At 72.3% G+C, this 57671-nt stretch carries 45 protein-coding genes, 6 tRNA genes and 1 riboswitch; of the genes, 19 read left to right on the forward strand and 32 right to left on the reverse strand.

The features are described from left to right. Window positions 1-216, forward strand: a 216-nt coding sequence (locus ACFYVL_RS34805; protein ID WP_389252173.1) for a hypothetical protein, incomplete at its 5' end; no start/stop codon positions are given. Window positions 217-445: 229 nt separating this feature from the next. Here ACFYVL_RS34805 and ACFYVL_RS34810 read toward each other — a convergent pair. Continuing rightward, on the reverse strand, window positions 446-1003 hold the full coding sequence (locus ACFYVL_RS34810) for a MarR family winged helix-turn-helix transcriptional regulator (protein ID WP_389252175.1): 558 nt from the start codon (window positions 1001-1003) through the stop codon (window positions 446-448). A 114-nt stretch (window positions 1004-1117) separates the two neighbouring features. Here ACFYVL_RS34810 and ACFYVL_RS34815 point away from each other — a divergent pair, with 114 nt between their 5' ends. After that, complete coding sequence (locus tag ACFYVL_RS34815) at window positions 1118-2416, forward strand: MFS transporter (protein ID WP_389252177.1); 1299 nt, start codon at window positions 1118-1120, stop codon at window positions 2414-2416. A gap of 46 nt (window positions 2417-2462) precedes the next feature. Here the strand turns inward: ACFYVL_RS34815 and ACFYVL_RS34820 are convergent, their stop codons facing one another. Together ACFYVL_RS34820 and ACFYVL_RS34825 are read right to left on the reverse strand one after the other, a co-directional pair. Beyond that, a complete protein-coding gene (locus tag ACFYVL_RS34820; RefSeq protein ID WP_389252179.1) occupies window positions 2463-4118 on the reverse strand; it encodes a SpoIIE family protein phosphatase in 1656 nt (551 codons plus the stop codon). A 195-nt stretch (window positions 4119-4313) separates the two neighbouring features. Beyond that, window positions 4314-5666 carry an NAD(P)/FAD-dependent oxidoreductase gene (locus tag ACFYVL_RS34825; protein WP_389252181.1) on the reverse strand — a complete coding sequence of 451 codons (1353 nt, stop codon included), beginning with the start codon at window positions 5664-5666 and terminating at the stop codon, window positions 4314-4316. Window positions 5667-6021: 355 nt separating this feature from the next. Here ACFYVL_RS34825 and ACFYVL_RS34830 point away from each other — a divergent pair, with 355 nt between their 5' ends. Together ACFYVL_RS34830 and ACFYVL_RS34835 are read left to right on the forward strand one after the other, a co-directional pair. Continuing rightward, window positions 6022-6852, forward strand: a complete 831-nt coding sequence (locus ACFYVL_RS34830; RefSeq protein WP_389252183.1) for a TetR/AcrR family transcriptional regulator — start codon at window positions 6022-6024, stop codon at window positions 6850-6852. A 211-nt stretch (window positions 6853-7063) separates the two neighbouring features. Then, a complete protein-coding gene (locus ACFYVL_RS34835; RefSeq protein WP_389252185.1) occupies window positions 7064-8998 on the forward strand; it encodes a sigma-70 family RNA polymerase sigma factor in 1935 nt (644 codons plus the stop codon). A gap of 219 nt (window positions 8999-9217) precedes the next feature. On the opposite strand, the gene ACFYVL_RS34840 is transcribed toward ACFYVL_RS34835, so the two are convergent. Further along, window positions 9218-11341, reverse strand: a complete 2124-nt coding sequence (locus tag ACFYVL_RS34840; protein ID WP_389252187.1) for an asparagine synthase-related protein — start codon at window positions 11339-11341, stop codon at window positions 9218-9220. A 670-nt stretch (window positions 11342-12011) separates the two neighbouring features. On the opposite strand from ACFYVL_RS34840, the gene ACFYVL_RS34845 reads away from it, so the two are divergent. The 4 genes from ACFYVL_RS34845 to ACFYVL_RS34860 all read left to right on the forward strand — a co-directional run bounded on the left by ACFYVL_RS34845 (window position 12012) and on the right by ACFYVL_RS34860 (window position 17632). Next, entirely contained in the window at window positions 12012-13442 is a 1431-nt protein-coding gene (locus ACFYVL_RS34845; protein ID WP_389252189.1) for an MFS transporter, read from the forward strand. Window positions 13443-13586: 144 nt separating this feature from the next. Beyond that, the gene (lhgO, locus tag ACFYVL_RS34850; protein WP_389252191.1) at window positions 13587-14804 is read left to right on the forward strand and encodes an L-2-hydroxyglutarate oxidase; all 1218 of its coding nucleotides are present in this window, start codon (window positions 13587-13589) and stop codon (window positions 14802-14804) included. 270 nt (window positions 14805-15074) lie between these two features. Next, on the forward strand, window positions 15075-15998 hold the full coding sequence (trmB, locus tag ACFYVL_RS34855; RefSeq protein WP_389252485.1) for a tRNA (guanosine(46)-N7)-methyltransferase TrmB: 924 nt from the start codon (window positions 15075-15077) through the stop codon (window positions 15996-15998). A gap of 167 nt (window positions 15999-16165) precedes the next feature. After that, on the forward strand, window positions 16166-17632 hold the full coding sequence (locus ACFYVL_RS34860; protein WP_389252193.1) for a PrsW family glutamic-type intramembrane protease: 1467 nt from the start codon (window positions 16166-16168) through the stop codon (window positions 17630-17632). Between the two features lie 174 nt (window positions 17633-17806). On the opposite strand, the gene ACFYVL_RS34865 is transcribed toward ACFYVL_RS34860, so the two are convergent. The 4 genes from ACFYVL_RS34865 to ACFYVL_RS34880 all read right to left on the reverse strand — a co-directional run bounded on the left by ACFYVL_RS34865 (window position 17807) and on the right by ACFYVL_RS34880 (window position 22060). After that, the gene (locus ACFYVL_RS34865) at window positions 17807-19057 is read right to left on the reverse strand and encodes a M23 family metallopeptidase (protein ID WP_389252195.1); all 1251 of its coding nucleotides are present in this window, start codon (window positions 19055-19057) and stop codon (window positions 17807-17809) included. Window positions 19058-19068: 11 nt separating this feature from the next. Continuing rightward, window positions 19069-19202: riboswitch (cyclic di-AMP (ydaO/yuaA leader) on the reverse strand. Between the two features lie 346 nt (window positions 19203-19548). Continuing rightward, window positions 19549-20751 (reverse strand): PP2C family protein-serine/threonine phosphatase, encoded by a 1203-nt coding sequence (locus ACFYVL_RS34870; RefSeq protein ID WP_389252197.1) that lies wholly within the window; start codon window positions 20749-20751, stop codon window positions 19549-19551. Window positions 20752-20922: 171 nt separating this feature from the next. Then, a tRNA-Met gene (locus ACFYVL_RS34875) sits at window positions 20923-20996 on the reverse strand. A 125-nt stretch (window positions 20997-21121) separates the two neighbouring features. Beyond that, window positions 21122-22060, reverse strand: coding sequence for an NAD(P)H-binding protein (locus ACFYVL_RS34880; RefSeq protein ID WP_389252199.1), 939 nt, complete (start codon window positions 22058-22060; stop codon window positions 21122-21124). Between the two features lie 139 nt (window positions 22061-22199). Between ACFYVL_RS34880 and ACFYVL_RS34885 the strand changes: the two genes are divergently transcribed. Further along, window positions 22200-22925 (forward strand): MarR family winged helix-turn-helix transcriptional regulator, encoded by a 726-nt coding sequence (locus ACFYVL_RS34885; protein ID WP_389252201.1) that lies wholly within the window; start codon window positions 22200-22202, stop codon window positions 22923-22925. A 102-nt stretch (window positions 22926-23027) separates the two neighbouring features. Here the strand turns inward: ACFYVL_RS34885 and ACFYVL_RS34890 are convergent. The 7 genes from ACFYVL_RS34890 to ACFYVL_RS34920 all read right to left on the reverse strand — a co-directional run bounded on the left by ACFYVL_RS34890 (window position 23028) and on the right by ACFYVL_RS34920 (window position 30997). After that, window positions 23028-23100 (reverse strand) — tRNA-Lys (locus tag ACFYVL_RS34890). Between the two features lie 124 nt (window positions 23101-23224). Next, window positions 23225-26212, reverse strand: a complete 2988-nt coding sequence (locus ACFYVL_RS34895; protein WP_389252202.1) for an FG-GAP-like repeat-containing protein — start codon at window positions 26210-26212, stop codon at window positions 23225-23227. Window positions 26213-26421: 209 nt separating this feature from the next. Continuing rightward, window positions 26422-28713, reverse strand: a complete 2292-nt coding sequence (locus tag ACFYVL_RS34900) for a DEAD/DEAH box helicase (protein ID WP_389252204.1) — start codon at window positions 28711-28713, stop codon at window positions 26422-26424. Window positions 28714-28907: 194 nt separating this feature from the next. Next, on the reverse strand, window positions 28908-29501 hold the full coding sequence (locus tag ACFYVL_RS34905) for a hypothetical protein (protein ID WP_389252206.1): 594 nt from the start codon (window positions 29499-29501) through the stop codon (window positions 28908-28910). 220 nt (window positions 29502-29721) lie between these two features. Beyond that, the gene (gene crcB, locus ACFYVL_RS34910; RefSeq protein ID WP_389252208.1) at window positions 29722-30096 is read right to left on the reverse strand and encodes a fluoride efflux transporter CrcB; all 375 of its coding nucleotides are present in this window, start codon (window positions 30094-30096) and stop codon (window positions 29722-29724) included. Next, on the reverse strand, window positions 30093-30536 hold the full coding sequence (locus tag ACFYVL_RS34915) for a CrcB family protein (RefSeq protein WP_389252487.1): 444 nt from the start codon (window positions 30534-30536) through the stop codon (window positions 30093-30095). Before ACFYVL_RS34915 ends, crcB begins: the two co-directional genes overlap by 4 nt. Window positions 30537-30646: 110 nt before the next feature. After that, the gene (locus ACFYVL_RS34920) at window positions 30647-30997 is read right to left on the reverse strand and encodes a metallopeptidase family protein (RefSeq protein WP_389252210.1); all 351 of its coding nucleotides are present in this window, start codon (window positions 30995-30997) and stop codon (window positions 30647-30649) included. Window positions 30998-31056: 59 nt separating this feature from the next. Here ACFYVL_RS34920 and ACFYVL_RS34925 point away from each other — a divergent pair, with 59 nt between their 5' ends. The 4 genes from ACFYVL_RS34925 to ACFYVL_RS34940 all read left to right on the forward strand — a co-directional run bounded on the left by ACFYVL_RS34925 (window position 31057) and on the right by ACFYVL_RS34940 (window position 32979). Then, a complete protein-coding gene (locus ACFYVL_RS34925; RefSeq protein WP_389252212.1) occupies window positions 31057-32604 on the forward strand; it encodes a metallophosphoesterase in 1548 nt (515 codons plus the stop codon). An 81-nt stretch (window positions 32605-32685) separates the two neighbouring features. Next, window positions 32686-32758, forward strand: a tRNA-Glu gene (locus ACFYVL_RS34930). Window positions 32759-32805: 47 nt separating this feature from the next. Next, window positions 32806-32880, forward strand: a tRNA-Asp gene (locus ACFYVL_RS34935). A gap of 22 nt (window positions 32881-32902) precedes the next feature. Continuing rightward, window positions 32903-32979, forward strand: a tRNA-Phe gene (locus ACFYVL_RS34940). 109 nt (window positions 32980-33088) lie between these two features. Here the strand turns inward: ACFYVL_RS34940 and ACFYVL_RS34945 are convergent. From ACFYVL_RS34945 to ACFYVL_RS34965, 5 genes are read right to left on the reverse strand one after another with little or no spacing between them, the layout of a single operon-like run. Continuing rightward, a complete protein-coding gene (locus ACFYVL_RS34945) occupies window positions 33089-33775 on the reverse strand; it encodes a DUF4870 domain-containing protein (RefSeq protein WP_389252214.1) in 687 nt (228 codons plus the stop codon). Continuing rightward, window positions 33772-34638, reverse strand: a complete 867-nt coding sequence (locus tag ACFYVL_RS34950) for a cytochrome c biogenesis CcdA family protein (protein WP_389252216.1) — start codon at window positions 34636-34638, stop codon at window positions 33772-33774. Before ACFYVL_RS34950 ends, ACFYVL_RS34945 begins: the two co-directional genes overlap by 4 nt. After that, window positions 34635-35468 (reverse strand): DsbA family protein, encoded by an 834-nt coding sequence (locus ACFYVL_RS34955; RefSeq protein ID WP_389252218.1) that lies wholly within the window; start codon window positions 35466-35468, stop codon window positions 34635-34637. The genes ACFYVL_RS34950 and ACFYVL_RS34955 overlap by 4 nt, the downstream gene beginning before the upstream one ends. Window positions 35469-35484: 16 nt before the next feature. Further along, on the reverse strand, window positions 35485-35997 hold the full coding sequence (locus tag ACFYVL_RS34960) for a hypothetical protein (RefSeq protein WP_389252220.1): 513 nt from the start codon (window positions 35995-35997) through the stop codon (window positions 35485-35487). Between the two features lie 60 nt (window positions 35998-36057). Beyond that, on the reverse strand, window positions 36058-36603 hold the full coding sequence (locus ACFYVL_RS34965) for a hypothetical protein (protein WP_389252222.1): 546 nt from the start codon (window positions 36601-36603) through the stop codon (window positions 36058-36060). 114 nt (window positions 36604-36717) lie between these two features. Here ACFYVL_RS34965 and hrpA point away from each other — a divergent pair, with 114 nt between their 5' ends. The 3 genes from hrpA to ACFYVL_RS34980 all read left to right on the forward strand — a co-directional run bounded on the left by hrpA (window position 36718) and on the right by ACFYVL_RS34980 (window position 41274). Beyond that, the gene (gene hrpA, locus ACFYVL_RS34970; RefSeq protein ID WP_389252224.1) at window positions 36718-40689 is read left to right on the forward strand and encodes an ATP-dependent RNA helicase HrpA; all 3972 of its coding nucleotides are present in this window, start codon (window positions 36718-36720) and stop codon (window positions 40687-40689) included. Between the two features lie 102 nt (window positions 40690-40791). After that, window positions 40792-40866, forward strand: a tRNA-Asp gene (locus ACFYVL_RS34975). A gap of 102 nt (window positions 40867-40968) precedes the next feature. Next, entirely contained in the window at window positions 40969-41274 is a 306-nt protein-coding gene (locus ACFYVL_RS34980) for a DUF6274 family protein (RefSeq protein ID WP_389252226.1), read from the forward strand. Between the two features lie 561 nt (window positions 41275-41835). Here ACFYVL_RS34980 and bldC read toward each other — a convergent pair. Both bldC and ACFYVL_RS34990 read right to left on the reverse strand, forming a co-directional pair. Further along, window positions 41836-42042: a developmental transcriptional regulator BldC gene (gene bldC, locus ACFYVL_RS34985; protein WP_003949541.1), complete on the reverse strand. Its 207-nt coding sequence runs from the start codon at window positions 42040-42042 to the stop codon at window positions 41836-41838. Window positions 42043-42684: 642 nt separating this feature from the next. After that, window positions 42685-43527 carry a hypothetical protein gene (locus tag ACFYVL_RS34990; RefSeq protein WP_389252228.1) on the reverse strand — a complete coding sequence of 281 codons (843 nt, stop codon included), beginning with the start codon at window positions 43525-43527 and terminating at the stop codon, window positions 42685-42687. A 215-nt stretch (window positions 43528-43742) separates the two neighbouring features. On the opposite strand from ACFYVL_RS34990, the gene ACFYVL_RS34995 reads away from it, so the two are divergent. Together ACFYVL_RS34995 and ACFYVL_RS35000 are read left to right on the forward strand one after the other, a co-directional pair. Continuing rightward, window positions 43743-44828, forward strand: a complete 1086-nt coding sequence (locus ACFYVL_RS34995; protein ID WP_389252230.1) for a Leu/Phe/Val dehydrogenase — start codon at window positions 43743-43745, stop codon at window positions 44826-44828. Window positions 44829-45105: 277 nt separating this feature from the next. After that, window positions 45106-45354 carry a DUF3073 domain-containing protein gene (locus tag ACFYVL_RS35000; protein WP_362422924.1) on the forward strand — a complete coding sequence of 83 codons (249 nt, stop codon included), beginning with the start codon at window positions 45106-45108 and terminating at the stop codon, window positions 45352-45354. A gap of 163 nt (window positions 45355-45517) precedes the next feature. Here ACFYVL_RS35000 and purM read toward each other — a convergent pair whose 3' ends face one another. The 10 genes from purM to purS form a co-directional block, all read right to left on the reverse strand. Continuing rightward, a complete protein-coding gene (purM, locus tag ACFYVL_RS35005; protein ID WP_389252232.1) occupies window positions 45518-46594 on the reverse strand; it encodes a phosphoribosylformylglycinamidine cyclo-ligase in 1077 nt (358 codons plus the stop codon). Between the two features lie 45 nt (window positions 46595-46639). Next, window positions 46640-48166: an amidophosphoribosyltransferase gene (gene purF, locus ACFYVL_RS35010; protein WP_389252234.1), complete on the reverse strand. Its 1527-nt coding sequence runs from the start codon at window positions 48164-48166 to the stop codon at window positions 46640-46642. A 182-nt stretch (window positions 48167-48348) separates the two neighbouring features. Then, window positions 48349-49206 carry an META domain-containing protein gene (locus ACFYVL_RS35015; RefSeq protein ID WP_389252236.1) on the reverse strand — a complete coding sequence of 286 codons (858 nt, stop codon included), beginning with the start codon at window positions 49204-49206 and terminating at the stop codon, window positions 48349-48351. Window positions 49207-49266: 60 nt separating this feature from the next. Then, a complete protein-coding gene (locus ACFYVL_RS35020; RefSeq protein ID WP_389252238.1) occupies window positions 49267-50085 on the reverse strand; it encodes a sterol carrier family protein in 819 nt (272 codons plus the stop codon). Window positions 50086-50095: 10 nt separating this feature from the next. Continuing rightward, complete coding sequence (locus ACFYVL_RS35025) at window positions 50096-51073, reverse strand: M23 family metallopeptidase (protein WP_389252240.1); 978 nt, start codon at window positions 51071-51073, stop codon at window positions 50096-50098. Between the two features lie 29 nt (window positions 51074-51102). Continuing rightward, window positions 51103-51630, reverse strand: a complete 528-nt coding sequence (locus ACFYVL_RS35030; RefSeq protein WP_389252242.1) for an ArsR/SmtB family transcription factor — start codon at window positions 51628-51630, stop codon at window positions 51103-51105. Window positions 51631-51681: 51 nt separating this feature from the next. Continuing rightward, complete coding sequence (locus ACFYVL_RS35035; RefSeq protein ID WP_389252244.1) at window positions 51682-53610, reverse strand: hypothetical protein; 1929 nt, start codon at window positions 53608-53610, stop codon at window positions 51682-51684. A gap of 164 nt (window positions 53611-53774) precedes the next feature. After that, on the reverse strand, window positions 53775-56024 hold the full coding sequence (gene purL, locus ACFYVL_RS35040) for a phosphoribosylformylglycinamidine synthase subunit PurL (RefSeq protein ID WP_389252246.1): 2250 nt from the start codon (window positions 56022-56024) through the stop codon (window positions 53775-53777). Beyond that, window positions 56021-56701, reverse strand: a complete 681-nt coding sequence (purQ, locus tag ACFYVL_RS35045; RefSeq protein ID WP_389252248.1) for a phosphoribosylformylglycinamidine synthase subunit PurQ — start codon at window positions 56699-56701, stop codon at window positions 56021-56023. The genes purL and purQ overlap by 4 nt, the downstream gene beginning before the upstream one ends. Further along, the gene (gene purS / locus ACFYVL_RS35050) at window positions 56698-56949 is read right to left on the reverse strand and encodes a phosphoribosylformylglycinamidine synthase subunit PurS (RefSeq protein ID WP_389252250.1); all 252 of its coding nucleotides are present in this window, start codon (window positions 56947-56949) and stop codon (window positions 56698-56700) included. The genes purQ and purS overlap by 4 nt, the downstream gene beginning before the upstream one ends. A gap of 345 nt (window positions 56950-57294) precedes the next feature. Between purS and ACFYVL_RS35055 the strand changes: the two genes are divergently transcribed. Continuing rightward, window positions 57295-57612: an Lsr2 family protein gene (locus ACFYVL_RS35055; protein WP_389252252.1), complete on the forward strand. Its 318-nt coding sequence runs from the start codon at window positions 57295-57297 to the stop codon at window positions 57610-57612. The last annotated feature ends 59 nt before the right edge of the window (window positions 57613-57671 follow it).

The following is a 57671-nucleotide window of genomic DNA, read 5'->3' on the forward strand; positions in this document are numbered from 1 at the left end:
GGTGTTTCTTTTGTGTTGTTGCGTTTCCGACTCTATCAGACCGTTTCCGGTGCTGATTTCCTCGGTGCTTTCCAGGTTCTTCGCTTTCGCGTTTTCCCTTTCCGGCGGTTCCGACTCTATCAGATCCTTTCGGGCCTGATTCCCAGTCAGCGGGGTTTATCTTCCCGGCTGTTGGGCCGTTCCGACGTCTCAAACCCTAGTGGATTTTCCCGGTGAACCGAAATCGGCTCCCGGTGACAGAAATCGGCATGCCGAAATTGTCCCCGGAGGGAGATCGTGCGGAGTTTGAGTTGCCGCTTTCGCGGCGGGATTGGCTGTCGCAGAACCGTTACGGCTGTGCGGCAACTCGGAGAACCTTACGGATCGGGGTGGGGGGTGTCAACCCCCCACCCGCCCCCTCGAACAGGGCACCGAAGCGGTGCACCCGGAGGCACGAGGAGAGCTGTCACTCCAGGTCGGTCAGGCGACCGCCGGCGTCCGGCTGGGTGTCCTCGACGCGGCGCAGGAGACGGATCAGTACGTCTCCCAGGACCGTCCGCTCCTCCGGGGCGAGGTCCTGGAGGAGGTCCTCCTCGAAGGAGGACGCCATGCGCATCGCTTCGAGCCACTTCGCCCGGCCCTCGTCCGTCAGCTCGACGATGACGCGGACCCGGTTGTTCTCGTCGCGGTCCCGGGTGACCAGGCCCTCGCCGGCCATGCGGTCGATGCGGTGGGTCATCGCGGCCGGGGTGAGACCCAGCCGCTTGGCCAGCTCCCCGGGACCCAGCCGGTAGGGGGCGCCCGAGACCACCAGGGTCTTCAGGACCTCCCACTCGGCGTTGCTGATGCCGAGGGCGGCGACCTGGCGTCCGTACGCCACGTTCATCCGCCGGTTCAGGCGGCCGAGGGCCGAGACCACCTTCTCCACCTGGGGGTCCAGGTCCTGGAACTCGCGTTGGTATGCGGCGATCTGCTCTTCGAGGCTCGGCTCATCAGGGCCGGGCGTCTCTGGCGTGTCTGGCATCCGCGAAGTATGGCACGGGGCGCGTTGGCATTGAAGTCCTTCGGTGTGTATTGTTGAGGTTCTAATTTTAGTGTTGAAGTCTTCGGACTTCAGGTCTTCAGGGTTGAGGTGAGTATGACCAAGGCGATGGGCTCGGCGATGCGGCGGATTCAGGCAGGCAACGCGCTGAGTGCGTTCGGGCTCGGATTCACGGTTCCGTATCTGTATGTGTACGTGGCTCAGGTACGGGATCTGGGGCCGACCTCGGCGGGCATCGTGCTCGCCGCCTTCGCCATGGCCGCGCTGGTCGCGCTCCCCTTCGTGGGGCTGCTGATCGACCGGCGCGGGCCCGTCCCGGTACTGATCGGCGCCGCGCTGTCCGCCTCGGTGGGCGCGGTCGCGCTCGGCAGTGCGTCGAGCCTGGCCACCGCCGTCGCGTCGGCGGGTGTCCTCGGTATCGGCACGGCCGTCATGCAGCCCGCGCTGGCGACGATGATCGTGCGCTGCTCGGCCCCGGAGACCCGTACCCGGTCCTTCGCCATGCAGTTCTTCCTGCAGAACCTCGGGCTGGGCATCGGCGGGCTCATCGGCGGCCAGATCGTCGACAAGAACAACCCCGGGAGCTTCACCCTGCTCTTCGGCATCGAGGCCGTGATGTTCCTGGTGCTGGCCGGGATCGCGCTGACCGTGCGGATGCCGCACATCCCGGCCGTCGAGGGCGCGGAGTCCGGACAGGGCTTCTTCGCGGGGCTCGGCGTGCTGGTGAAGCACAAGGCGATGCTCCAGCTGTGCGTGCTCGGCTTCGTGATCTTCTTCGCCTGCTACGGACAGTTCGAGTCGGGCCTGGCCGCCTACGGCACCGAGGCCGCCGGCATCGACCCCGCCACGCTGGGAATCGCGCTCGCCGCCAACACGGCGATGATCGTTCTCGCGCAGTTCTTGGTGCTGAAGTTCGTCGAGCGCCGCCGCCGGTCGCGGATGATCGCGCTGGTCGGGCTGATCTGGACGGTGGCGTGGCTGATCGCCGGATACGCGGGACTGGGACACGGCAGCCAGGCCATGGCGACCGCCGCCTTCATCTCCACGTACGCCCTCTTCGGGCTCGGTGAGGCGATGCTGTCGCCGACCGTCGCGCCGCTGGTCGCCGATCTGGCGCCGGAGTCGATGGTGGGTACGTACAACTCGGCCTTCGCGCTGGTGAAGCAGCTGGCGCTGGCGGTCGGTCCGGCCGTGGGCGGGCCCATGGGGGCCTCGCTGCACATGCCGTACATCGTGACCTTCGTCCTCTTCTCCCTCGGCATCAGCGTGCTGGCGCTGCGGATGGGCAAGCGGCTCACGCCGGTCCAGGACCTGCCGCTCTCGGTGAAGTCCATCGTGGTCGCCCAGCACGTGCCGGACGCGACCGCCGAGAAGCAGGTCAAGACGGCCGCGTAGGCCGCCGCGCCACCCTTCCTGGTTCGCGCTCCCCGACCCTCCTCGCTCAGGAGTCGGGGAGCGCGAACTCGCACCAGACCGCTTTGCCGCCGCCCGGAGTGCGGCGCGAACCCCAGGACGAGGCGATCGTCGCGACGATCGAGATGCCTCGTCCTGCTTCGTCCGCGGGGTCGGCCCTGCGGCGGCGCGGCAGGTGGTCGTCGCCGTCGGTCACCTCGATGATCAGCCGCCGGTCGGTGCGGCGCAGCCGCAGGCGCATGGGCGGGGTGCCGTGCTGGAGCGAGTTGGCGACGAGTTCGCTGGCGGCCAGTACGCCCAGGTCGCGCAGTTCCACCGGGAAGCGCCAGGAGGAGAGGACCCCGGTGGCGAAGGCACGCGCGCGGGGGGCCGCCTCCACTCCGCCGAGGAGCTCCAGGGCCGCGTTGTGGAACAGCTCGGCGTCGTGTCCCTTGCGGGACGGGTGCTGCACGACCAGGACGGCCACGTCGTCGTCGTGGTCGGTGGTGATGCCCAGGGCGCGCATCAGCCGGTCGCAGACCACCTGCGGGGTGCCGGTGGCGCCGGAGAGCGCCCGCTCCAGTGCGGAGACGCCCTCGTCGATGTCCTCGCGGCGGCGCTCGACCAGGCCGTCGGTGTAGAGGACCGCCGTGGAACCCGGCGGCAGGGCGATGGTGCCCGAGGTGTGCATCCAGCCGCCGGTGCCCAGCGGCGGGCCCGTGTGGTCCTCGGCGCGGGTGACGGTGCCGTCCTCGTGGCGTACGAGGATCGGCAGGTGGCCGGCCGAGGCGTAGACGAGCCTGCCCTCGTTGGGGTCGTGGACGGCGTAGACGCAGGTGGCGATCTGGCTGGCGTCGATCTCGGCGGCGAGGCCGTCGAGAAGTTGCAGGACCTCGTGCGGGGGCAGGTCGAGGCGGGCGTACGCGCGCACGGCCGTGCGGAGCTGGCCCATGACGGCGGCGGCGCGCACCCCGCGGCCCATGACGTCGCCGATGACGAGGGCGGTGCGGCCCGCGCCGAGGGTGATCACGTCGTACCAGTCGCCGCCGACCGCCGCGTCCTTGCCGCCCGGCTGGTACGTGGCGGCCAGCCGCAGGTCGTCGGGCTGTTCCAACTCCTGCGGCAGCAGGGACCTTTGCAGCGTCACCGCGGTTTCCCGCTGGCGGCGCTCGGCGGCCCGCAGCCGCTCGGCGGCGTCCGCGTGGTCGGTGACGTCGGCGGCGAAGACGAGCACGCCTCCGCCGTCGGGGGTGTCCAGCGGGGTGCAAGTGATCGTGTACGAGCCGCCCTTGGGGGTGCGGCGCGACTTGACCGTGCGCGGGGTGCCGCTGCGCAGGACCTGGTCCATCAGCGGCAGCAGGCCCAGCTCTTCGAGCTCGGGCAGCTCGGTGGCGGCGGGGGCGCCGGGGGCGCGCGGGCCGAAGGCGGTGGTGTAGGCGTCGTTGACGTACGCGATGCGGTGGTCGGGTCCGTACAACAGGGCGACCAGGGCGGGGAGTTGGCGGACGATCTCGCGCAGGGAGAGGTCTTCGAGGGCCGGTGGGCACGGATCCTCGGGGGCGCTCTCGCCGGTCTCGGGGTCCGTCGCGGGATCGGGCTGCGATCCGGACTCTCCGCGGGCGGCGGGAACGGACCCGCGGTCGGACCGCGCTGCGGCGCGGCGCTGCGTTCCGGGGAGCCGGGCGCTCCAGCGGGTGAAGTTCACAGAACTACTTGCCTCGTGATCGGGGTGTGGAGCAGGTCGACTGAGGGTGGTGCGGTGCCCGGGGTGGGTTCCCGGGGTGCTGCTCGTGCGGGGCGGCGGGTTCGCTGGGCGCGTCACTCTGCGCAGGCACGAGCCCACCTATCGTCACACGTCCAGTGTGACGGACCGCACTGACAGTCGGTAATTGAGAGGACGTCAGCGGGGCTTGGGGGGTTCGCCCCCCGCCGCGAGTTCGAATTCGGCGCGCGGGTGTTCCAGCGAGCCCAGCGAGACGATCTCGCGCTTGAACAGGCCGGACAGGGTCCACTCGGCGAGCACCCTGGCCTTGCGGTTGAAGGTGGGGACCCGGCTGAGGTGGTAGGCGCGGTGCATGGCCCAGGCGGGAAATCCCTTGAGCTTGCGGCCGTACACGTGGGCGACGCCCTTGTGCAGGCCGAGGGAGGCGACCGAACCGGCGTGCTTGTGGCGGTAGTCGGTGAGCGGCTGCCCGGCGAGGGAGGCGGCGATGTTCTCGGCGAGGACCTTGGCCTGGCGGACGGCGTGCTGGGCGTTGGGTGCGCACTCCTTGCCCTTCTCGTCCGCGGTCAGGTCGGGCACCGCCGCCGCGTCCCCGGCCGCCCACGCGTGCGCGGTGTCCGCGACGGCGAGCTGGGCGGTGCAGTCGAGGCGTCCGCGCGCGGTGAGCGGGAGGCCGCTGGCGGCGAGTACCGGGTGCGGTTTCACGCCGGCCGTCCAGACGAGGGTGCGGGTGGGGAAGCGGGCGCCGTCGTCGAGGACGGCGACGCGGTTCTCGACGGAGTTCAGCCGGGTGTTCAGCCGGACGTCGATGTTGCGTCCGCGCAGCTCGCGGACGGCGTACTTGCCCATCTCGTCGCCGACTTCGGGGAGGATGCGGTCGCTGGCCTCGACGAGGATCCACTTCAGGTCCTCGGCCTTGATGTTGTGGTAGTAGCGGGAGGCGTAGCGGGCCATGTCCTCCAGTTCGCCCAGTGCCTCCACGCCCGCGTACCCGCCGCCGACGAAGACGAAGGTGAGGGCGGCGTCGCGGACGGCGGGGTCGCGGGTGGAGGAGGCGATGTCCATCTGCTCGATGACGTGGTTGCGCAGCCCGATGGCCTCCTCGACGGTCTTGAAGCCGATGCCGTGCTCGGCGAGGCCGGGGACGGGCAGGGTGCGGGAGACCGAGCCGGGGGCCAGGACCAGCTCGTCGTACGGCATCCGGACAGGTCCGTTGCCCTCCTCGGCGGTGGCGAGGGTGGTGACGGTGACGGTGCGCTCCGTGTGGTCGATGGTGTCGGCCTCGCCGATGACGACGCGGCAGCGGGGCAGCACTCTGCGCAGGGGGACGACGACGTGTCGCGGTGAGATGGATCCGGCGGCGGCCTCGGGCAGAAAGGGCTGGTACGTCATGTAGGGGTCGGGCGTGACGACGGTGATCTCCGCGCCGCCCTCCGCGAGCTGCCGTTTCAGCCGGCGCTGAAGGTGCAGTGCGGTGTACATGCCGACGTATCCGCCGCCTACCACGAGAATGCGCACTGGATTTGTCACCGTCCCATGAGGCAACGGGCACTGGGTTTTGTCCACAGGGTCGACAACTTGTATGACTGACCGCCAGCTCGCGCGAGCTGGCGCGAATTCGCCGGTCAGTGCCGATGAAAGCGCTGTCGGTGCAGGTCAGGGGGTGCGCGGGGGGCAGGGGGCCGGGGTGCATACGGAACGGCTCCCGCCGCTGCTCCGAACGTGGGGCACACCGTGCGGAACAACCCCCTTCTGAATCGCCTCGCGCTCAACTATGTTCGTATCTCGTCGGAGTGGCGGGGTTTGTGATCCAAGGACCCGCGGACTCCGGCAGTCAGGGCGGGGAGTGTCTCCGGGGGGAGACATCATTACCGGGGGAACGCTGATGCACATTCAGGATTCACAGTGGCAGGCTGCCGTCACATCACCGGCGGCATCGACTTCGGCTTCGGGAGCCGTACCGGCTCCGGCGCCGGCGGCGGAGAACAACGGCAGGGCGGTGTCGGCCGGTTCGGCCGTCGAGCGCTCGGCGCCGCTCCGCGTGGATGCGCAGCGCAATCTCGAACACGTACTGCGGGCCGCTCGCGAAGTGTTCGGCGAGCTGGGGTACGGGGCGCCGATGGAGGACGTGGCACGCCGGGCCCGGGTCGGGGTCGGCACCGTCTACCGGCGCTTCCCGAGCAAGGACGTACTGGTGCGGCGGATAGCCGAGGAGGAGACCTCCCGGCTGACCGAGCAGGCCCGGACGGCCCTGGGGCAGGAGGACGAGCCGTGGTCGGCGCTGTCCCGGTTCCTGCGGACGTCGGTCGCCTCCGGCGCGGGCCGGCTGCTGCCTCCGCAGGTGCTGCGGGTGGGCGTGGACGGTGAGTCCGAGGCCGGCCCGGCGTTCGAGCAGGGCGCGGTGCGCGATGCCACCCGGGTGCCGCAGCAGCGGCAGGCCGGGGACTCGGCGGCGCCGGAACTGCGGCAGGCCGGCCAGGAGGGGACTGCGGGCGAGCTGGACGACGCCGGTGCGTCGACGCTGCTGGAGGTCGTGGGCAGGCTGGTGGACCGGGCGCGGGCGGCGGGTGAGCTGCGGGCCGACGTGACCGTGGCCGACGTGCTGCTGGTGATCGCCACCGCGGCGCCCTCGCTGCCGGACGCGGCACAGCAGGCGGCTGCCTCGGCCCGGCTGCTGGACATCCTGCTGGAGGGTCTGCGCTCGCGGCCCGCGTAGGTCGTACGCCCGCGTGCGCGCGCCGGAGCGGGTGCCGCGCGGGCCGTGCCGTGAGCCCGCCGACGCCTCCCCGAAAGGGTGAGGAGTAGCGCTCGATTTCGGGGAAACCCCCCGGACGAGTGGTTGGCGGGCTTGATCGGCTTTCGGCGCGTCGCCCTGTGGGACTCTTGCCCGGTGTTCCGGTCAGAGGGTGCGTACGGGGGCTTCCGCAATGGGTGTTGACGAGCGGGACGAATCGCTCGGAGGGGGCGGGGAGGACGAGGGGCAGTCGCCCCGGCAAGTACCCCAGCAGGTGCCCCAGCAGGGCGGCCCGCTGGGCGCCACCCCGGCCCCCGTCTCGGAACCCGGAGCCGATCCGACGAGCGTGCCCACCCAGCGCGGTGGCGGTACCTCGGCCGGTGAGAGCGGTCTTTCCGACGCGGACCTGATCGAGCGGATGCGCGGCGGCGACGACCGCGCCTACGAGGAGCTGTTCCGCAGGCACTCGGAGGCGGTGCGGCGCTACGCGCGTACCTGCTGCCGCGACGCGCACACCGCCGACGACCTGACCGCCGAGGTCTTCGCCCGTACGCTGCAGGCGGTGCGCGGCGGCTCCGGTCCCGAACACGCGGTCCGCGCCTATCTGTTGACCACCGTGCGGAGGGTCGCCGCCTCCTGGGCGAAGACGACCCGGCGTGAGCAACTGGTCGAGGACTTCGCCGTGTTCGCCGCGCAGGCGGCCCGGCTGTCCGAGGTGTCCGACGACGACACGCTCGATCTGGGCGCGGACGTGCGGGCGATGCACGAGGCGGAGCAGACGCTCGCCATGCAGGCCTTCCGGTCGCTGCCCGAGCGGTGGCAGGCGGTGCTGTGGCACACCACGGTGGAGGAGGAGTCGCCGAGTGCGGTGGCCCCCCTGTTCGGGCTGTCGGCGAACGCGACGGCGGTGCTGGCGTCCCGGGCCCGCGAGGGGCTGAAGCAGGCGTACCTCCAGGCCCACGTCAGTTCGGCGCTCACCGCGGGCGGGGACTGCGCGCAGTACGCGGACCGGCTCGGGGCGTACGCGCGCGGCGGACTGCGGATGCGGGCCGAGCGGGGGCTGCGCAAGCATCTGGAGGAGTGCGCCAAGTGCCGTCTGGCGGCCGGTGAGCTGCGCGATGTGAATGCCGGGATTCCGGCGCTGCTTCCGGTGGCGATCATCGGTTGGGTGGCTGCCGGGTACTCGGTGAAGGCCGCGGGCATCGTGGCCGGCGGGGTGGTGGGTGCCACCGGTGCGGGTGCGGCGGCCGCGGCCACCGGGGCCGGTGGTGCGGCTGCGGGCGGTTCCGGCGGGGGTGCCGGTGGCGCGGCTGCCGCCGAGGGGCTCGGGGCGCCCGCGAAGGCGGGGATCGGTGCGGCCGTCGCGCTCGCGGTGACGGCGGGGCTGGTGTTCGCGTTCGCGGGCGACGACCAGCCGATCCCGCCGAAGGCGGACGCGAAGCCGCCGGCGGCCAATCCGGTGGAGCCGGTTCCGCCGCCGTCCAGCCCGCCGCCGTCCGCCAAGCCCTCGCCGAAGCCGCCGTCCCCTTCGCCACCGCCGCCGCCGAAGAAGGCGAAGCCGGCCCCGAAGCCGCCGGTGACGAAGGCGCCGCCGCCCAGGCCGGCCCCGAAGCCGACGCCGCCCCCGCCGCCTCCCCCGGCGAAGCCCAGGCCCGAGCCGCCCGCGCCGAAGCCTCCGCCGCCGCCGGAGCCGCCGGCCGCGTACCAGGTGGCGGAGCTGACGTACGGGCCGATGGGCGACCACACGGAGCCCGAGGTCAGAGTCGCCGAGAGCAGTGCGCTGTGGCAGCGGTCGGAGATGTCGATCGGCGGGGTGCGGTACAAGAACGGGGTGTCCGTGCCCGAGGACTCGTCCGTGACGATCGATCTGAACCGGCAGTGCTCGACGTACGACGCCCTGGTCGGGGTGGACGACATGACGATGGGCAACGGCGCGGTCCGCTTCTCCGTGTACGGCGACGGCGAGTTGCTGTGGCGGTCCCCGGTGGTACGGGGCGGGGACAAGGCGCTGCCGGTGCACGTGGGGATCGCGGGGCGCAAGACGCTCCGGCTGGTCACGGAGTCGGTGGAGTCCGCGGACGGTGTGGGCTTCGCGGACTGGGCACGGTCGAGGATCGCGTGCGGATGAGCCGGGAGCGCGGATGAGCCGGTAGCGCTGAGGGGCCGGGGCTGCGGTGGGCCGGCGGCCTGCGCGGCCGGGGCGGCTGGTGGGCCGGGAGCGCTGGGGATTTCGGCGCGTGGGCCGCGCTGGGGATTTCCGCGCGTGGGCCGCGCTGAGGGTTGAGCCGGTGGGTGCGGCAGGGGTCCGCGCCGCCGGGGCCCGGGGTGGGTGTCCGCCCCGGTCCGGCTACAGGCTCTTGCGCTGCGGGACCCCGCCCGCGACCGCCCGTTGGCGGGGTGCCGCCGAGCCCGTCCAGCAGGTGCCCCGGCGGGCGAGCAGACGGCGCAGCCAGAGTTCGGTGGAGACCAGGTCGGCGAGGCCGTCGAGCGGGACGGGTTCGCCGGAGGCCGCCGCACGGACCGCCTTGCGTACGACCCGGGCCTCGATCAGGCCCGCGTCCGCGAGCAGCGGTGCGTCGAACAGGCCGAGCAGGTCGTCCTGGGCGGCCCGGATGCCCGCCTGGGCGGTGGCCGCCGACGTGGTGTGCGTGGTGGCCGCGCCCCAGCCGGGCGGCAGTTCGTGGACGCCTGCGCCCTTGAGGACCGCGCGGAGTATGGCCGCGCGGGCGCCCGGCTGGACGCGCAGGGTTTCCGGCAGGTCCCGGCAGGCGCGGACGACCTGGTTGTCGAGGAAGGGGGCGTGCAGGCGCTGGCTGCGTACCTCCGCGGCCTGTTCGAACACGCGGTGGTCGTAGGCGTGCCGGGCCAGCGCGGCACGGGCGCGGGCCTCGCCGGGGCGCTGGACGGACGCGGGCCGCAGCGCCGACTCCTGGAGGCGAACCGATACTTCGGCGAGTGCCTCCCCGGTCAGCCAGCGGGCCGCGGGGCCCGGCCGGGACCAGGTGAGCGCCTCCAGTGAGGCGTCCAGGGCTCCGCTGGGGCCGCTCGCGCCGACCACGCCCCGGCTGGTGAGGCGGCCGGCCGCGTCCTCGATGCCCGAGCGGTAGGACGTACGGGCGAGGCGGCGGGCGGCGCGGTAGACGGTGAGCGGGACGAGGAAGGAGTGCGGGGACGCGCCCTCGGCCTTGGCCAACGCCGTTGCGGGGCGCAGGATGTGGCGGCGCCTGCGGTCGATGAGGAGGTCGGCGAGGCGGGCCGGGTGCGCGTCGAGCACCTGGCGGGCGCCGTTGCCGACGAGGTGGTCGGCGCTGCCGGACTGGAGGCGCAGCCGGGCGCGTTCGGCGGTGACGAGGGAGGGGCCCGGTTCGTCGGTGAGCGGGCCGGACACCAGATCGGCGTACGGCAGGGCCTCCTCGGCTCCGGCGACGACGACGTGGTGCAGGCGGGGGTTGGCCGCGATGGCGCCCGCGCGCTCCAGTTCGGCGGCGAGTTCGTTCTCGCCGGCCGGGGCGGGGGCGGCCAGGTCGTTGAAGGTGACGGCGAGGAGGCGCTCGCCGGCGCCCGTGCCGTGGCCGAGCACGGTGCCGGGGAGGCCGGGGAGGCCCGCGGCGAGCAGGGCGAGGGTGGCGGAGGCGCTGCCGCCGGAGAGGTCGGAGCCGATGCCGGGAACGGGTGCCCCGCGGCGGCGGGCGCGGCGCTCGGCGGGGCCCATGCCGGGGACGGGGCCGGGGTCCGGCAGGGGTGTCTCCGGCGCGTGCCGGGGTGCGGTGAGCCGGGCGCGTACCGCTTCGACCAGTGCGTCGCGCACGCCTTCCACGGCGCGCTCGGCGTCGACCTGGGGTGCGGCGACGGCGAGCGAGGCCACCGGTTCGTACCCGGTGATCTCGCGGGAGCCCTCGCGCAGGACCAGGGCGTGGCCGGGCGGGATGCGCCGGACGCCCGTGTACGGGGTGCCGTCGCGGAGTGCTTCGGGTACGTCGGGGCAGGCGAGGAGGGCGGCGAGGTGGCCGATGTCGAGCTGCGCCTCGATGAGGTCGGCGAGGGGGAGCGCGGCGGTCGCGTAGGCGGTGCCGTTGGCCCAGGGCGTGTAGAAGACGGGGCGGGCGCCGGCCAGGTCACCGGCGACGGTGACGCGTCTGCCGGTCTGGACGACGGCGGTGTAGCTGCCGGACCAGGCGGTCAGGTGTCGCAGTGCGCCGCCGCGCGCCGCGAAGAGGCCGACCCTGAGTTCCTCGTCGGTGGCGCCGCAGCAGCCGAGGACGGCGAGCCGGGTGAAGGGGTCGACGCTGACGGTGCGGACCTCGTCGGGGCGCCAGTCGCCGACCGCCCACAGGGGGTCGGGGTCGCCCCACAGGAGTTGGGCGCCGACGGGCTGGACGGTGTCGCCCTCGTGCTCGGTGCCGGGGGCGCCGACGGCTCCGACCGTGCCGAAGCTCGCGGCGACGCTGCTCCATCCCACCAACCAACGCATCGCCGCCTCCACAGGCTGTGGACAACTTTGCTCGTCCTGCCGCCGGTGCTCGCGGGTGGGGGCTCGGGGTCCTGACCGGATCCCGGCCGGGCGGGTGCTCATGCCCTCGGTGCGCGCACCGTGCCGCGCTTGCCGCGCGTGGGGACCATGCTGCCACGACAACGGCGCACGGGTGGGGGGTGCGGGACCGCAATGCGCTGGTGGAAAAGGGGAGTTGAGGGGCATTTGGGGCGGGCGGCCTCCCGGAGTGTGCACTGGAGGCCGCCGCGCACCCCGAAAGACCCGCAGAACGAGGGGTCGGCATTCGGCCAACTTGGGGACGCGCGCAGTCCGGGAGACGCTGTTCGCCTCCCGGACCGTTCCGCCACCCGCGGGGATGAAGGTGGCGGTGTCCCCCAGCCCACTGGATCCAGTGCAGCGGGCCGACCCACGCACGTTCCATGGAAGCGCTGTCGTCGGCGGCCGAGAAGAGCGCACGGCCGGGCGCACGGCCACACGACAGGAGCACGAATCGGACGGAACGTTCCTCCCCAGATGTCCGTACGAACAAGAATCTCGCCATACGGGACACATCCCCTTAACGCTTGGGATGCGGCGAACTACGCTGGGTTTACGAATGCCGCGTGCCTATGCCGGGCCCGCGGCGGCCGTCTGCGTGAGGGGTGGCGCAATGTCCAGGGAGCAACGCGGGCCGAACGACAAGCTCGGCACGGTTCTCGCCCTCGCGGGAATCAGCAACGCCGGGCTGGCGCGCCGGGTCAACGACCTCGGTGCGCAAAGGGGCATGACGCTTCGTTACGACAAGACGTCGGTGGCGCGGTGGGTGTCCAAGGGCATGGTGCCGCAGGGCGCCGCGCCCCATCTGATCGCCGCGGCGATAGGGGCCAAACTCGGCCGCCCCGTACCGCTGCACGAGATCGGTCTGGCGGACGCCGACCCGGCCCCCGAGGTCGGGCTCGCCTTCCCGCGCGACGTGTCGGTCGCGGTGCGCCACGCGACCGAGCTCTACCGCCTCGACCTGGCCGGACGCCGGGCGGGCAGCGGCGGAATCTGGCAGTCCCTGGCCGGCTCGTTCGCGGTCAGCGCGTACGCGACACCGGCCTCCCGCTGGCTGATATCCCCCGCGGACTCGTCCGTGGCGCGCGACTCCACCGCCGCCGAGGGCGCCGCCGACGCCACTCCCTTACGCGTGGGTCACAGCGATGTCGCCAAGCTGCGCGAGGCCGCCGAGGACGCGCGCCGCTGGGACTCCAAGTACGGCGGCGGGGACTGGCGTTCGTCGATGGTCCCCGAATGCCTGCGGGTCGACGCGGCACCGCTGCTGCTCGGCTCCTACAGCGACGACGTCGGCCGCTCGCTCTTCGGCGCCACCGCCGACCTGACCCGGCTGGCGGGCTGGATGGCCTTCGACACCGGCCAGCAGGAAGCCGCCCAGCGGTACTACATCCAGGCCCTGCGGCTGGCCCGCGCCGCCGCCGACGTCCCCCTCGGCGGGTACGTACTGGCGTCGATGTCCCTCCAGGCCACCTACCGCGGCTTCGCCGACGAGGGCGTGGACCTCGCGCAGGCCGCCCTGGAGCGCAACCGCGGCCTGGCCACCGCCCGCACCATGAGCTTCTTCCGCCTCGTCGAGGCGCGCGCGCACGCCAAGGCGGGCGACCCGGTCGCCGCCGGAGCCGCGCTCAAGGCCGCCGAAGGGTGGCTGGAACGGGCCAGGGAGGGCGACCCGGACCCCTCCTGGCTCGCCTTCTACTCGTACGACAGGCTGGCCGCGGACGCCGCCGAGTGCTATCGCGACCTCAAACTGCCGCGCCAGGTGCGCCGGTTCACCGAGCAGGCGCTGTCCCGGCCGACCGAGGAGTTCGTCCGGTCGCACGGGCTGCGCCTGGTGGTGAGCGCCGTCGCCGAGCTGGAGTCGGGCAACCTCGACGCGGCCTGCGCGGCGGGCACCCGCGCGGTGGAGGTGGCGGGCCGGATCTCCTCCGCCCGCACCACCGAGTACGTGCGCGACCTGCTGCACCGGCTGGAGCCGTACGGTGACGAGCCGAGGGTGGCGGAGCTGCGCGAGCGGGCGAGGCCGCTGCTGGTGGCCCCGGCCTAGGACCGGTCCGCGGGACCGTGGAGGGCGGCGCCGGGACGAACCGGAAGGGGCCGTCGCGTAAAGCTCTGACCAGAGGTCTCGCGTTCCGGGTTTACGGGCGTTGTCAGTGGGCCAGTGCACTATTCGGGGTGGGAGGTGGCAGCGATGACGCATGACTGCGACGTGCTGGTGATCGGCGGCGGGATCGTCGGGATGGCGGCCGCGCATGCGCTCACGCGTGCCGCGCCGGGGACCCGGGTCATGGTGCTGGAGAAGGAGGCCGGCCCGGCCAGGCACCAGACGGGGCGCAACAGCGGGGTGATCCACAGCGGGATCTACTACCGGCCGGGCTCGCTCAAGGCGCGGTACGCGGTGCGCGGCGCCGCCGAGATGATCAAGTTCTGCGCGGAGCACGGCATCCCGCACGAGGTGACGGGCAAGCTGATCGTCGCCACCGAGCGGGACGAGCTGCCGCGCCTGCACGCCCTCGTCCAGCGCGGCCGGCAGAACGGCATCCCGGTGCGGGAGCTGGGCCCCGCCCAGATCCAGGAGTACGAGCCCGAGGTGCGCGGCCTCGCGGCGATCCACGTGGGCACGACGGGCGTGTGCGACTACGGCCGGGTGACCCGGGCGCTGGCGCACTCCTCCGGCGCCGAGGTGCGGTACGGGGCGGAGGTCACGGCCATCGCCCGCCGCGCGGCCGGGGTCGCGGTGCGCACCGCGGACGGCACGGTGGTCCGGGCGAAGGCGCTGGTCAACTGCGCGGGGCTGCACTGCGACCGGGTGGCGCGGCTGGCGGGCGACGAGCCGGGGATGCGGATCGTGCCGTTCCGTGGGGAGTACTTCGACCTGGTGCGGCCGGAGCTGGTGCGCGGGCTGGTGTACCCGGTGCCGGACCCGGCGTTCCCGTTCCTCGGCGTGCACCTGACCCGGGGAGTGGGCGGCGGGGTCCACGTGGGGCCCAACGCGGTGCCCGCGCTGGCCCGCGAGGGGTACGACTGGGGTGCGGTGCGCCCGGCGGACCTGGCGGGCACGCTGGCCTGGCCCGGCTCCTGGCGGATAGCCCGCAGGCACTGGCGGTACGGGGCGGGCGAGCTGCACCGCTCGCTGTCCAAGCGGGCGTTCACCGAGGCGGTGCGGCGGCTGCTGCCCGCCGTGACCGAGGCCGATCTGCGGCCGTCCCCGGCGGGAGTGCGGGCGCAGGCGGTACTGAGGGACGGCACGCTCGCCGACGACTTCCTGATCCGCGAGGCCCCGCGCACGGTGCACGTGCTGAACGCCCCGTCCCCCGCGGCCACGGCCTCCCTCCCGATCGGGCGCGAGGTGGCCCGGCGGGTCCTGGGCGTGCTGGGAGCACAGGTAGGTTCCACGCCGCGCGGCTGAAGCACGACGGGGCGGCCGTGCGCGGGGGCGCGACGGCGACGGGCCTCGGGCGGGGTGGCCCCGGCGGTGGGCGGGGTGGTCCCGTCGGTGGGCGGGCTGTCGCGGGGCCGGGCTGTCACGGGGCGGCGGGCTGTCACGGGAGCAGGGCCATCACGGGAGCCCGGCTGTCGCGGGAGCCGGGCCGTCGCGGGGGGCCTCGCCCGGAACGTCCCGCACCGGCCGTCTCCGTAGAATCGGAGCACTGTGCCCGAGAACAGCGAGAACCCCACGATGTCCCAGACCCCCGAGCAGCCCGCCGCCCCGCAGGACGCGCTGCCGACCGCGCCGAGCGCCGGTGCAGGTGCCAGTGCCGGTGCCAGTGCCGGCGCCGGTGCCGGTGCCGAGGAGCCCGGCCCCTCGCAGCTCGCCGCGCGCGACGCCGCCGACCGGGCCGCCGCCCATGTGCGCGCCCGCGCCCTGCGCATGTTCCCCGAGGGGGTGGGCCCCTCCCCCGACCCGGCCGGCTCCCACTTCGAGCGGCGGATCCGCAGCTTCCAGCCGCGCCGCAGCCGCGTCACCACCGGGCAGGCGGAGGCGCTGAAGCGCTGGTGGCCGACCCGGGGCATCGACATCGACGGACAGCGCGTGCTCGACCTGGACGAGATGTTCGGCGGGCTGCCGGTCGTGCTGGAGATCGGCTTCGGGATGGGCGAGGCGACCGCGCAGATGGCCGCCGACGACCCGGACACCGGCATCCTCGCCGTCGACGTGCACACCCCCGGCCAGGGCAACCTGCTCGGTCTCGCCGAGCGCAACGGGCTCTCCAACGTCCGGGTCGCCAACGGCGACGCGATCATCCTGCTGCGCGAGATGCTCCCCGCCGACTCGCTGTCCGGACTGCGGGTGTACTTCCCCGACCCGTGGCCCAAGGCCCGCCACCACAAGCGGCGGCTGATTCAGGCCGAGTTCCTGTCGCTGGCCGCGACCCGGCTCGCGCCCGGCGCCGTACTGCACTGCGCCACCGACTGGGAGGAGTACGCCGAGCAGATGCTCGAAGTGCTCACCGCGCACCCGGACTTCGAGAACACCGTGGAGGGCGGCGGCTACGCGCCCCGGCCCGCGTTCCGGCCGCTGACCCGCTTCGAGGGCCAGGGCCTGGACAAGGGGCACGTGGTGCACGACCTGCTGTTCCGCCGGGTCGCCCGCCCGGCCTGACCTGCCCCGGCCCGCCGCCCCACGTACCGGGCGACGTACCCGGACGACGTACGTCCGGTGGTCCGGCGCCGTGCGTCCGGCGGGCCCAACGGCGCGATCCCTCGGTTGTCCACAGGCTTTGTCCACAGGGCGTCGCGGCTGTCGGTGGCACTCGTTAGGGTCGTTGGATGTACGAGACGTACGAACCGCAGCCTCCGCACCCGGCCGTGCCGGTGCCCGGCCCCGCGCGGGTTCCCGAACCCGCGACGGGGGACGCCGGGCCGCGGTTCGACGCCGTCGAGGAGCCCGCGCACTGGCAGCAGCCGGGACCCGGGCCCTGGCAGGGGGACGCGCCGCGCCGCTCGTTCCCCGGCCGCCGACTGGCCCACCGGGTGCGCGCCAGCCGCTTCTGGCGCAGCAAGGCGGTCCGGGCCACCACGCTGATCCTGCTGCTCGCCCTGTCGGGGCTGGTCCTGCTCGCTCTCGTACGGGAGCAGACCGGCACCCGGGGGTTCCTGGTCGGCCTCGGTCTCGCGGTCTTCCCGGTGCCGCTGCTGGTGATGGCGTTCCGCTGGCTGGACCGGGTCGAGCCGGGCCCCTGGCGGAACATGATCTTCGCCTTCACCTGGGGCTCCTGCGCCGCCGCACTCGTGGCGATCACCGCCAACAGCTTCGCCGTGCGGTGGATAGCCGTGGCCACCGCCGATCCCGACGGGGCGGACACGCTCGGCGCGACGGTCGTGGCACCGGTCGTCGAGGAGTCCGCGAAGGCGGTGGCGATCCTGCTGATCTTCCTGTTCCGCAGACGGGACTTCACCGGGATCGTGGACGGGGTGGTGGTCGCGGGCTTCACCGCGACCGGCTTCGCCTTCACCGAGAACATCCTCTATCTGGGCAACGCCTTCGGCGAGGACCAGGCGTTCGGGTTCTCCGGTCTGGGCTCGGTGACCGCGGGCACCTTCTTCGTCCGGGTGATCATGTCGCCGTTCGCGCATCCCCTGTTCACCGTGCTGACCGGCATCGGCTTCGGGCTGGTGGCGCTCGTGCCCGCCCGCCGGGGCAGGTCCGGTGCCTGGGCGCGGGTCCGCCGGGTCGCGCTGCCGCTGCTCGGGCTGCTCCTGGCCATGGGCATGCACGCCCTGTGGAACGGGTCGGCGGCCTTCGGCCCGTTCGGCTTCTACGCGGTGTACGGGCTGTTCATGGTGCCGGTGTTCGCGTTCCTGACCTGGCTGTCGATCTGGACCCGGCAGCGCGAACTGCGGCTGCTCGGCGCCGAGCTGCCCGCGTACGCCGCCGCGGGCTGGCTGGAGCCGGCCGAACCGCCGGCCCTGTCGTCGATGCGGGCCCGCTCGCTGGCCCAGGGGTACGCGGCCCGGTCGTACGGCCCGGACGGCGCCCGCGCGGTCGCCGAGTACGAGCGGGCCGCCACCGCTCTCGCCTTTCTGCGGTACCGGGCCCGGCGCGCCGTGGCCTGCTCCGAGGCGGCGGCCGAGTTCACCGCCCGCGAGCGCGAACTGCTGCACCGGCTATGGCAGCGCAAGCGGATCGCGAGCCCGGCGCTGGTGTACGCGGCCCAGGTCACCGGGCGCATACGGATGCTGCCGCCGCCGTACCACCCGGCGTACGCGGCGGCGTACAACCCGTACAGGCGCTGAGGCCGTCGGCCGCGGACCGGTGGCCGGGGCGTGCGGCGGCAGGTGGCACGGCGCGTGGCCGCACATGCGAACCGGCAGCCCTGGCGTCGGGGGGTGAGCGCCAGGACTGCCGGAGTTCGGCAGACCGCGGTCCCCGCACGGGGCGGGGACCGGGTAGCGGGGTGGAGCGCCGCGTCAGAGGGTGAGGCCCTTGCCGCGCAGCCACGCGGCCGGGTCGATGCCGTCGCCGCCCGGGGTGTGCACCTCCAGGTGCAGGTGCGCGCCGGACACGTTGCCGGTGGCGCCGACGTTGCCGATGACCTGGGCGGTGGAGACCTTCTCGCCGGGCGAGACGTTCATCTGGGAGAGGTGGCAGTACCAGACCTCGGTGCCGTCGGGCAGTTCGAGGACGATCCGGTAGCCGTAGCTGCCGGAGTAGTTGGCCGACTTGACGGTCGCCTGGTGGACGGCCTTGACCGGGGTGCCGGCACCGGCCGCGAAGTCGAGTCCGGTGTGGTGGCCCGAGGACCACATCGAGCCGGACTGCCCGAAGGTGGCGCTGAGGTAGTAGCCCGAGGTGGGCAGCGAGTAGCTGGCGGCCAGCTTGGCGAGCCGCTCGGCCTCCGCCTTCGCCGCGGCGGCGGCCTTGGCGCGCTCCTCGGCCTCGGCCTTCTCCCGGGCGGCCTTCTCGGCCTTCGCGTGGGCCTCGTCGCGCTGCTTCTTCGCCTCGGCTGCGGCGTCCTTGACGGCCTGCGCGCGGGCGGCCTCCCGGACGGCGGCGTCGGCGGCGGAGCGCTGCTGCTCGGCCTGCTGGAGGATGCGGGCGCGCAGGCTGTCGCCCGCGCCCGGCTGCTGTCCGACGGCGTGCCCGGCCTGGTCGGTGGCGGCGACGGGAGCCGCCGCGGGGGCGGGGGCGGCCATCAGCTCCTCCCCGGTACCGGACCCGGAGCCCGGCTTCTCGTCGTCGGAGCCGGAAACCAGAGCGCCGACACCCGGCAGGGACTTGGCGTCCGGCAGGGCGTCGGCGAGGGAGTCGAGGGAATCGGAGATCTGGTCCGGCAGCGATATGGAGACGGCGGGCTTGTCCTGCGCGGTGGCGATGCCGCCCGCGCCGACGGCCGCGATCACACCGACGCCCAGCACGGTGGAACTGCGGGCCAGCGAGCCGCGCTGCTTGGCGACCCGGTGCTTGCCGCGGACCGGAACGACGGAGTCCTCGGTGGGGTTCCACTCCTCGGTGGAGGCGGGCGGACCGTCGAACTCCACGAAGCCCTCGTAGCCGCCGCGCTGCTGCTGCGCCGGGACCGTCGGCATCGTCGCGGTGGCGCCGTAGCCGTAGCCGTGGCCGGTGCCCTCCGTCCCGTCGGTGTCGTTCGGGACGCCGTACGCCCCGTACGAGAAAGCGGGGGCTGCGGGGGACTCGGGGGCAGGCCTGTTGGACGCCACGGAGGCGCGCTCCTTTCCTTCCTTCTCGCCTACCGGGTTAGCTGACGGGTTCGGAGCAGGAAGGTCTCCTACGGGCCAGGTTCGGCCCGATTCACCCCAATTGGTGGTTCCCCGGTTTCCTCACGGAATTCGGCGCACGCGCACGGCGCCGTCTCTGACGACGGCTGGGACGACCGCGCTGCGTTATCGAACGTTAATAGACACACAAGTGGATTTCCAAGCCGTTCCTGTTGATCGTTAACGCAGAGCGCGCATCGATGGCCAGGACATCAGCCCCAAAAGGCCATCAAACAGGGCGACCCAACGGCCCCCTGACGCCCCTTCGGTCACTCGCGTTGCCTTGCGCGCAAACTCTCCACAACTGATAGATCGTCAATTGTTATGCGGAGCGCGCCCCTTCGAGCACGCCCCGTAACAACCCGTAGCCATCGCGCCGCGGTGCCCGGCCCGCCGCCGAGCCCCCGCCGGCCGCGCGGTCCCGCACCCGGCCCTCAGGGCCGTTTCACGATCTCCACGGTCCGCCGCCGGGCGGGCTGCCCCTCGCCCGGCCGCCCCACCGCGAGCAGCGCCATGTCGTCCGTCTGCTTGCCGCCGGTGTGCACCCGTACGTCGCTCGTCAGCGCCTCCAGCACGGCCTCGGGGCCGGGGAACAGCGACCGGTGCAGCCGCAGCGCCGGGTCGTAGAAGACACCCGCCGCGTCCCGCGCCTCGGAGAGCCCGTCCGTGTAGAACACCAGCGTCGAACCACCGGGGAAGCGGACCTCCCGCGCCCGGTCCGGCCAGTCCCCCAGGTCGCCCATCCCCAGCGGCAGCGCGAACTCCTCCGGCGTCAGCACGTCCAGCTCGCCGTCCGCGTACAGCAGCAGCGGCTCGGGATGCCCCCGGTTCACCAGCCGTACGACGCCCCCGGCGCGCGGGATCTCGGCGAGCACCGCCGTCGTGAACCCCTCCATCGCGTCCAGTCCCTCGCGCCGCCGGCCCTCCCTGGCCAGCGCCCGTTCCAGCCGCTGCGCGACGCCCTCCAGGGTGCTCTCCGTCTCGGCCGCCTCCCGGAACGCGCCCACCACCACCGCGACCGCCTCGACGGCCTCCAGCCCCTTGCCCCGTACGTCCCCCACGACCAGCCGCACCCCGTGCGGGGTGTCCTGCACCGCGAAGAGGTCGCCGCCGATGAACGCGTCCGCCTCCGCCGCCTCGTACCGCGCCGCGATCTGCAGTCCGCCGATGCTCTCCGGCGGCGTGGGGACGACGGCCCGCTGGGCGGCCTCCGCGATGACCCGCACCGAGGCGAGCCGCCGGTCCCCGCGGCGCACGACCCGGTTGATGAAGACGGCCAGCACGGCGACGGTCAGCACCGTCACCAGCTCGGTCACCGACAGCACCCTCTTCAGCGAGTCGTCGTGGATGCGCAGCCCCACCACGGCCAGCACCGAGGCGACCGCCGTCAGCACGGTGGCGGCGAGACCGAAGAAGGGGGCGGCGACCAGCGGAGCCGCGGCGAACAGCGGGGCGGCGGTGAAGTTCGGCGGCGAGGACGCGTCGAAGACGGCCCCACCGATGATCATGAGAGGGGGCAGCGTCCGTACGAACCGCCTGCTCCTGCGGCCCTTCTCCGCCTGGTCGGCCCCGCCCTCGACCCCGTCGCGACCGCGCTCGTACCCCGCCACCGTCTGCTCTCCTGCCCAGGTCCGCACCGGGTGCGGACGGTACCGCTCCCCACCCAGGCTTGCCGGAGCCGCGCCGCAGGGCGAATCGGCATCCGCCATGTGGGGGACGGGCCGCGTGCGCGTCCGGCACGAGGCCCGGTAGGTCCGCACACGCCTGAGGCCCGGAACTCTGTCGAGTTCCGGGCCTCAGGTCTTCAGTAGCGGGGACAGGATTTGAACCTGCGACCTCTGGGTTATGAGCCCAGCGAGCTACCGAGCTGCTCCACCCCGCGTCGGTGAACACAACCCTACGCCATCCGGGCGGCGGCTTTGACCACGGGGGCGGCCACCCGCGCGGAGCGGCCACGGGGACGGCCCGCACCGCCCCCTCGCCCCACCCGCTCAGCGCCCCTCGGACTCAGCGTCCCTCGAAGGCCCCCGCGTTCTCCCGCGCCCACTGCCGGAAGGTCCTGGCCGGGCGGCCGAGCAGGGTCTCGGTGGTGTCGGCGATCTCCGCGGGACCGCCCTCGGCGGCAGCCCAGATGTCGAGCAGCGCGGTCACCATCCGGGCGGGCATGTGGCGGCCCATCTGCTCCTCGGCCTCGGCGCGCCCGATGTGCTCGACGCGGACCTCCCGTCCGGTCTCCTCCGCGATGATCGCCAGCTGCTCGCGGAAGGACAGCGGCTCGGCGCCGGTGAGCGCGACCGTACGTCCGGCGAGAGAGCCGCCGACGCCCCCTTCGCGCCCCTCTCCCGCTCCGGTCATCGCTGCGAACGCGATGTCGGCGATGTCCGCGGGATGGATGGGGACGACCCGCGCGTCCGGGTACGGGAGGGCCACCGGCTGCCCCTGGCCGATCGGCCCGGCCCAGCTGAACGAGTTGCTGGCGAAGGCGCCCGGCCGCAGGAACGTGCTGGTCAGCGCGGACTCGGCGAGCGCGCGCTCGACCTGGAGGTGGTGCGCGGCGATCGGATGGGTCTCGGCGTCGGAGGCGAGGACGGCGGCGGAGGACATCAGCACCACGTGCTCGACCCCGGCGGCCTCGGCGGCCTTGATCAGCTCGTGGATTCCGGCGGGCACCGGATAGAGGAAGACCTGCCGTACGCCGGCCAGCGCGGCGGCGAAGGTCTCGGGCCGGTCCAGCACCATCTCGACGGCCTCGGTCCCGTCCGGCGGGACCAGCTCGGCGGGACGGGCACTGGCCACACGGACGAACGACCCGGCGGTACGGACGGCCCCGGCGGACCCGGCAGCGGCGGCCGGACCGCCGGGACCACCGCCGTGTCCGGCTGCGACCAGGCGTTCGGCGACGGCTCGGGCGACCTGGCCGCGGGCACCGGTGAGGAGGAAGGACACGCGAAGCTCCCGTGGATCGACTTGCTCGACGGATCCGCCCGGCCAATTCTTTGACCGAGCGCATATACATGCTTCCATGCACGCATTTTCAGGTCAACACATATATGTGGCGCGCACGGCCCTTGCGTACGATGCGGCCATGAAGAAGCACGAAACGGCGGACGGCCGGCCGGCCGGGGACGGGCCGCCGACCAGGGACGACGAGCCGGACACGGGCGGGCCGGACACGGACGGGCCTGACACGAGTGGGCGGGACACAGGCGGGCCTGACACCGGCGTGCTGGACGCCATCGGGGCACTGGACGCGGACGCGCTGCTGGACGCGGTCGGCCAGGCGTTCGGGAAGCTGCGCAGGTCCTCGCTCCTGGAGGTCGCGAATCCGTTCTGCCCCAAGGACCTGAGCCGGACGCTGGTCCTCAACATCGTGCTGGAGGCCGAAAAGGCCACCCTGGCCGAAAGGGCCACCTCGGCCGAAGGGGCCACCCCCGCCGACCGGAGCACCCCGCAGCCACGGACCGCACGCGCCGCCGGGCCCGGTCCCTGCGAGGTCACCGTCGGCGCCGTCGCCACGTACCTGAACGTGGACCCGTCCGTGGCCAGCCGCATGGTGTCCGACTGCATCTCCGCGGGCTACCTGATCCGCGCCGCCTCCCAGCAGGACGGCCGCCGCACGGTCCTGCACCTGAGCCCCGAGGGCCGGGAGCTGATGGTCCGCTTCCGCCGCCACCAGCGCGACGCCTTCGAGTACGTCACCGCCGCCTGGCCGGAGCGCGACCGTCTGGAGTTCGCCCGCCTGATGCTGCGTTACGTGGCCGACCAGAACGCGCTCGCGACGCGCGGGAACCAGCGGGCGAGCGAGGGCTGACGGGGCGCCGCCGCCCGGGAAACGACGGAGCGCCCCGACCGGTGTGAACCGGTCGGGGCGCTCCCCCGCAGGTCAGAGGCGTGAGCCTCTCACTTCGTCCTGTAGGCCATGTCGGACTCGAACCGACAACCAACGGATTAAAAGTCCGCTGCTCTGCCAATTGAGCTAATGGCCCCCGGCAGGACTCCCAAGAGCATAGCTGCCCGGCTCCCGACAACCGATCGGGTATCGCGTGCGGGGTGGTGCCCGGGGGGACCACCCCGCACGCGAACACGGTCCGGCGCACGGCCGGGAGGCGGTCAGAACAGGGACTTGTAGCCCTGCCAGCCCGTCGTCAGGGCGCGGCGGGCGCCGAAGCCGCCCTTGCCGTCGCCCTCGTTGCGGAAGATGCCGCCGGCCGTGTCACGGACCATCAGGTCGGCCCTGCCGTCGCCCGAGACGTCGCCGACCCCGACGATCTCCTTGTAGCCGATGCCCCAGCCGGTGAAGACCAGGACGCGCTCCTTGAACTGGCCGTTGGGGGTGCCGTCGTAGCGCCACAGGTCGCCGTTGGAGGCGCGGGCCAGCAGGTCGCCGTGGCCGTCGCCGTTGAGGTCGCCGGCGCCGACGACATGGGAGTACGCCTTCCAGTTCGGCCGGATCTTCACCGGGTACGCCAGCTTGCCGTCGGGCTTCGCCGCGAGGAGGTACACGTCGTACGTGGTGCGGTGGCGGGCCACCAGGTCGGGGCGGCCGTCCCCGGTGAGGTCGCCGGGCGAGGTGAGGACGTCGTACTGCTGGTAGCCGGTCCCGATGCGGGTCCTGGGCCCGGTGGGCTTCACCGCTCCGGTGCACGTGCCGTCGAACCGGTCGAGGGCGCCGCTCGCGTCGCGGACCAGGACGTCGTTGCACCCGTCGCCGGTCAGATCTCCGTACGGGACGAACGTGCTGTCCTTCGGCCAGCCGCCGGACTGGGTGAGCCGGTCGGTGCCGTTCGTGCCGAGCTGGTGGGTGTGCAGGGTGCCGCCGGTGGTGAAGGTCATGACGTCGCCGTAGCCGTCGCCGTCGTAGTCCCGGGGGGTGTCCTTGGCACCGGAGAGGTAGAGGGCGCCGGTGGCCGTCCGCTGCGGGCCGGTGCCGTCGCCCGCGTCGGTGGTCAGGGTCCAGGTGTGGCGTCCGCCGACGACGACGTTGCCCTTGTCGTCCTTGCCGTCCCACTCCGGGGCGATCTGCGCGCCGGTACGGGCGGTGCCGGTACGGGTGGCGAGGGTGCGGCCCCGGTGGTCGGTGAAGGTGACGGTCCAGCGGGCGACCGGACGGGAGAGCAGGAAGCGGGCGTTCCAGGGGTCGGCGGCCTGCCGGGCCACCGCCGTGCCGTCCACCTGCTGCTCGATGACGGAGACGGCCTGCCGGGCGACGCCGGAGGGCTTGAGCCGGATGCGCTGCTCGGCGTCGGTGTACGCGACGGGGCCGCCGTAGGCGTCGACCGCCCAGTCCCCGACGGTGACGCCGGGCGCGGAGAAGTCGGCGGTGGCGCCCGCCTTGAGGAGGTCGGTGAGGCGGAGCCTGTCGTCGGCGGTCTTGGTGACGACGAAGCCGTCACCGAGCTTGCCGCCGACGGGGGCGGTGATGTTCTTGCCCGTGGTGGCGTCGAGGACACCGGCCTTGGCGGTGGTGCACTGCCAGTAGACCCAGCGGCCGACGGCCTGGAGGCTGGTCGGTACGCAGCCGGAGCCGGTGTTGACGGCCGGAGTGGTCCGCTTCGTCTTCACGTCGTACGAGTCGATGCTCCCGGCGGTGGCGGCCGGCTTCCACAGGGTGCTGCCCCAGAGGGCGGCGGCGCTCGGGGCGGGGCGGGTGAGCACCTCGGAGGTGCCGTTGAAGATCTCGAAGTCGCCGACGTACTGCTTGCCGTCCGCGGCGTTGACCACGGCGTAGCGGCCGGACGCCGCGACCAGTTCGACGGCCTCGGTGTACCCGGGCAGGTCGAGCGGCCGGTGGGTGTTGAGCTCGCGCGGTGTCTTGACGCGGCCGTCCGAGAGGTACGCGCTCTGGCCGTCGCCCAGCGGTACGGGGGCGTAGTGCGGTGCGTTGATCTCCCAGGCGCGTACCTTGGGCGCGCCGTCCCCGGGGGCGTCCAGCTCGTAGACGCCGGTGAACCCGGTGCCGCTCGGCAGCAGGTAGTTGATCCTGTTGCCGCCGATCGCGAGCAGCTGCCGGGTGGCGGCCACCGCGGGCACCGCGCGCACGGCCGTCGCGCGCGGCGTGCCGTCCGCGTCGACGCCGATGCGGTGGACCGCCCAGTGCTGTGCGTCCGTTCCCCCCATCGCGACCGCGCCGCCGTCGGGCAGCGCCCGCAGCCCTCCGGTCGAGCGGGGCAGCAGCTCGCGGACGGCGCCGCCGTTCAGCGGGACGGCCCGGAGCGGCTGGCCGGCCGGGTGGGGCGTGGTGTCGGGCGCGGCGGCCAGACGGAAGAACAGCCAGTCCTTGCCGACGGCGTACGCGGCGACCCGGCCGACGGGCAGGGCGAGGTCGCGCGGCGGTTCGGCGGGCTCGGCGCGCGACAGCGTGCGCAGGGTGCCGCCGGTGGCGGGTATCCAGGCGATGCGGTCGTCGTTCAGCTGCGGGGACGTCCCGGCGGAGCTGTCGTGCAGGGGGCGGAAGGTGCCGCTCGAGTAGTCGAGCAGGAAGAAGCGCGCGGCGGAGTTGCCCTGGTTGCGGACCTGGAACAGCCCGCCCCTGCCGTCCTGCCGGACGAGGGTGACCGCCGTGGTGTTCTCGGGCAGCCCGCCGAACTCCCTGACGACACTGCCGTCGGCGCGGACCTGCCGCAGCGCGGTGTACGTCCTGGCCGTCTCGTCGTAGCCGCCGACGAGGATCGTGTCGGCGGTGTAGCCCTGCGTCCAGCGGGTGCCGGCCGGGATCGGGAGCGTGCTGGTGCGGCCGGTCGGCAGGTCCCGGAGCTGGACCTGGTCGTCGCCTCCGGTGGGCGAGCGGAGGAGGGCGGCGGCGGTGCCGCCGTAGTTGGTGGTCAGGTGGGGCGGGTACGCGTCGTGGGCCGCGCCGGTGGCGAAGTCGACCCACTCCGTCCGGTCGCCGCCCTCCTGGCTGTGCACGTACCCCGTGGCTCCGGCGTTGCCGAGGAAGACGTTCCGGGGCTCCTTGCGGTCGATGGAGGGCACCACCACCTCCCCCACCGGCTCCTGTGCCGCCACCGCCGCGCCCCCCAGCACCGGCACCAGCCCCGCCGCCGTACCCAGCACGGCGGCCACCGCCGCGGCGGATCTCAGTCGGTTACGTCGATTCATCGGCCCAGCCCCTCCCCGGGCAGCCCGGGAACGGGGCGTCGGCCCAGGCCCCCCGGCCGCTCCCCACACACCTGCACATGCCCATGGCACGTGTCACACAGTCGCCGGATGCTAACCCAGTTACAGATGTGACGGAAGTGAAAAGAGAAACGGGCCCGCTCGTGAAGAGCGGGCCCGTTTCAGGGAGTTACTGCGATGCGGGGCCGGGATCAGCCGTTGCGCTTCCAGCGCGGCTTGTCGTCGCGGCGGCCGAAGGAGCCGGTGCCGGTGCCACCGCGGTGGTCGTCACGGCGGCCGTAGGGACGGTCGCCGCCGCCGAAGGAACGGCCGCCCGAGGGGCGCTCGTCACGACGGTCGCGGTTGAACGGACGGTCGCTGCCCCGGTGACCACCGGACGGACGGTCGTCGCGGCGGAAGCCGCCACGGTCGCCACCGCGGTCGTCCCGGTCGTCGCGGCGGAAGCCGCCGGACGGGCGGTCGTCACGGCGGAAGCCGCCGGACGGACGGTCGTTGCGGTCGTTGCCGCGGTAGCCGGTGGCCGCCGGACGGTCGCTGCCGCTGCGCTCGCCGCCGCGGAAGCCGCCACGGTCGTCACGGCGGTCGTTGCCGCGGAAGCCGCCGGAGGGACGGTCGTCACGGCGGAAGCCGCCGGACGGACGGTCGTCGCGACGGAAGCCGCCACGGTCGCCGCCCCGGTCGTCCCGGCGCTCGAAGGAACGGCCACCGCGGTCGCCGCCCCGGTCGTCACGACGGTCGCCGCCGCGGAAACCGCCACGGTCGTTGTTGCCCCGGTAGCCACCGCGGTCGTCACGGCGCTCGTAGTTGCCGCGCTCGTCACGGCGCTGACGCGCCTCCTCCGCGGCCTTCGCGGCAGCGGCGGCCTCGGCCTGGGCCTCCTCCAGCGCCTCGGCCTCGGCAGCGGCGGCGGCCTCGGCGACCGCGGTCTCCGGGTCCTCGCCGCGCTCACGGGCGGCACGGGCGACCAGACGGTCGGCCTCCTCGCGCAGCTCGGTCGCCCGGCGCTGCACGCGCTCCAGCTCCTTCGCCAGCTCCTTGGCCTCGCGCTCGGCCTGCTTGGCCGAGTTCGTGGCGGAGTCGGCCTGGACCTCGGTCAGCGAACGGGCGCCGGTGATCTCGGCGACCTCCGGGTCGAACGCGCCGGAGCCGCCGACGATGTGGCGCGAGGCGTCGACGCCCGCGTCCTCCATCAGACGGAAGATCTGGCGGCGCTGGTGCGGCAGGGAGAGGGAGACGACGACACCGGACTTGCCGGCGCGGGCGGTACGGCCCGAGCGGTGCAGGTAGTCCTTGTGGTCACCGGCCGGGTCCACGTTCAGCACCAGGTCGATGCCGTCGACGTGGATGCCGCGGGCGGCGACGTCGGTGGCGACCAGGGCGTTGACGTAGCCCTTCTTGAAGTCTTCGAGGACGCGGGTACGGGCGCCCTGGGTCATGCCGCCGTGCAGGGCGTCGGCCTTGACGCCGGAGTCCTGGAGCTGCTCGGCGATGCGGTCGGCGCCCAGCTGGGTGCGGACGAAGATGATCGTGCGGCCCTTGCGGGCGGCGATCGCGGCCGTGACCGGCGCCTTGTCCTTCGGCTTCACGACGAGGACGTGGTGGGTCATGGTCGAGACGTTGCCCTGCGCGCTGTCGACCTCGTGCGTGACGGGGTCCTTCAGGTACCGCTTGACCAGGGTGTTGATCTCGTTCTCCATGGTGGCGGAGAAGAGCATCCGCTGACCGCCGGCCGGAACCTGGTCGAGCAGCTCGGTGACCTCGGGCAGGAAGCCCAGGTCGGACATCTGGTCGGCCTCGTCGAGAACGGCGATCTCGACGTTCTCCAGGGAGGCGGCACCGCGGTTGATGATGTCGCGCAGCCGGCCCGGGGTGGCGACGAGAATGTCGACACCGCGCTCCAGGGCGTAGATCTGGTTGCCCATGGACGTACCGCCGCAGACGACCTTCATCTTCAGGCCGAGCACGTCGCCGTACGGCTGGAGGGCGTCGGCCACCTGCATGGCCAGCTCGCGGGTCGGGGTCAGGATGACCGCGCGGGGCTTCTTCTTCTCGGTGTGGCCGCCGGCCAGCTGGGCCAGGGTCGGCAGACCGAAGGAGAGGGTCTTGCCGGAGCCGGTGCGGCCGCGGCCCAGGATGTCCTTGCCGGCCAGGGCGTCCGGGATGGTCGCGGCCTGGATCGGGAAGGGGGTGGTGACGCCGTTCTGCGCGAGCTTGCGCACGACGCCCTCGGGCAGACCCAGGTCGGCGAAGGTGACGCCGGGCTCGGCGTCGTCCTCGTCGGCCTCGGCGACCTCGCCCTCGGCGGAGTCGGAGACCTCGGCGGGAACGTCCTCGGCGACGGCCTCGGCCGACTCGACGATCTCGGTGGCGGCCTCTACGACCTCGGTGGCGTCGACCGTCTCGACAGCCTCGACCGACGCGGTGTCGAGCTGCTGCTCGGCGTCAGTGGGCATGGCGGTGCGGTCAGAACTGGAAACAGACATGCGGATGCGAAACCTCTCGGAGTCTCGGCACGCGCCCAAACTCCGTGAATCGCAAGTGAAACCGCCTCTATGCGGTCAGCCACGGCAAGGGAGAGTACGCGCCACACGGCGCTCTTCTGTGTCGGCGCCGGGCAATGGGATCAAACGATCTATAACCATACGCACCCTCCCCCACACCTGGCAAATCGACTGCGCTACACGGCTTCCACCTGCGGATTTGCCGCTGCCTCCGGCTGCGCTCCATGAAATTGCGCCCTGCGGTACCGGACCGGTTCCGGCGTCCCGGCCGCCCGGTTCTCCGCGGTGGGGGTCTCCGAGGGGGTGGGCGGCTCGGACGGCTCCGGCGGCTGCGTGGGCGTCGGCTCCGGCGGGGTGCTCACCGGCGGCCTGGTCGGCGTCGGGTCCTTGGTCGGCCGGGTCGCGGAGGGCGTCGGCAGCCCCGGGGACTGCGGGGGCCGGGTGAGACCCGGGGACGGCGTGGCGCCCGGGGTCGCCTTCGACGGGGTCGCCTCGGGGCCGGGCGTCGCGCTGGGGCCTGCCGGGGGCCCGCTCGCCCCCTTCGGGTCCGCCACGGGCCCCTCGCCCCGGGCAACCGGCCTGCCGTCGGTGCGCCCCTGGCCCTCGCCGCCCACCGCGGCGCCGCCGTCCGGCCCCGCCTGCTCCTGCTTGGCGGCGGGCCGGGCCGGGAGCGGTTTGCTCCCCTCGTCGCTCACGCTCATGCAGCCTGCGGAAGCCGCCACCGCGAGCGCCGCGGCGGCGAGTCGGACAGGGGTGGGCAGCTGGCGCACGGGCGCACCTCCGGGATGACGGCCGGGGCGACGGCACAGACGCACGGGGCTGCTCTGCGGCGGTCGGAGAGCCGTATGGCGGGTTGGGGTCTGCCCTCTCAACTCCCTTCGGCCCGCCGGGGACACGCGCCCGCACCCGACCACCACCGCGCCGCCACCCCCCGCGCACCCGGAACACACCGCGCCCGCACGGCCCGCCGCCCCCGCCACGGCCGCTCCGCTACCCGCCGAACCCCTGCCCCAGCGCCGTTCCGAGCCCGACCGCGCCCAGCCCGACCAGCACCGACACCGCCACGTTCGCCACCGCGAGGAACCGCTGCCCGCTCTCCGCCAGCCGCAGGGTCTCGTACGAGAAGGTCGAGTACGTGGTGAGCGCCCCGCACAGCCCGGTGCCCACGAGGAGTTGCGCGGACGAGGAGGCCGCGCCCACCGCGACCGCCCCGGTCACCACCCCGAGCACCAGGCTGCCGGCCGCGTTCACCGTGACGGTGCCCCAGGGGAACCCGGACGCGTGCCGCGCCTGCACCGCCCGGTCGGTCAGATAGCGCAGCGGCGCCCCGACCGTGCCGCCCACGACCACCAGCAGCCAGTTCACCGTTCGTCTCCCGCCCGGGTACGCCGCCGTACCGCCCGCCGTGTCGTGCCCGCCGCCGCCCAGACGGCGCCCAGCGCCCCGGCCGCCGTCCCGAGCCCGTACGCCGCCGCCGTGAGCAGCTCCCCGCGCCCGAGCAGCCCGCTGACGTCCATCGCGTACGTGGAGAACGAGGTGAAGCCGCCCAGCACGCCCACGCCCAGGAACGGCCGCACCAGCGGGTGCGCCGAGCGCCCGTCCTCGGCGACCAGCACCATCAGCACCCCGATGAGCGCGGACCCCAGCACGTTGATCCCGAACACCGCCCAGGGGAAACCCCCCGCGGACGCGGGCCACAGCAGCAGCCCCCCGTACCGCGCCGACGCCCCGAGCGCGCCGCCCACCGCGACCGCGCCGAGCACCGGCAGGGTGCCGCCCAGCCGGGGTTCGGCGGCGGCCCGCAGATCGACGTCCGGATCGACGGCCCCGACCGCACCCCGCACCGCACTGCTCCCGGCCCCGGCCGCCTCCACCTCCGACCCCGCCGGCCCGGCCCCCGCCTCCGCCCGCCCGCTCACCCGTACCCCAGCGCGTGCAGCCGCTCGTCGTCGATCCCGAAGTGGTGCGCGATCTCGTGCACCACCGTGATCTCGGTCTCCGCCACCACGTCGTCCCGGTCCTCGCACATCCGCAGGGTGGGGCCCCGGTAGATCGTGATGCGGTCGGGCAGCACGCCCGCGTACCACTCCCCGCGGTCGGTCAGCGGTGTTCCCTCGTACAGACCGAGCAGCTCCGGGTCGTCCGTCGCGGGCTCGTCCTCGACGAACACCGCGACGTTGTCCATCAACCGCGTCAACTCCGGCGGTATCCGGTCCAGGGCCTCGGCGACCAGTTCCTCGAACTCCTCACGCGTCATCTCCAGCACGCGCCCATTCTCATCCACCACCGGGCATGGCCGCCCGCGCGGCTGGGCATACGGGCCCAATGGCCCGAGCACCCCGTGCCCATCGCATTCGCGCCACTGCCGCCCGTCTGGTCGGCCACTACCGCTCGCACCACTCCGCCCCCACCAGCACGCTGGCGCACCCGCCCCATCCGTGGGGCCGCGCCCTGGGTCTGGTGGCGGTCGTGCTGGCCGGGGCCTGGCTGGGGCTGCTGATCGTCGGCGCCGTCCGCACCCCCGTGGGCCCCATGGACACCACCATGACGCTGCGCCCCTCCCTCGTCGGCGGCACCAAGATCAACGTCTCTCCCCTGGGCGCCCTGGAGCTCGACTCCCACACCGCCCCCATCCGGCTCGACGTGGACGTCGACCAGCTCGACCCGGAGCGCTCCTCCGCCCTGGTCAGCCACCCGGAACGGATCTCCGGCCTCCAGGACGAGATCACCGGGGACGTGGCCGCCGGAACCCTGGACCTGGCGCTGCGCTCCTCCGCCGCGGTCCTCGCCGGAGCCACCGCCCTCGGGCTGGTGGTCTACCGCCGCCCCCGCCGCGCACTGGCCGCCGGCGGTCTGGCGCTCGCCCTGCTGACGGCCTCGGGCATCACCGCGTACGCCACCTGGAACCCCAAGTCCGTACTGGAGCCGAAGTTCTCCGGGCTGCTGTCCTCGGCGCCCTCGGTGGTCGGCGACGCCCGCAACATCGTGGCGGAGTTCAACGTCTACCAGCAGGAGCTGGCCCGCCTGGTCACCAACGTCACCAAGCTCTACAACGCCACCTCCACCCTCCCCGCCTACCAGCCCTCCCCCACCACGATGCGCGTCCTGCACGTCTCGGACATCCACCTGAACCCGGCGTCGTGGCACATCATCGGCTCGCTCGTCGAGCAGTACGACATCGACGCGATCATCGACTCCGGCGACACCATGGACCACGGCAGCTCCGCCGAGAACGCCTTCCTGGACGCCGTCCCCGACCTGGGAGCCCCCTACATCTGGGTCCGCGGCAACCACGACTCGGCCGGCACCCAGGCCTACCTGTCCCGCCTGAAGAACGTGCACGTGCTGGACAACGGCGACGCCGTCACCGTCGCGGGCGGGCTGCGCGTCGCGGGCATCGGCGATCCGCAGTTCACCCCGGACCGCTCGGTCAAACCCCAGGGCGACGGCAACGAACGCGTCGCCGGGGTCCAGCTCGCCGCCGCCCTGCGCGACCAGAAGGCGGCCCGCACCCCCGTCGACATCGCGGTCGCCCACAACCCGATCGCGGTCGCCCAGACCGACGGCGAGGTCCCGCTCGCACTCGCCGGGCACACCCACGAACGCAGGACCGAGATCCTCAGGCACGGCACCCGGCTGATGGTCCAGGGCTCCACCGGCGGCGGCGGACTGCGCGCGGTCGAGGACGCCGACCCGCAGAAGATCCGCGCCTCCCTGCTCTACCTGGACCGCGACACCCGGCGGCTCCAGGCCTGGGACGAGATCACCCTGGGCGGTCTCGGCCTGACGACGGCCGAGGTCAGCCGCCATCTCCCGGCCGAGAACACGCCCCGCGGGAAGCTCCCGGCCACCCCCGCTCCAGGCCCCCGGTAAACCGTTTTGGCGATCCCCCCCGGCATCCCATATGCTTCTCACGTCCCCGACGCGCTGCGAGGCGCACAGGCGGGCCAATTAGCCCTCATCGTCTAGTGGCCCAGGACGCCGCCCTTTCAAGGCGGTAGCACGGGTTCGAATCCCGTTGGGGGCACGCAATACCTGTGCGAGACTTCTTTGCAGTGCGTCTCGCACAAGCTTGGTCCTGTGGAGCAGTTTGGAGTGCTCGCCACCCTGTCAAGGTGGAGGCCGCGGGTTCAAATCCCGTCAGGACCGCTGCGGATCGCAAGATCCGAGTGGCTGGGTAGCTCAGTTGGTACGAGCGATCGCCTGAAAAGCGATAGGTCGCCGGTTCGATCCCGGCCCCAGCCACCAGACGAAGGGCCCCGTTCTCAGAACGGGGCCCTTCGCGTTTCCCGGGCCGGGAGTGCCCACCGGGACCCGGGGGTCCCCCGCGACCGCTGCGGGAGGACCCCCGGCCGGTTCAGGCCTTGACCATCGGGAAGGCCAGGAACGCCGGGTAGCGGTACGGGCGGCCCTTGTTGGCGGCGACCGTGGCGAGGATCGTGAAGACGATCACCGTGATGCCGTAGGCGATGAGCAGCACCCACGGCACCGCCTGGAGCGCCTCGGCGCCCCGCGGCAGGAACGCCAGGGCCACCGACGCCGCGACCATTCCCACGCTGTAGATCAGCGAGGTCAGTGCCAGGTTCAGCGCGGCCGTCGCGTGTTCGCGGGTGAAGGGGTCGCGGGCGCCGGAGCGGATCGACAGGCCGACCACCCAGGCGAGGACCGCGGAGAGGCCGCAGGTCATGCCGGAGCCCACGGAGAGCGCGATCAGGGTGCCCAGGTGGGCCCACATCGCGGAGTTGGTGTTCATGGCCGGGCCGTACGGCATGCCGTGGCCGGGAGCGGCGTAGGGATTGCCGTACGGGCCGGGGGCACCGTACGGCTGCTGTCCCGGGTGGCCGGGGTAACCGGGGTGACCGGAGTAGCCGGGGTAGCCCGGGTAGCCGGGCTGGTCGGAGGGGCCGGGGTAGCCCGGCTGGTCAGCGGGGCCCGGGTAGCCGGACGGGTCCGAGGCGCCCGGGTAGCCGGGCTGGTCCGAGGGGCCGTGGGGGCCGGCTCCGTTCGGGTCCTGGGGCGGCTGGTCGGGCGGGGGTGTGGTCATCGGGGAAGTCGTTCCTCGGGTAGGCCGTTCGATTCCTCCTCATTGTCCCGGCCGCGTCTCGTCCGTACACCGAGCAGGACGGCGACCACCGCCACCAGTGCGGCCAGCAGCGCCCAGTCGGGGACGGCCCTGCCGAGGCCGCTCGCCCACTGTTCGAGGGCGAAGGAGTCGTCGACGTCGAGGAGGCCGGGCAGGGCCGTCGTGCCGTCGAAGAGGAGGAAGACGACGCCCAGCGCGATGAAGAAGAGGCCCGAGAGCAGGGAGGTGGTGTGGAGTTCGAAGCGGCCCGCGGACAGGGTGCGACCGCGCAGCCAGCGGCGTTTGCCGAGGTCGAAGCGTTCCCAGAGGAGGGCGAGTACGAAGAGCGGGACAGCCATGCCCAGCGCGTAGACGGCCAGCAGGAGGCCGCCGTAGACCGGGCTGCCGCCCATCGCGGCCACCGTGAGCACGCTGCCGAGGATCGGCCCGGCGCAGAACCCGGCGAGGCCGTAGACCGCGCCGAGCGCGTAGACGGACAGGGCGGTGGTGGGTTTGATGCGGCCCGAGAGCTCCGCCATCCGCTTCGAGGCGAAGCCCATGCCGAGGATCTGTGCGACCCCGAGCGCGATGATCACGCTGCCCGCGACGGTCACCAGCAGGTCGCGGTTGCCGTAGAAGAACCGTCCGGCGTACGAACCGGCCGCGCCCAGCGGGACCAGGGTGGTCGCCAGCCCGGCGTAGAAGATTCCGGTACGGGCCAGCAGGCGCGAGGCGGAGTCGATGGAGTAGGCGAAGAACGCGGGCAGGAGCAGGGCGCTGCACGGGCTGACAAGGGCGAGCAGGCCGCCGAGGAAGGCGGCGAAGTAACCGATGTTCGCGGTCACCGCTGCTTCTCCCCGGTGCCGTTCCCGGTGGGGCTCCCGGTGGGGCTGCCCTGCGGCTTGGCGGCCTTCGCGGTCTTGGCGGCCTGCTCGATGGCCTGCTCGAAGACCTCGTCGGGCTGGGCGCCGGAGATCGGCCGGCCGTTGACGAGGAAGGCCGGGGTGGCGCTGGCGCCGAGCCCGTACGCCTCCTGCTGGTCCTTCCGCACGGCCTCCTTCGCCTGCTTGCCGTCCAGGTCGGCGCGGAACTGCGCCAGGTCCTCGACGCCGGCCTCCTCGGCCAGTTCCGTCAGCCGCTCCGCCTTGAAGCCCTTCTCCTTCGCGCCCTTGGCGTAGGCGGCCCGGTGGAACTCCCAGAAGCGGCCCTGCTGCCCGGCCGCCCAGGAGGCGCGTGCGGCGGCCTCGGACTCCTCGCCGAAGATCGGGAAGTTGCGCCACTCGATGCGCAGCGTGCCGTTCTCGACGTACTTCTTCACCAGGTTCGGCTCGGTGTCGCGGGCGAACTTGCCGCAGAAGCCGCACTTGAAGTCGGCGTACTCGACCATCACGACGGGCGCGTCGGCGCGGCCCTGGGCCAGTTTGTCGCCCTCGGTGCGGCGGGCGAGCTTCTCCAGCTCGGGGTAGACGCCCTGCTGCGGGTCGGCCCCGGCGGTGGAGGCGGGCTCCTCGGTCAGGCGGATGGTGTTGTCGGCGGGCTTGGTGGCGGTGTACGAGACGGCGCCCAGCGCGAGGGCGGCGACGGCGACACCGGCGCCGATGAGGATGTTGCGGTTCCTGCTGTTCTTGGTCCTGCCGTTGTTCTTGTTGCTGCTGCTGCCGGTCTTGGCGGCCATGGCGAAGCTCCTGGAGTCAGAGGGTGGAGGCGGGGGCTGCGGCGGCGGGGGCGGCCGGGCAGGCCACCTCTCCCGCGAGCCGGCGCACGGCGGCGACGGCCAGCAGCACCAGGGAGACCAGCGCGAGCACGGGCTGGAGGGGCGCCCAGAGGGTCAGCGCGCCGGAGGTGCCGAGGGCGAGCAGCACCAGCTTGTTGCAGACGGGGCAGCCGACCGCGAGGAAGGACAGCACGCCGCCCGCCACGCCGAGACGGCCGCGGGGCTCACGGGGCGCGGTCCGGTCGCGCGGTGCGAGGTACGTCGCCAGGATCAGCCCGCCGAGTACCGAGGAGGCGGCCAGCACCGGGTAGTTCCACCACTCGGGCGGCAGGACCCGGCCGAAGACCGGGTTGGGTACGAGGGAGGTGGGGAGGCCGAGCAGCAGGCCGCACAGAACGGCGGCCGCACCGGCCACGCCCCACCGGGAGGGCGCCCAGGCGGCACAGGCCCGCCCGGCGTCGCGCAGGGCGGCGCGCGAGGTGGTCAGCATGTGTACGGAACTTTCGTGTCGTGTCGTACGGGTACGAGGGCATGCCGGATCGGCGCCTCGCTACACGCGCAACAGGACGGAGAGCTCCACGGGTGAGGGCGGCAGCGGGGTCGGCGGACCGCGCCGGGGTGCGCAGGAGAGGGCCGCGTCGAGGTACCGGCCGACGGCCGCGGACCGGTCGCCGTCGCACAGGACGGGCAGCAGGTCGTACGGGGTGCCGGTGCGCGGCGGCGTGGAGGGGTGCGTGCCGTCGGGGTGAGCGGGGGCCCGGTCGCAGCCCGGCGCGTCCACCGGGCCGAACCCGGCCCGCGCGGGGCCGGACGGGTCCTCGGCCGGAGTGGACACCCCGGCCGAAGAGGCCGCCACCGGGACGGACACGGCAGCGGAGTGGGCCACGGCCGGGACGGACGCGGAGGCCGAGGAGGCCACGGCCGGGACGGAGGCGGACCCCGAGGAGGCCGCCACCGGGACGGACGCGGCGCTCGCTCCCGCGCCGGAGAGGGCCGCCACCGGGGCCGCCGCCGCGGGCCCGCAGAGCATGCCGAGCACGACCGCCAGCAGCGCGGCAGGGCCGCACCACCGGGTGAGTCGTGTCGTACGGAGCACGCGGGGCCTCTCGGGTTCGAATCGGTCTGTTCGGAAAGGGTACGTGGCCGTGCCCCGCACCCCCGGCCAAATGGTTGGCCAGTCGCACGGTCCGGGTGAGATCCTGGACCAGGTATGTCTACTTCCTTCGCCGACCTCCAGGCGCTCCTCGCCCAGAGCTCGCTCCGCGACGCTCACCGCCTCGGCCGCCGCCTCGAAGGCGCCCGTCGTATCCGCAAGCCGGAGGCCCGGCAGGCCGTCGTGGACGAGATCGCCGCCGAGGCGGAGAAGTCCGCCGCGAAGGTGGCCGCACGGGCCGCGCGCCTGCCCGAGATCACGTATCCCGAGAACCTTCCCGTCAGTCAGAAGAAGGACGAGATCGCCGACGCGATACGCGACCACCAGGTCGTGATCGTCGCGGGCGAGACCGGCTCCGGCAAGACGACGCAGATCCCGAAGATCTGCATGGAGCTCGGGCGCGGCGTACGGGGCATGATCGGGCACACCCAGCCCCGCCGGATCGCCGCACGCACCGTCGCCGACCGCATCGCGGACGAGCTGAGGACGCCGCTCGGCGAGGCCGTCGGCTGGAAGGTGCGGTTCACCGACCAGGTGAACCCGGAATCCACCTTCGTGAAGCTGATGACGGACGGCATCCTGCTCGCCGAGATCCAGACGGACCGCGAGCTGCGCGCGTACGACACGATCATCATCGACGAGGCCCACGAGCGGTCCCTCAACATCGACTTCCTGCTCGGCTACCTCGCCCAGCTGCTCCCCAGGCGCCCCGACCTCAAGGTCGTCATCACCTCCGCGACGATCGACCCCGAGCGGTTCGCCAGGCACTTCGGCGGCTTCGCCTCCGTGGACATGGAGAACAGCGAGGACGGAGCGCAGCAAAGCGCGCCGATCGTGGAGGTCAGCGGGCGGACGTATCCCGTCGAGGTCCGCTACCGCCCGCTCCTCGAAGAGGACTCCGAGGACTCCGACCGCGACCAGATCACCGCCATCGCGGACGCCGTCGACGAGCTCCAGTCCGAGGGCCCCGGCGACATCCTGGTCTTCCTCTCCGGCGAGCGCGAGATCCGCGACACCGCGGACGCCCTGAACAAACGCAAGCTCCCCCTGACCGAAGTGCTTCCGCTCTACGCGCGTCTGAGCCACGCCGAGCAGAACCGGGTCTTCCAGCGCCACACCGGCCGCCGCATCGTCCTCGCCACGAACGTCGCCGAGACCTCGCTGACGGTCCCCGGCATCAAGTACGTGATCGACCCGGGCACCGCCCGCATCTCCCGCTACAGCCACCGCACCAAGGTGCAGCGGCTGCCCATCGAGCGGATCAGCCAGGCCAGCGCCAACCAGCGCAAGGGCCGCTGCGGCCGTACCTCCGACGGCATCTGCATCCGGCTGTACTCCGAGGACGACTTCCTCACCCGCCCGGAGTTCACGGACGCCGAGATCCTGCGGACGAACCTCGCCTCCGTCATCCTCCAGATGACCGCGGCCGGGCTCGGCGAGATCGAGAAGTTCCCGTTCATCGACCCGCCGGACCACCGCAACATCCGCGACGGCGTCCAGCTCCTCCAGGAGCTCGGCGCGCTCGACCCGCACGAGAAGGACCCCAAGAAGCGCCTCACCCCGCAGGGCCGCAAGCTCTCCCAGCTGCCGGTCGACCCCCGGCTGGCCCGCATGGTCCTGGAGGCCGACAAGAACGGTTGCGTACGGGAAGTGATGGTGATCGCCTCCGCGCTCTCCATCCAGGACCCGCGCGAGCGCCCGGTCGAGAAGCAGCAGCAGGCGGACCAGAACCACGCCCGGTTCAAGGACGAGACGTCCGACTTCCTGTCCTTCCTCAACATGTGGCGCTACATCCGCGAGCAGCAGAAGGAGCGCGGCTCCTCCAGCTTCCGCCGGATGTGCAAGCAGGAGTACCTGAACTTCCTGCGGATCCGCGAGTGGCAGGACATCTACGCCCAGCTGCGCTCGGTGGCCAAGCAGATGGGGATCCACCTCAACGAGGAGGACGCCCCGGAGACCTCCGTGCACACTTCGCTGCTCGCCGGTCTCCTCTCGCACATCGGCCTCAAGGACACCGAGAAGAACGAGTACCTCGGTGCCCGCAACGCCAAGTTCGCGATCTTCCCCGGCTCGGCCCTCTTCAAGAAGCAGCCGCGCTTCATCATGTCCGCCGAGCTGGTCGAGACGTCCCGGCTGTGGGCCCGGGTCAACGCCAAGGTCGAACCGGAGTGGATCGAGCCGCTCGCCCAGCACCTGCTGAAGCGCACCTACAGCGAGCCGCACTGGGAGAAGGACCAGGCGGCCGTGATGGCGTACGAGCGGGTCACGCTGTACGGCGTCCCGATCGTCGCCCAGCGCAAGGTGAACTACGGGCGGATCGACGCCGAGGTCTCCCGCGACCTGTTCATCCGCAACGCGCTCGTCGAGGGCGACTGGCGCACCCACCACAAGTTCTTCGCCGACAACCGCAAGCTGCTCACCGAGGTCGAGGAGCTGGAGCACCGGGCCCGGCGCCGCGACATCCTGGTGGACGACGAGACCCTCTTCGACTTCTACGACCGGCGCATCCCCGACCACGTCGTCTCCGGTGCGCACTTCGACTCGTGGTGGAAGCACAAGAAGCGCGAGGAGCCCGAGCTCCTCGACTTCGAGCGCGAGATGCTCATCAACGAGAAGGCCGCGGGCGTCACCAAGGACGACTACCCGGACTCCTGGCGGCAGGGCCCGCTGAAGTTCCGGGTGACCTACCAGTTCGAGCCGGGCGCGGACGCGGACGGCGTGACCGTCCACATCCCGCTCCAGGTGCTCAACCAGGTCACCGACGAGGGCTTCGACTGGCAGATCCCGGGCCTGCGCGAGGAGGTGGTGACGGAGCTGATCCGTTCCCTCCCCAAGCCGATCCGCCGGCACTACGTACCCGCCCCGAACTACGCGCAGAGGTTCCTGGACCGGGCGGTGCCTCTTCAGGAGCCGATCCACTTCACGCTCGCCCGCGAGCTGCAGAAGATGGTCGGCGTCCCGGTCTCCGCGGCGGACTTCGACCTGTCCCGGATCCCGGACCACCTCAGGATCACGTTCCGGATCGTCGACGAGCGGCGCAAGAAGCTCGCCGAGGACAAGGACCTGGAGGCGCTGCGCCTCAAGCTGCGCCCGAAGGCCCGCCAGGCGCTCTCCAAGGCCGCGGCGGCGACGGCGGAGCGCTCCGGCGGCGAGACCATCGAGCGCTCCGGCCTCACCGACTGGACGATCGGGACGCTGACGAAGGTCTTCGAGACGAAGCGGGCGGGCCAGCCCGTCAAGGCGTACCCGGCGCTCGTCGACAAGGGCACCTCCGTCGCCGTGCAGCTCTTCGACTCCGAGGCCGAGCAGCGGCAGGCCATGTGGGCGGGCACCAGACGTCTCGTGCTGCTCAACATCGCGGTGAACCCGGCCAAGTTCGCCTCGGACAAGCTCACCAACCAGCAGAAGCTGGCCCTCTCCAGCAACCCGCACGGCTCGATCCAGGCGCTCTTCGACGACTGCGCGACGGCCGCCACGGACAAGCTGATCGCCGACCACGGGGGCCCGGCCTGGGACGAGGAGTCGTTCCGGAAGCTGTACGACAAGGTGCGCGCGGACCTCGTCGACACGACGGTGCGCACGGTGGGCCAGGTCCAGCAGGTGCTGGCCGCCTGGCAGGCCTGCGAGCGCCGGCTGAAGTCGACGCGGAGCCCGGTGCTGCTGGCGAACCTGGCCGACGTGCGCAAGCAGCTGGACGCCCTGATGCCGGCGGGCTTCGTCACGAAGACCGGGCTGAAGCGGCTGCCGAACCTGATGCGCTACCTGGTGGCCGCCGACCGCCGCCTCCAGCAGATGCCGACCGGCGCCCAGCGCGACACCGCGCGCATGGAGAAGGTCCACGAGATGCAGGACGAGTACGCCTGGCTGCTGGAGCAGCTGCCGCAGGGCAGGCCCGTGCCGCAGGAGGTGCGGGAGATCCGCTGGATGATCGAGGAGCTGCGGGTCAGCTACTTCGCGCATGCCCTGGGCACCGCGTACCCGGTCTCCGACAAGCGGATCGTGAAGGCGATCGACGCGGCGGCGCCGTAGCCCGGCGGGCCGCCCGGGATCGGGTTCGACTGCACCCTCTGACCTGCTGTACAGTCTGACTCGCAGCGACACGCAGAAACCAGGCGAAAAGCTGCGAATCAAGGTCCTGTGGAGCAGTTTGGAGTGCTCGCCACCCTGTCAAGGTGGAGGCCGCGGGTTCAAATCCCGTCAGGACCGCTTTACTTCGAAGGCCCCGATCCGATGGATCGGGGCCTTCCTTCGTCTTGACTCCGTCATCTGCCACCGGTAATCCGGAAGGCAGGGGACCGGAGGTGACGCGTGGCGGCATCCACGGCACGGCACGAGACGCGCGCACTGCTGCGCGCCCATCTCGCTGCCGCCATGAACTACCGGCACCGGACGGAGCACTGTCCGATCTGCCGCCGGCTGCTGCTGCTCGCCATGGAGCCCGAGAGCGACCACGGGGCCGCCCCTGAGCCCGATTCCGCGCCGCCCGCCGTTCGGATCCCGGAAGGCCCCCGCGAGGGCCCCACAGGCGGCTGTGCCGCCGCTCCCACAAGCAGCCACGCCGAGCCCGGCACGGAGCATTGCGCGACCGAGGACGAAAGTCCCCCGATCCCGTGACCATTGCCCCGCGACCGGGACCCCCTTTGGGTGGCAAGCTCGGATTTATCAAGAGTCATGAGCTGTGACGGGTGTCACCGAAAGAGTTTGCGGGACGGGGGAACTTACACCCCTCCTACAACGGCCCAATTTAATATGTGCAATTGCACCTCCCCCGGACATCGCCCCCGCCTCCCGGAAGCCGGCCCTCCACCACGAGCCACAGAGCCTCCCGGGAACCGGCCGCAGGTGCGTACGGGCCGGTCGGCGGACGTGCGCGGGCCGGGCGCAGGGCGCGTACGGGCCGGGCGGCACGCGTACGGGCCGGGCGGCAGGCGGCCTTCGTCCGGCCGTCGGCGGCGCCGGGGCACAAAAAAAATCGCGCTGGACCCGGCGGAGTCCAGCGCGATCAAAGACGCGGCTCCCGTTGGGGCGGGGGCCGGTCGGATGGAGCTATGGGTGGGTGCACGGAACGAGTTGGGGGACCCGTGTCCGAATTACCCAGTTGTGCGGGGGTGTTGCGAGGTCTTGCCGTTACTGCGGGTAAAGATGTGAAGCGGTAATGCGAGGTAATGCGATGCCTCAGGCCTCGCTGCGCTGCTGCGGAATACCCGCAAGCAGTGCGCGGACCTCGGCCTCGCGGTAGCGCCTGTGCCCACCCAGCGTGCGGATGGACGTGAGCTTCCCTGCCTTGGCCCAGCGGGTCACCGTCTTCGGGTCCACGCGGAACATCGTGGCGACCTCAGCCGGGGTCAGCAGCGGCTCGGCGTCAGGGGTGCGAGCGGTCATGAGCGGCCTCCTCGGGAGAACCGAACCTTCACGGTTCTTTCCTCTAAATTCTGCACCTTGACCCGCGTTGCCCGAAATGGCGGACGCGGGCCGAGTCGGTTATAGGACGAACGGCTTGTCCTCGGCACTACAACTACACCATCCGTCCAGCCGCGTGGGCCAAACCGACGGAATTGCCCTCTGAGGTGTTCATCCGCGACGGAAGCCGATGGACCATGCCATAGCGGACAGTCACGCCACAGTGACGATCAGTCACAGAGCGATCAGGAGTCATCAGACCCCCCATAGAGTGCAATGCCGAGCAATCCGCCCTTAGTTGGACGGAAGGAGCCCTCCCCGGACTCCTTGTCCTATTTTGACACGAGGGCGGGGGATGAGCGCAAGAGGGGATTAAGTGCCGTCCGTCACGCTTGCCACAAAAGCCCGGATCGGGACGTAGGTCCCGAGGCACTTCGTCCCACCTGTCACACGCACCACATCACGGTCTGGTTCAGCTGTAGCTCAGGTTTTCCTCAAATCGCATTCGGTATGCGGTATTCACTGCCCGGGAAGCGGAAAAAGGGCGGCCGCGAGGCAGCCGCCCGTTCCCGCACCGCTCCGCCGGGCGCCCTCGCGCACCGCCGAACCGGGTCCTGTCCCCCGTCAGTTGGCGAACTGCCGCTCCCGTACCGCCCGCCACCGGTCCGCGAGCCTGCCGTACGCGCGGGCCGCCCCGTCCGGATCGCCCTCCCGCAGCGCCCCTATGCCCGCCGCCACGTCCGCCGCCGACCGGTCCGTCGCCAGCTCCCTCTCGTCCAGTACGTGCGCCAGCCCCCCGTAGTCCAGTTCGACGAGGGACCTCGGGTGGAACTCCTCCAGCCAGCGCCCCACCTCCAGCAGGCCGGACACCAGCGGGCCCTCCTCCATGTGCTCGCGCAGCGTGCGCAGCCCCCGGGCCACCCGGCGCCGCGCCTGCACCATCGGCGTGCGGTAGCGCAGCACCGGCGCGCTGTCCGCCGAGCCCTTGACGTACTCCCGCTCCTCGTCCCCGAAGAGGACGAACCAGCGCACCGGCACGTGCCACACCGAGGTCTTGATCCACGGCCGGGCGTCCGGGTTCCGCTCCCGCCACCGCTCGTGGTCCGCGGTCGCCTGCCGGCGCAGCAGCGGCGGCAGCACGGCGTCCAGCAGCGGGGCCGGGTACTGCTCCTCCAGCTCAGCCAGGGCCAGCCAGCCGCGCAGCCTGGTCCGCCACGGACAGACCACCAGGACCTCGTCCACCTCGGCCACGTACGCGTCCCCGCTCTCGTGCACCGGCACCACGACGGGCGGGGTGGGCAGCAAGTCGGCCAGGGAGGCGCGGAGTTCGTCCTGCGGCGTGGGGTGCTCGGCGCGGCGGGCGTAACGGGCCCAGTGCGTACGCTCCGGTTCGGGGAACGCGGCCAGCGGTTCGTACACCCGCAAGGACGACACGTACGGGACGATCACCGATGACGCCAGGGGCACGCCTGCTCCTCAACTACGACCGGGACTGCGACCGCGGACTGCGACCCGGACGCGACCGGACCGCGACCGGAGACAAATCGTCCCACGGCTCCTTCGGATGGGGGTGATCTGCGGCACTCCGGCCTAATGAGGGCCCCCCGGGGCCTAATCTCATGCCCATCGGCCCTCTCCACCCGCAAGAGGGCTTCACCGCCTCGCAATTGGGAGTCACCACAGTGACCGCATCTTCCGACGGCGTCCTGCACACCCTGTTCCGCACGGAGCAGGGCGGCCACGAACAAGTCGTGCTCTGCCAGGACCGCGCCTCCGGCCTCAAGGCCGTCATCGCCCTGCACAACACGGACCTCGGTCCCGGCCTGGGCGGCACCCGCTTCTACCCCTACGAGAGCGAGGAGGCGGCCGTCGCCGACGCCCTCAACCTCTCGCGCGGGATGAGCTACAAGAACGCACTGGCCGGGCTCGACCACGGCGGCGGCAAGGCCGTGATCATCGGCGACCCGGAGCAGATCAAGACGGAGGAGCTGCTCCTCGCCTACGGCCGGTTCGTCGCCTCCCTCGGCGGCCGCTACGTGACCGCCTGCGACGTCGGTACGTACGTCGCGGACATGGACGTGGTGGCGCGCGAGTGCCGCTGGACGACGGGCCGCTCGCCGGAGAACGGCGGCGCGGGCGACTCCTCCGTGCTGACCGCGTTCGGCGTCTTCCAGGGCATGCGGGCCTGCGCCCAGCAGGTGTGGGGGGACCCGACGCTGCGCGGCCGCAGGATCGGCGTGGCCGGCGTGGGCAAGGTCGGCCACTACCTGGTCGAGCACCTCCTGGAGGACGGCGCCGAGGTCGTGATCACCGATGTGCGCGAGGATTCGGTGCGCCGGGTCACCGACAAGCACCCGCAGGTCACCGTGGTCGCCGACACCGAGGCACTGGTCCGTCACGAGGGCCTGGACGTCTACGCCCCGTGCGCGCTGGGCGGCGCCCTCGACGACGAGACCGTCGCCGTGCTCACCGCCTCGGTGGTGTGCGGCGCGGCCAACAACCAGCTCGCCCACCCGGGCGTGGAGAAGGACCTCGCGGACCGCGGGATCCTCTACGCCCCGGACTACGTGGTGAACGCGGGCGGCGTGATCCAGGTCGCCGACGAGCTGCACGGCTTCGACTTCGACCGGTGCAAGAAGAAGGCCGCGAAGATCTTCGACACCACCCTGGAGATCTTCGCTCGTGCAAAGAATGACGGTGTTCCCCCGGCCGCCGCGGCGGACCGGATCGCCGAGCAGCGGATGGCGGAGGCGCGGGCCCGGCGCTGATCCGGGCGGGCCGGCCCGCCCGGCGGGGAGACATCGCTCACCCCCCTCGGCGGGTCGGCCGTCAGGAAGAGGCTAAAATCGCGTTTGACCAGCGGGGACGGTTCGTCCTGCCGGTTGTGCTTCGAGGTGTCTCATGCGGGCGGCGTACCGTATGGCCAAAGAAGCAGGTACCGTTGAAGTCCTGCGGACCGGTCTCTCCACGGAGAGCCCGTTCCCAACCATGAACGCGTGTCAAGACTCTGGGGCCGTCGAGCCCCGTCACCGAGGGGGTCGAGCCATGGGGCGCGGCCGGGCAAAGGCCAAGCAGACGAAGGTCGCCCGCCAGCTGAAGTACAGCAGCGGCGGGACTGACCTGTCGCGTCTGGCCAATGAGCTGGGCGCTTCGACTTCGCAACAGCCGCCGAATGGCGAGCCGTTCGAGGACGATGACGAGGAGGACGACCCGTACGCACAGTACGCGTCGCAGTACAACGACGATGACGAGGACGATGAGTCCGGTCCTTCGTCGCAGCGCCGCGGCGCTTGACGCTTCAGCTCTGGCGCGTTCAGTTCTGGCGTTCGTACACCTCGAAAATTTTCATAAGGTTTGAGCAGTACCCACCGGACCCGGTCCTGGGCTTTCGCCCCGGACCGGGTTCTGTGCGTCCCGCTGTGCCGGTGGCCGGGGCTGCGGGCCCCGGCCACCGGGTCTACTTCGCGTAGTCGCCGGTCAGCGCCGCGCCCTCGCGGTGGTCGCCACGGGCGAGGATCTCGCCGGCCACCCACGAGTCGACGCCGCGGTCCTCCAGCGTGGCCAGGGCCACGTCGACCGATTCCTGCGGTACGACGGCGATCATGCCGACGCCCATGTTGAGGGTCTTCTCCAGCTCCAGGCGCTCCACCTTGCCCGCCTGGCCGACGACGTCGAAGACGGCTCCGGGGGTCCACGTCGAGCGGTCGACGGTGGCGTGCAGACCGTCCGGGATCACCCGCGCCAGGTTGTTCGCCAGGCCGCCGCCGGTGATGTGGCTGAAGGCGTGCACCGGGGCGGTGCGGGTGAGGGCCAGGCAGTCCAGCGAGTAGATCTTGGTGGGCTCCAGGAGCTCCTCGCCGAGCGTGCGGCCGAACTCCTCGACCTCCCGGTCCAGGGCCCAGCCGGCGCGGTCGAAGACCACGTGCCGTACGAGCGAGTACCCGTTCGAGTGAAGACCGGAGGAGGCCATCGCGATCACGGCGTCGCCCTCGCGGATCCGGTCCGCGCCGAGGAGCTGGTCGTGCTCCACGACGCCGGTGCCGGCGCCCGCCACGTCGAACTCGTCCGGACCCAGCAGGCCCGGGTGCTCGGCCGTCTCGCCGCCGACCAGGGCGCAGCCCGCCAGGACGCAGCCCTCGGCGATGCCCTTGACGATGGCGGCGACGCGGTCCGGGTGCACCTTGCCGACGCAGATGTAGTCGGTCATGAACAGGGGCTCGGCACCGCAGACGACGAGGTCGTCCACGACCATGCCGACGAGGTCGTGGCCGATCGTGTCGTACACGCCCATCCGGCGGGCGAGGTCGACCTTCGTGCCGACGCCGTCGGTGGCGGAGGCGAGCAGCGGGCGCTCGTAGCGCTTGAGGGCGGAGGCGTCGAAGAGGCCGGCGAAGCCGCCGAGGCCGCCGAGGACCTCGGGGCGCTGCGTCTTCTTCACCCACTCCTTCATCAGCTCTACGGCGCGGTCGCCCGCTTCGATGTCGACGCCCGCGGCCGCGTAGCTGGCACCGGTGGTCTCAGACTTCTCAGACATGGGGAGGTGAGAACTTTCGTGTCGAACAGCAGGGTGGTACGGGCGCTAGGGCCGACGGAGCGCTTCGGCGGCGGCGGTGTTCGCCGGTCCGGCCGCGAGCTCGGTCTCCAGCAGCTGCTTGCCGAGGAGCTCCGGGTCGGGGAGTTCCATGGGGTACTCGCCGTCGAAGCAGGCGCGGCAGAGCTTCGGCTTGTCGATCGTCGTCGACTCGATCATGCCGTCGATGGAGATGTACGCGAGGGAGTCGGCGCCGAGCGAGGTGCCGATCTCCTCGATGGACATCCCGTTGGCGATCAGCTCGGCGCGGGTCGCGAAGTCGATGCCGAAGAAGCAGGGCCACTTCACGGGCGGCGAGGAGATCCGGATGTGGATCTCGGCCGCGCCCGCCTCGCGGAGCATCTTGACCAGGGCCCGCTGGGTGTTGCCGCGGACGATCGAGTCGTCGACGACCACCAGGCGCTTGCCCTTGATGACTTCCTTGAGGGGGTTGAGCTTCAGACGGATGCCGAGCTGGCGGATCGTCTGGGACGGCTGGATGAAGGTCCTGCCGACGTAGGCGTTCTTCACGAGTCCCGAGCCGTACGGAATCCCGCTGGCCTCGGCGTATCCGATCGCGGCGGGGGTGCCGGACTCGGGCGTCGCTATGACGAGATCGGCGTCGGCAGGGGCTTCCTTCGCCAGTTTCCGGCCCATCTCAACCCGGCTGAGATAGACGTTGCGGCCCGCGATGTCGGTGTCGGGGCGCGCCAGGTACACATACTCGAAGACACAGCCCTTGGGCTTCGCTTCCGCGAATCGCGAAGTACGGAGACCGTTCTCGTCGATCGCGAGCAGCTCGCCCGGCTCGACCTCGCGGACGTAGGACGCACCGCAGATGTCGAGGGCGGCGGACTCGGAGGCCACCACCCAGCCGCGCTCCAGCCGGCCGAGGACCAGCGGGCGGATGCCCTGCGGGTCGCGGGCCGCGTAGAGGGTCCCTTCGTCCATGAAGACGAGGGAGAAGGCGCCCATCACCTTGGGGAGCACCTTTGCGGCGGCCTCCTCGATGGTGAGGGGCTTGCCGTCGTCGTCGGTCTGGCCCGCGAGGAGGGCCGTGACCAGGTCGGTGTCGTTGGTGGCTGCCACCTGGGTGGCCCGGCCGTTCTCCTTGGGGAGGTCGGCGACCAGTTCGGCGAGCTGCGCCGTGTTGACCAGGTTTCCGTTGTGGCCCAGCGCGATCGAGCCGTGCGCGGTGGCACGGAATGTCGGCTGCGCGTTCTCCCACACCGAGGCTCCGGTGGTGGAGTAGCGCGCGTGACCGACCGCGATGTGGCCCTGGAGGGAGCCGAGAGAGGTTTCGTCGAAGACTTGCGAGACCAGTCCCATGTCCTTGAAGACGAGGATCTGGGACCCGTTGCTGACTGCGATTCCCGCGGACTCCTGTCCACGGTGCTGCAGTGCATACAGTCCGAAATAGGTGAGCTTGGCGACCTCTTCGCCGGGAGCCCAGACACCGAAGACGCCGCAAGCGTCCTGGGGGCCTTTCTCACCGGGGAGCAGGTCGTGGTTGAGTCGTCCATCACCACGAGGCACGGCACCGAGTGTAGGCGAGATCGACCACTGGTCCGAATTGGGGAGGGGGTTAGCGGTGGGGGCTGGGCGAAACGGTCCTGCTCAGGGGCGGGAAGGGCCCTCGTCCGAGACCGCCGGGCCCTTCCCGTTCGCCCGCCCCGCCCGGGCGGCCGGACCGCCCTTCCGGGGGCACTTCCCCGGGCCTACTTGGCGGCCTTCGCCGCCAGGCCCTTGCCGTCGGCCCCGGTGAGCGACAGGGTGCGGCCGTCCACGCGGTAGGTGGTCTTGCCGCTGAGGACTTCGAGGAGCTGCTTCTCCACCGCCGCCCCCTCGCCCTGGCACATCATCCGAGTGGTCGCGATGCGGCCGAACTCCAGGGTTCCGTCACCCTGCGTAGCCTTTCCGTTCAGCGAATTGCAGCCGGTGCGGCCGTGCACCGAACCGTCCTTGCCGAAGGTCAGGTACGCCTTGCCGGCCGTGTCCGAGGGCAGCGACTTGGCGGTCTTCCCCGCCAGGAAGGAGTCGACGGTCCACTTGGTGCCGGCCAGCGGTGCGGCGGGCTCCACCGGCTTCGACGTCAGCGCGACGGTGTCGCCCTTGGCCGTGGTCAGGGTGAGCCTGCCGTCGTTCAGCTTCGCCTTGAGCGGGTCCTTGAAGGTCTTGCGCAGCGAGATCTCGAAGTCCTGCTGCTCACAGGCCATCTGGGTGGACAGCAGCTTGTCGAGCTTGACGGTGTCGCCCTTGACGCTCGCGCTGCCGCTGAAGGTGTTGCAGCCGTAGTTGCCCTTGACCGTGCCCTTGTCGTCGATCTCGACGTACACGTCCTTGGGCGCCGCGGCCTTCTTGCCGCCGACGGTCGAGTTCTCGACGGTCCAGCGCACCCCGGTCAGCGGCAGGTCGGACTGCACCGCGCCGCCGTCCTTTCTGTCGACATCCGGCCCGGAGCCCGCCCCCGCCTTCTCCGTACCGCAAGCACCCAGTGCGAGGAGGGCCAGGGCGGTGACGGAAACACTGAGCGCCTGCTTCGTCTTTCGCGTCTTGAGCTTCGGCTTCGTCTGCATGCCGGTGGGACGGAACAGGTGGGACTACTGGTTCCACTTGGCCCCGCGGACGGCCGCCGTTCAGCCCATCAGCGGCAGCACCCCCACCAGATCCGCACGCTCTCCACTGGCTCTGACCTGCGCGTCTTCGATCGCGTCCGCCCATTGTGTACGTCCTGTGGCAAGCCGGATCCAGGTCAGCGGATCGGTCTCCACCACGTTGGGCGGGGTGCCCCGGGTGTGCCGGGGGCCCTCGATGCACTGCACGACCGCGAACGGCGGGATCCGTACTTCGGTGGAGGCTCCCGGGGCCTTCACGGCGAGCGCGTCCGCGAGCAGCCGGGTGCACGCGGCCAGCGCCTGCCGGTCGAACCTCACCTCGGTGCCGGTGGCCCGCGCGAGGTCGTCGCCGTGCACCACCAGCTCGACCGTACGGGTCACCAGGAAGTCCGCCAGCCGCATCGGCCCGACGCGGGTGCGGACGATCCGCTCGTCGTCCGCGCCCGGCAGCACCTCGGCGACGTCCGCCGCGACCCGGGCGAACAGCTCCCCCACCGGAGCGCCGGACGCGAGCCGCCTGGTGTCCTCGGCGACCTGCCCGGCGTGCGGCGCGGTCGTGAACGGCCACTCGGTCAGGGACACCTCGGCCCTGGCCGGGGCCGGTTCGCCCAGGAACCGTACGAGCGAGCCCAGGGACATCGAGAGGTGCGCGGCCAGCTCCCGCACGCTCCACCCGCCGAGCCCGGCGGGCCGCGCCAGCTGCTCCTCGGACAGCCCTTCGACGGCCTCCCGCACATGCCCGAACTGGGCGAGCACGGCGGCCCGGATCTTCGCAGAGTCGTAGGTGCGCGGGCGCTTCTTCTTGGCGCGGGCGGCGGAGTTCGCGGACGTGGAGGCCATGGGACCGAGGTTAGAGGCCGCCACTGACAATGCCGTCGCTCCGCCGGATCGCGGGGTCGCTTCCGGCCACGGTCCCGCTTCCGGACCCGGTCCCCCTTCCGGTCCCTGCCCCGCTTCCGGCCCCTGCCCCGCTTCCGGCCCCGGACCCGTCGGCGGTCCCGCTCCCGGTGGTCGCCTCGAACGGCTCGCCCGCCTTCGGCACCCCGACGCCGCGCCAGCTGAACGGCAGTCCGCGCGCGGTGTCCAGGTCGGGGGTGTCCATCAGCTGGAAGTGCAGGTGCGGTTCGGAGGAGTTGCCGCTGTTGCCGCACCGCGCGAGCAGCTGTCCCGCCACCACGCGGTCGCCGGTCCGGACGGCGAGCGAACCCCGCCGGAGGTGGGCGTACACCGCGAACCTGCCGTCGCCCAGGTCGAGGACGACATGGTTGCCGACCACCCGGCGCGGTCCCGCGATCACGCGCAGGGTGCCCTCGACGACCAGGAGGTAGAGCACGCCCATCAGGGAGTTGCGGCTGAGATGGTCGCGCTGGGCGTCCTCCGCGTGCACCACCGTCCCGTCGGCGACGGCGTACAGCGGCTCCCCGAAGGCGGGGAACGCCTCGCTCCGGCGGGCGAGCGGCCAGAGCCACACGGCGGCCGGCCGGGTCCGCGCCGCGCCCTCGCCGGGCTCGGCCAGGATGTCGATCGCGTACGTCTGCGCGTACTTGTGCGTGCCGTGGCTGGGGGTCTTGTCCGCGGGGCTGTTCAGCGCGCTCCACCGCCCGGTCACCGGCGCGGCCAGCTCCACGGGGTCGGGCGTGCCGAGCGCGAGGCGGTGGCGCCGGGCGTCGTCCCACCGCCAGCAGGCCAGCGCGATGGCCAGCACCATCGGCAGCGCGCCGACCGGCCCCGAGTAGGGAAGCCGCACGAAGAACTTCGCGATCTCCTGAGCGACGAAGTACGCCCACAGGATGCGGCTGAGCGTCAGTGCGGCCCGTCGTGCGGTCATGGTCGGTCCCCTCGGTGGTGCGGGCGCGGCTACGGCGTGGCGGCGGCGGTCAGCATCACCAGCAGCGGTACGACCCGCACCGCGGGCACCTCGTAGCGCCCGCGTCCGGTGGTGTGCAGCCAGCCGGCGGCGGTGAGCTGGCGCAGGTGGTGGTAGATCTGGCCGGTGGTGCCCAGGCCGTCGAGCTCGTGGAGTTCGGCGGCGGTCCTGAGTCCGCCGAGGATCTCGCGGACCAGCCGCAGCCGGACCGGGTGGCCGAGCGCGGCGAACGCGTCCGCCTTCGCCGCCCAGTCCCCGTCGAGCAGCCCGTCGGTGGTCGCGCCGTACTGCCACTCGTACCGCTCCCCCGGCGGCAGCCGGACGTCGCCGGTGAACAGCGCCCCGCCGTCGGGCACACCGAGACCGGCGAGCTGTACCTTGAGCCCTTCGAGCGCCCAGAAGTCGCCCTCGGGCCCGGCCGGCCGGGAGGGCTGCCCGGCGGACTCGTCGTGCCCGCAGGCGCCCGCCAGCTCCGCCATGCGCCGCTCCAGCTCGGCGACGCGTGCTTCCAGGTCCATGATCCGAGATTACGTAGTTACGTAATTCCTGGCAAGCGGCTTGGGGCCGCCTCAGCCCAGCATCAGCACCGCCACCGCGCCCAGCACGGTCAGCAGCGCGATCACCGGGCCCAGCGGCATGCCCTGCTCGGCCGGGGTGCTGTCCCGGGCGGGGCGCAGCGCCGGGTCGGCGAGCATGGCGCGGATCGCCGCGGCGGCCCGCGCGGCCTGGTGCCCCTTGGCGGTACGGCGGTCCAGCCGCGCCCAGCCGGTGGGGCGGATTCCGGCGCGGATGCCGTCCGGACCGCGGAAGCGGATGCCCTCCTCGTCGTACTCGACCTTCTCGACCTCCGCCCAGCGCAGGTGCCTGACCCGCCAGCCGCCCGCGATCCACAGCCCGGCGCGGTCGGCGGTGACGCGCCAGTTGAGGGCCGCCGCGACGTAGCCGAGCGAGAAGGGCAGCACCAGCAGGGCGAACCAGACCCGCCAGCCGCGGTCACCGTCCAGGAACGACCAGACGACCCCGATCTCGGCGAGCAGCAGCAGGACCCCGATGGTCCGGCCGACCGGACCGGCCGACCAGCTCGGGCAGCCGGGGGCGTCGGACGCGGCGGCCGGACCGGGGGCGGTGGGGTCGGGGTCGGTGGGGTCGATGGGGTCGTGGGGATCGGTGTGGTTCATGGGGTCCAGGTGCTCTTCATGACTGCCGGAGGCAGTGGGGTCGGTGGGGTCTTCGGGGCTTGAGGGAGACTCGCCCCCGGGGTGTCCGGTGTGTCCGATGTGTCCGGGCCGGTTCCGGCGGGCGGCCGGGGTCGTGCTGTGCTCCACCGCGACGCGCCCCCCGGGGCCCTCGACCGCGGCGACGTACACCAGCTCGGCGCCGACGGCGGGGGTTCCGTACAGGACCGCCTCGCGCAGCGGACACGGGCGCGCGGCCTCCCCGCCGGTGCCTCCGGTCTGCCCGCCGGTGCCTCCGGCCGCCCCGGCGGCGGCTCCGGCCTGGCCGCCGTCGTCTCCGGCCGCCCCGCCCGTGGCTCCGGCCGCCGCGTCGGCCCCGTGGCCGCCCTCGTACCCGCCCCAGGAGCGGAAGCCGAGCAGCGGTTCGCGCCCCTCGCTGTCGTCGGCCGCGTACACCCAGGTCCTGCCGTCCGCGCCCTCCCCGACCAGGACCCGCAGGGCGGGCTGGGTGCGCCGGTGCAGCCGAGCCGACCGCAGGAGCGGCACCACGCCCTCGATCAGCAGGGCGACGCCGAGGGTGCCGGTGATCAGCAGCGCCCACTTCCCCTCGTACAGGGTCGCCCGCCACCCGGTGTACGCGGCGACGGCGAGCAGGACACCCGCCGCGGCCAGCAGGACGTACGGGCGGCGGGAACGCCGGACGCCACCGGGCACGGCGGGCGGCCGGTGGCGTCGCGGACCGGCCGCCTCCGCCACCCGCTCCCACTGCCGTACGCGCACGGCCCTGCGGTGCAGCAGGGTGACGGCGGCCAGCGCGGCGGCCACCGCGACCCCGACGAGCGCGGGCAGCGCGGTCCGGCCGAGCGCGTCGGTGGAGATCAGCGCCCCGGTCGCCAGCGGGACCAGGACCGCAAGGGCGAGCGCCGGCCTGCGCCAGATCCAGAGCAGCTCCAGCACCAGCAGCCCCAGGAAGACCGTGGGCCACCCCCACCACGACGCGACACCGCCGTCGGTCGTGGACACGGAGACCGCGTAGATGGTGAGCTGCCCCAGGGGTGCGGCCGAGTCCCGGGCGAGCGGGACGGAACCGGAGAGGTCGGGGCCGAGGTGCGGCCCCGAGATCTCCGCCCGGTCGGTGGCCGACGGGTTTCCCGGGTACAGCGCCCCCTCGGGCCAGAGCCCGGCCGGCTTCGGCTCCGGGACCGCCAGCACCGCCCACACCACCGCCCCCAGCAGCACCAGCGTCGGCCACACCGGGCGGGCCCACCGGGCGGGTACGGACGCCAGCCAGCCGCGCACCTCGGCCGTGCGCCAGGCCGTCACGCCCTCGGGTATCCGGCCGGCGGGAAGCGGAACGGGCGCTTTCCCGGGGGGAGTTGGGTGTTCGCTCACCCGCGCATTATGTGCATGACACACGAACGGGCAGGGAAACGGCCCCGCCCCCGGTCACCCCGGGGCGGGGCCGTATGCCCGTGGCGGGCCGGACCTCAGGCCAGCAGGCCCGGGATGGTCGCCTCGTGCGCGTCCTTCAGCTCGCTCAGCGGAATGCCGAACTGGCCCTGGACCTCGATCTCGTCGCCGTCCACGACACCGATGCGGGTGACGGGCAGACCGCGCGCCCCGCACATGTCGTTGAAGCGGAGCTCCTCGCTGCGCGGGATCGACACGACCGCACGGCCCGCCGACTCCGAGAACAGGAACACGAACGGGTCGAGACCGTCCGGCACCACCAGCCGGGCACCCTTCCCGCCGCGCAGGCAGGACTCGGTGACCGCCTGGATCAGACCGCCGTCGCTCAGGTCGTGGGCGGCGTCGACCATGCCGTCGCGGGAGGCCGAGATCAGGATCTCGGCGAGCAGCTTCTCGCGCGCCAGGTCGACCTTGGGCGGCAGGCCGCCCAGGTGGCCGTGCACGACCTCGGACCAGGCGGAGCCGCCCAGTTCCTCGTGCGTGTCACCGAGGAGGTACAGCAGCTGCCCCTCCGCGGCGAAGGCCATCGGCGTACGGCGGGAGACGTCGTCGATGACACCGAGGACCGCGACGACGGGCGTCGGGTGGATCGCGGTCTCACCGGTCTGGTTGTACAGCGAGACGTTGCCGCCGGTGACCGGGGTGCCCAGCTCCAGGCAGCCGTCCGCGAGACCGCGGGTGGCCTCCGCGAACTGCCACATCACGTCCGGGTCCTCGGGGGAGCCGAAGTTGAGGCAGTCGGAGATCGCGAGCGGCTTGGCACCGGTCGTCGCGACGTTGCGGTAGGACTCCGCGAGCGCGAGCTGCGCACCGGTGTACGGGTCGAGCTTGGCGTAGCGGCCGTTGCCGTCCGTCGCCATCGTCACGCCGAGACCGGTCTCCGCGTCGATGCGCACCATGCCCGCGTCCTCCGGCATGGCCAGCACCGTGTTGCCCTGCACGAAGCGGTCGTACTGCTCCGTGATCCACGCCTTGGAGGCCTGGTTGGGCGAAGCGACCAGCTTGAGGACCTGCGCGCGCAGCTCGTCGCCGTTGGCCGGACGGGCCAGCTTGTTGGCGTCGTCGGCCTGGAGCGCGTCCTGCCAGGACGGGCGGGCGAACGGACGCTGGTACACCGGGCCCTCGTGGGCGACGGTGCGCGGCGGCACGTCCACGATCTGCTCGCCGTGCCAGAAGATCTCCAGCTGGGAGCCCTCGGTCACCTCACCGATGACGGTGGCGATGACGTCCCACTTCTCGCAGATCTCCATGAAGCGCTCGACGTGCTGCGGCTCGACGATCGCGCACATCCGCTCCTGCGACTCGCTCATGAGGATTTCCTCGGGCGAGAGGGAGGAGTCGCGCAGCGGCACGGTGTCCAGCTCGACGCGCATGCCGCCGGAGCCGGCCGAGGCCAGTTCGGAGGTGGCGCAGGAGAGCCCGGCGCCGCCGAGGTCCTGGATGCCCGCGACCAGCTTCTCCGCGAAGATCTCCAGGGTGCACTCGATGAGGAGCTTCTCCTGGAACGGGTCGCCGACCTGGACAGCGGGGCGCTTGGTGGGCTTGGCGTCGTCGAAGGTCTCCGAGGCCAGCACGGAAACACCGCCGATGCCGTCGCCGCCGGTGCGGGCGCCGTACAGGATGACCTTGTTGCCGGGGCCGGACGCCTTGGCGAGGTGGATGTCCTCGTGCTTCATCACGCCGATGCAGCCGGCGTTGACCAGCGGGTTGCCCTGGTAGCAGGCGTCGAAGACGACCTCGCCGCCGATGTTCGGCAGCCCGAGGCAGTTTCCGTAGCCGCCGATGCCCGCGACCACGCCCGGCAGGACGCGCCTGGTGTCGGGGTGGTCGGCCGCGCCGAAGCGCAGCGGATCGACGACCGCGACCGGACGGGCGCCCATGGCGAGGATGTCGCGGACGATGCCGCCGACGCCGGTGGCCGCGCCCTGGTAGGGCTCGATGTACGAGGGGTGGTTGTGCGACTCGACCTTGAAGGTGACCGCGTAGCCCTGGCCGACGTCGACAACACCGGCGTTCTCGCCGATCCCGACGAGCATGGCGTCGTTCTCCGGGACCTTCTCGCCGAACTGCTTGAGGTGGACCTTGCTGCTCTTGTACGAGCAGTGCTCGGACCACATCACCGAGTACATGGCGAGCTCGGCGCCGGTGGGACGGCGGCCCAGGATCTCGCGGATCCGGGCATACTCGTCCTCCTTGAGGCCGAGCTCCTTCCAGGGCTGCTCGGTCTCGGGGGTCCCGGCAGCGTGCTTGACGGTGTCCAGCGTCATGCGTTGACCAACTTCTTCAGGATCGAGGTGAAGAATCCGAGCCCGTCGGTACGGCCCGTACCGATCAGCGGCTCGACGGCGTGCTCGGGGTGCGGCATCAGGCCCACGACGTTGCCCGCCGCGTTGGTGATGCCGGCGATGTCCCGCAGCGAGCCGTTGGGGTTGCCGTCCAGGTAGCGGAAGGCGACGCGGCCCTCCGCCTCCAGCTCGTCGAGCGTGCGCTCGTCGGCGACGTACCGGCCGTCCATGTTCTTCAGCGGTACGGAGATCTCCTGGCCGGCCGTGTAGTCGGCGGTCCAGGCGGTCTCCGCGTTCTCCACCCGCAGCTTCTGGTCGCGGCAGATGAAGTGCAGGTGGTTGTTCCGGAGCATCGCGCCGGGCAGCAGATGTGCCTCGGTGAGGATCTGGAAGCCGTTGCAGATGCCGAGGACCGGCAGACCGGCCTTCGCCTGCTCGATGATCGTGTCCATCACCGGCGAGAAGCGCGAGATGGCGCCGGCCCGCAGGTAGTCGCCGTAGGAGAACCCTCCGGCGAGGACCACCGCGTCGACCTGGTGGAGGTCCTTGTCGCGGTGCCACAGGGACACCGGCTCGGCGCCCGCGATCCGGACGGCACGCAGGGCGTCCTGGTCGTCGAGCGTGCCGGGGAAGGTGACTACGCCGATACGAGCAGTCACTTCGATTCCTCCACCTTCACGGTGAAGTCCTCGATAACGGTGTTGGCGAGGAACGTTTCGGCCATCTCGTGGATGCGGGCGAGGGCGGCTTCGTCGACCGGCCCCTCCACCTCCAGCTCGAAACGCTTCCCCTGACGGACGTCCGCGATTGACTCGAAGCCGAGACGGGGCAGTGCACGCTGCACCGCCTGTCCCTGCGGGTCGAGAATCTCGGGCTTGAGCATGACGTCGACTACGACGCGTGCCACTGGCACTCCCGGTGTGGTGTGGTGCTTTAAGGCGGTTCCCACAGCGTACCCGGCCAGAAATTCTACGCGGGTAGATATGCTCCCGGCCGATCACGTTCCGGTATCGGCACCGACAACGCCGGGAAAAATCAGGGAAAAAATAGGTGCCCCTCATTGCCCCGGACACGCTGACGGAATTGACTGGGCTTCACAATGCAATGACTCCCCCTGTACAAAGGAATACAAGGGAAAGCAGTATTGCCCCCGACTTGTTTCCAAAGAGCCGGTCGGCCGACATCACCGCACGTCAGCGCGGTGGATCCGGCAGCCGCACCGGCATCCGTCCGCCAGGAAGGACCGATATCCGTGGCTCAACGCGTAGTGGTCACGCTCTCCGACGACATCGACGGGGGAGAAGCGGCGGAAACGGTCACCTTCGGCCTCGACGGGAAGTCGTACGAGATCGACCTCAATCCCGCCAATGCAAAGAAACTGCGCACGGCGCTGAAGCCGTACGTCGACGCGGGCCGAAAGCAGTCCAAGTCGGGCAATGCGTACCGGCACACCGCGGTGGCCCCCGACCCGGCCGCGGTCCGCGCCTGGGCCCGGTCGAACCGGATGGACGTGCCGGCCCGGGGACGCATCCCCAAGAGCGTCTACGAGGCGTTCGCGGAGGCTTCCTGACGGACCGAAGGCTCCCGCGGCCGGGCCGCGCACGCCCCCTCGGCGGGGGTGCGGCGCGG

It is taken from the genome of Streptomyces sp. NPDC004111, from assembly GCF_042874215.1.
In the GTDB taxonomy this organism is placed as follows: domain Bacteria; phylum Actinomycetota; class Actinomycetes; order Streptomycetales; family Streptomycetaceae; genus Streptomyces.

What these genes read in the sequence shown, in the direction of transcription:
- ACFYVL_RS34810 (WP_389252175.1), bottom strand. Translation starts at nt 1,003, where the DNA reads ATGCCAGACACGCCAGAGACGCCCGGCCCTGATGAGCCGAGCCTCGAA.
- ACFYVL_RS34815 (WP_389252177.1), top strand. Translation starts at nt 1,118, where the DNA reads ATGACCAAGGCGATGGGCTCGGCGATGCGGCGGATTCAGGCAGGCAAC.
- ACFYVL_RS34830 (WP_389252183.1), top strand. Translation starts at nt 6,022, where the DNA reads ATGCACATTCAGGATTCACAGTGGCAGGCTGCCGTCACATCACCGGCG.
- ACFYVL_RS34835 (WP_389252185.1), top strand. Translation starts at nt 7,064, where the DNA reads ATGGGTGTTGACGAGCGGGACGAATCGCTCGGAGGGGGCGGGGAGGAC.
- ACFYVL_RS34840 (WP_389252187.1), bottom strand. Translation starts at nt 11,341, where the DNA reads ATGCGTTGGTTGGTGGGATGGAGCAGCGTCGCCGCGAGCTTCGGCACG.
- ACFYVL_RS34845 (WP_389252189.1), top strand. Translation starts at nt 12,012, where the DNA reads ATGTCCAGGGAGCAACGCGGGCCGAACGACAAGCTCGGCACGGTTCTC.
- lhgO (WP_389252191.1), top strand. Translation starts at nt 13,587, where the DNA reads ATGACGCATGACTGCGACGTGCTGGTGATCGGCGGCGGGATCGTCGGG.
- trmB (WP_389252485.1), top strand. Translation starts at nt 15,075, where the DNA reads ATGTCCCAGACCCCCGAGCAGCCCGCCGCCCCGCAGGACGCGCTGCCG.
- ACFYVL_RS34860 (WP_389252193.1), top strand. Translation starts at nt 16,166, where the DNA reads ATGTACGAGACGTACGAACCGCAGCCTCCGCACCCGGCCGTGCCGGTG.
- ACFYVL_RS34885 (WP_389252201.1), top strand. Translation starts at nt 22,200, where the DNA reads ATGAAGAAGCACGAAACGGCGGACGGCCGGCCGGCCGGGGACGGGCCG.
- ACFYVL_RS34895 (WP_389252202.1), bottom strand. Translation starts at nt 26,212, where the DNA reads ATGAATCGACGTAACCGACTGAGATCCGCCGCGGCGGTGGCCGCCGTG.
- ACFYVL_RS34900 (WP_389252204.1), bottom strand. Translation starts at nt 28,713, where the DNA reads ATGTCTGTTTCCAGTTCTGACCGCACCGCCATGCCCACTGACGCCGAG.
- ACFYVL_RS34925 (WP_389252212.1), top strand. Translation starts at nt 31,057, where the DNA reads ATGGCCCGAGCACCCCGTGCCCATCGCATTCGCGCCACTGCCGCCCGT.
- ACFYVL_RS34945 (WP_389252214.1), bottom strand. Translation starts at nt 33,775, where the DNA reads ATGACCACACCCCCGCCCGACCAGCCGCCCCAGGACCCGAACGGAGCC.
- ACFYVL_RS34955 (WP_389252218.1), bottom strand. Translation starts at nt 35,468, where the DNA reads ATGGCCGCCAAGACCGGCAGCAGCAGCAACAAGAACAACGGCAGGACC.
- ACFYVL_RS34960 (WP_389252220.1), bottom strand. Translation starts at nt 35,997, where the DNA reads ATGCTGACCACCTCGCGCGCCGCCCTGCGCGACGCCGGGCGGGCCTGT.
- hrpA (WP_389252224.1), top strand. Translation starts at nt 36,718, where the DNA reads ATGTCTACTTCCTTCGCCGACCTCCAGGCGCTCCTCGCCCAGAGCTCG.
- bldC (WP_003949541.1), bottom strand. Translation starts at nt 42,042, where the DNA reads ATGACCGCTCGCACCCCTGACGCCGAGCCGCTGCTGACCCCGGCTGAG.
- ACFYVL_RS35000 (WP_362422924.1), top strand. Translation starts at nt 45,106, where the DNA reads ATGGGGCGCGGCCGGGCAAAGGCCAAGCAGACGAAGGTCGCCCGCCAG.
- purM (WP_389252232.1), bottom strand. Translation starts at nt 46,594, where the DNA reads ATGTCTGAGAAGTCTGAGACCACCGGTGCCAGCTACGCGGCCGCGGGC.
- ACFYVL_RS35015 (WP_389252236.1), bottom strand. Translation starts at nt 49,206, where the DNA reads ATGCAGACGAAGCCGAAGCTCAAGACGCGAAAGACGAAGCAGGCGCTC.
- ACFYVL_RS35020 (WP_389252238.1), bottom strand. Translation starts at nt 50,085, where the DNA reads ATGGCCTCCACGTCCGCGAACTCCGCCGCCCGCGCCAAGAAGAAGCGC.
- ACFYVL_RS35025 (WP_389252240.1), bottom strand. Translation starts at nt 51,073, where the DNA reads ATGACCGCACGACGGGCCGCACTGACGCTCAGCCGCATCCTGTGGGCG.
- ACFYVL_RS35030 (WP_389252242.1), bottom strand. Translation starts at nt 51,630, where the DNA reads ATGGACCTGGAAGCACGCGTCGCCGAGCTGGAGCGGCGCATGGCGGAG.
- purL (WP_389252246.1), bottom strand. Translation starts at nt 56,024, where the DNA reads ATGACGCTGGACACCGTCAAGCACGCTGCCGGGACCCCCGAGACCGAG.